The 57671-nt window shown below is 40.9% G+C and carries 48 protein-coding genes and 1 tRNA gene (1 of these 49 running past the window's edge); 23 read left to right on the forward strand and 26 right to left on the reverse strand.

The window, feature by feature from the left end:
- The coding region (locus M595_RS15055; RefSeq protein WP_023067210.1) for a glutathione binding-like protein at nucleotides 1-243 on the forward strand (243 nt) is incomplete at its 5' end.
- Nucleotides 244-247: 4 nt separating this feature from the next.
- On the opposite strand, the gene M595_RS15060 is transcribed toward M595_RS15055, so the two are convergent.
- The gene (locus tag M595_RS15060) at nucleotides 248-1279 is read right to left on the reverse strand and encodes a DMT family transporter (protein ID WP_023067223.1); all 1032 of its coding nucleotides are present in this window, start codon (nucleotides 1277-1279) and stop codon (nucleotides 248-250) included.
- Between the two features lie 196 nt (nucleotides 1280-1475).
- Here M595_RS15060 and M595_RS15065 point away from each other — a divergent pair, with 196 nt between their 5' ends.
- The 4 genes from M595_RS15065 (at nucleotide 1476) to M595_RS15080 (ending at nucleotide 6657) form a co-directional block, all read left to right on the forward strand.
- Nucleotides 1476-2198 (forward strand): glycerophosphodiester phosphodiesterase, encoded by a 723-nt coding sequence (locus M595_RS15065; protein ID WP_023067189.1) that lies wholly within the window; start codon nucleotides 1476-1478, stop codon nucleotides 2196-2198.
- Nucleotides 2199-2439: 241 nt separating this feature from the next.
- Nucleotides 2440-3516 carry a magnesium-protoporphyrin IX monomethyl ester (oxidative) cyclase gene (gene acsF, locus M595_RS15070; protein ID WP_023067224.1) on the forward strand — a complete coding sequence of 359 codons (1077 nt, stop codon included), beginning with the start codon at nucleotides 2440-2442 and terminating at the stop codon, nucleotides 3514-3516.
- A 131-nt stretch (nucleotides 3517-3647) separates the two neighbouring features.
- The gene (locus tag M595_RS15075) at nucleotides 3648-5561 is read left to right on the forward strand and encodes a sensor histidine kinase (protein WP_023067171.1); all 1914 of its coding nucleotides are present in this window, start codon (nucleotides 3648-3650) and stop codon (nucleotides 5559-5561) included.
- Nucleotides 5533-6657: a hybrid sensor histidine kinase/response regulator gene (locus tag M595_RS15080; RefSeq protein WP_023067176.1), complete on the forward strand. Its 1125-nt coding sequence runs from the start codon at nucleotides 5533-5535 to the stop codon at nucleotides 6655-6657. Before M595_RS15075 ends, M595_RS15080 begins: the two co-directional genes overlap by 29 nt.
- Here the strand turns inward: M595_RS15080 and M595_RS15085 are convergent.
- Both M595_RS15085 and M595_RS15090 read right to left on the reverse strand, forming a co-directional pair.
- The gene (locus tag M595_RS15085; protein ID WP_023067221.1) at nucleotides 6626-7510 is read right to left on the reverse strand and encodes a fructosamine kinase family protein; all 885 of its coding nucleotides are present in this window, start codon (nucleotides 7508-7510) and stop codon (nucleotides 6626-6628) included. The genes M595_RS15080 and M595_RS15085 overlap by 32 nt on opposite strands.
- A 73-nt stretch (nucleotides 7511-7583) precedes the next feature.
- On the reverse strand, nucleotides 7584-8969 hold the full coding sequence (locus tag M595_RS15090; RefSeq protein WP_023067193.1) for a DUF2079 domain-containing protein: 1386 nt from the start codon (nucleotides 8967-8969) through the stop codon (nucleotides 7584-7586).
- A 219-nt stretch (nucleotides 8970-9188) separates the two neighbouring features.
- Here M595_RS15090 and M595_RS15095 point away from each other — a divergent pair, with 219 nt between their 5' ends.
- The 5 genes from M595_RS15095 (at nucleotide 9189) to M595_RS15115 (ending at nucleotide 16703) form a co-directional block, all read left to right on the forward strand.
- Nucleotides 9189-11102, forward strand: a complete 1914-nt coding sequence (locus M595_RS15095) for an ArnT family glycosyltransferase (RefSeq protein ID WP_083492829.1) — start codon at nucleotides 9189-9191, stop codon at nucleotides 11100-11102.
- Nucleotides 11103-11482: 380 nt separating this feature from the next.
- Nucleotides 11483-12469 (forward strand): NAD-dependent epimerase, encoded by a 987-nt coding sequence (locus tag M595_RS15100; RefSeq protein WP_040484163.1) that lies wholly within the window; start codon nucleotides 11483-11485, stop codon nucleotides 12467-12469.
- A 114-nt stretch (nucleotides 12470-12583) separates the two neighbouring features.
- The gene (pcrA, locus tag M595_RS15105) at nucleotides 12584-14938 is read left to right on the forward strand and encodes a DNA helicase PcrA (RefSeq protein ID WP_023067203.1); all 2355 of its coding nucleotides are present in this window, start codon (nucleotides 12584-12586) and stop codon (nucleotides 14936-14938) included.
- Nucleotides 14939-15744: 806 nt separating this feature from the next.
- Nucleotides 15745-16140, forward strand: a complete 396-nt coding sequence (locus M595_RS15110; RefSeq protein WP_040484164.1) for an SH3 domain-containing protein — start codon at nucleotides 15745-15747, stop codon at nucleotides 16138-16140.
- A gap of 128 nt (nucleotides 16141-16268) precedes the next feature.
- Nucleotides 16269-16703 (forward strand): hypothetical protein, encoded by a 435-nt coding sequence (locus tag M595_RS15115; RefSeq protein ID WP_023067208.1) that lies wholly within the window; start codon nucleotides 16269-16271, stop codon nucleotides 16701-16703.
- A 134-nt stretch (nucleotides 16704-16837) separates the two neighbouring features.
- Here M595_RS15115 and M595_RS15120 read toward each other — a convergent pair whose 3' ends face one another.
- The 7 genes from M595_RS15120 to M595_RS15150 form a co-directional block, all read right to left on the reverse strand.
- Nucleotides 16838-18091, reverse strand: a complete 1254-nt coding sequence (locus M595_RS15120) for an L-lactate MFS transporter (protein ID WP_023067192.1) — start codon at nucleotides 18089-18091, stop codon at nucleotides 16838-16840.
- Between the two features lie 14 nt (nucleotides 18092-18105).
- Nucleotides 18106-18474, reverse strand: coding sequence for a YccF domain-containing protein (locus M595_RS15125; protein WP_023067178.1), 369 nt, complete (start codon nucleotides 18472-18474; stop codon nucleotides 18106-18108).
- A 35-nt stretch (nucleotides 18475-18509) separates the two neighbouring features.
- Entirely contained in the window at nucleotides 18510-19130 is a 621-nt protein-coding gene (locus M595_RS15130) for a tetratricopeptide repeat protein (protein WP_023067197.1), read from the reverse strand.
- 37 nt (nucleotides 19131-19167) lie between these two features.
- Nucleotides 19168-20250, reverse strand: a complete 1083-nt coding sequence (locus M595_RS15135) for an ATP-dependent 6-phosphofructokinase (protein ID WP_023067220.1) — start codon at nucleotides 20248-20250, stop codon at nucleotides 19168-19170.
- A 341-nt stretch (nucleotides 20251-20591) separates the two neighbouring features.
- The gene (locus tag M595_RS15140; protein WP_152983582.1) at nucleotides 20592-21041 is read right to left on the reverse strand and encodes a hypothetical protein; all 450 of its coding nucleotides are present in this window, start codon (nucleotides 21039-21041) and stop codon (nucleotides 20592-20594) included.
- 121 nt (nucleotides 21042-21162) lie between these two features.
- Nucleotides 21163-21705, reverse strand: coding sequence for a hypothetical protein (locus M595_RS15145; RefSeq protein ID WP_023067227.1), 543 nt, complete (start codon nucleotides 21703-21705; stop codon nucleotides 21163-21165).
- A 353-nt stretch (nucleotides 21706-22058) separates the two neighbouring features.
- Entirely contained in the window at nucleotides 22059-23357 is a 1299-nt protein-coding gene (locus M595_RS15150; protein ID WP_023067225.1) for an FGGY-family carbohydrate kinase, read from the reverse strand.
- A gap of 335 nt (nucleotides 23358-23692) precedes the next feature.
- Between M595_RS15150 and M595_RS15155 the strand changes: the two genes are divergently transcribed.
- Nucleotides 23693-24271 carry a peptidoglycan-binding domain-containing protein gene (locus tag M595_RS15155; RefSeq protein WP_238987081.1) on the forward strand — a complete coding sequence of 193 codons (579 nt, stop codon included), beginning with the start codon at nucleotides 23693-23695 and terminating at the stop codon, nucleotides 24269-24271.
- Between the two features lie 139 nt (nucleotides 24272-24410).
- Here M595_RS15155 and M595_RS15160 read toward each other — a convergent pair whose 3' ends face one another.
- Complete coding sequence (locus M595_RS15160) at nucleotides 24411-24806, reverse strand: hypothetical protein (RefSeq protein WP_238987082.1); 396 nt, start codon at nucleotides 24804-24806, stop codon at nucleotides 24411-24413.
- Between the two features lie 205 nt (nucleotides 24807-25011).
- On the opposite strand from M595_RS15160, the gene M595_RS15165 reads away from it, so the two are divergent.
- Nucleotides 25012-26289: a bifunctional sterol desaturase/short chain dehydrogenase gene (locus M595_RS15165; protein ID WP_040484166.1), complete on the forward strand. Its 1278-nt coding sequence runs from the start codon at nucleotides 25012-25014 to the stop codon at nucleotides 26287-26289.
- A gap of 10 nt (nucleotides 26290-26299) precedes the next feature.
- On the opposite strand, the gene M595_RS15170 is transcribed toward M595_RS15165, so the two are convergent.
- Nucleotides 26300-32242: a trifunctional serine/threonine-protein kinase/ATP-binding protein/sensor histidine kinase gene (locus M595_RS15170; protein ID WP_023067174.1), complete on the reverse strand. Its 5943-nt coding sequence runs from the start codon at nucleotides 32240-32242 to the stop codon at nucleotides 26300-26302.
- Nucleotides 32243-32654: 412 nt separating this feature from the next.
- On the reverse strand, nucleotides 32655-33248 hold the full coding sequence (locus M595_RS15175; protein ID WP_040484167.1) for a VOC family protein: 594 nt from the start codon (nucleotides 33246-33248) through the stop codon (nucleotides 32655-32657).
- A gap of 199 nt (nucleotides 33249-33447) precedes the next feature.
- On the opposite strand from M595_RS15175, the gene M595_RS15180 reads away from it, so the two are divergent.
- Complete coding sequence (locus tag M595_RS15180; protein WP_023067179.1) at nucleotides 33448-33885, forward strand: gamma-glutamylcyclotransferase family protein; 438 nt, start codon at nucleotides 33448-33450, stop codon at nucleotides 33883-33885.
- A 29-nt stretch (nucleotides 33886-33914) separates the two neighbouring features.
- On the opposite strand, the gene M595_RS15185 is transcribed toward M595_RS15180, so the two are convergent.
- From M595_RS15185 to M595_RS32745, 6 genes are all read right to left on the reverse strand, one after another.
- Nucleotides 33915-34490: an anti-sigma factor family protein gene (locus M595_RS15185; protein ID WP_023067185.1), complete on the reverse strand. Its 576-nt coding sequence runs from the start codon at nucleotides 34488-34490 to the stop codon at nucleotides 33915-33917.
- A 171-nt stretch (nucleotides 34491-34661) separates the two neighbouring features.
- Complete coding sequence (locus M595_RS15190; protein ID WP_040484168.1) at nucleotides 34662-35321, reverse strand: sigma-70 family RNA polymerase sigma factor; 660 nt, start codon at nucleotides 35319-35321, stop codon at nucleotides 34662-34664.
- A 76-nt stretch (nucleotides 35322-35397) separates the two neighbouring features.
- Nucleotides 35398-35898: a molybdenum cofactor biosynthesis protein MoaE gene (locus M595_RS15195; RefSeq protein ID WP_023067188.1), complete on the reverse strand. Its 501-nt coding sequence runs from the start codon at nucleotides 35896-35898 to the stop codon at nucleotides 35398-35400.
- Between the two features lie 69 nt (nucleotides 35899-35967).
- Nucleotides 35968-37107 carry a polysaccharide deacetylase family protein gene (locus M595_RS15200; protein ID WP_023067219.1) on the reverse strand — a complete coding sequence of 380 codons (1140 nt, stop codon included), beginning with the start codon at nucleotides 37105-37107 and terminating at the stop codon, nucleotides 35968-35970.
- A 219-nt stretch (nucleotides 37108-37326) separates the two neighbouring features.
- A complete protein-coding gene (locus M595_RS15205; protein WP_040484169.1) occupies nucleotides 37327-38904 on the reverse strand; it encodes a bifunctional pantoate--beta-alanine ligase/(d)CMP kinase in 1578 nt (525 codons plus the stop codon).
- 114 nt (nucleotides 38905-39018) lie between these two features.
- Nucleotides 39019-40080, reverse strand: a complete 1062-nt coding sequence (locus tag M595_RS32745; protein WP_023067228.1) for a septal ring lytic transglycosylase RlpA family protein — start codon at nucleotides 40078-40080, stop codon at nucleotides 39019-39021.
- Between the two features lie 402 nt (nucleotides 40081-40482).
- Between M595_RS32745 and purM the strand changes: the two genes are divergently transcribed.
- The gene (gene purM, locus M595_RS15215; RefSeq protein WP_023067199.1) at nucleotides 40483-41505 is read left to right on the forward strand and encodes a phosphoribosylformylglycinamidine cyclo-ligase; all 1023 of its coding nucleotides are present in this window, start codon (nucleotides 40483-40485) and stop codon (nucleotides 41503-41505) included.
- 124 nt (nucleotides 41506-41629) lie between these two features.
- Nucleotides 41630-42463: a 1,4-dihydroxy-2-naphthoyl-CoA synthase gene (menB, locus tag M595_RS15220; RefSeq protein ID WP_023067195.1), complete on the forward strand. Its 834-nt coding sequence runs from the start codon at nucleotides 41630-41632 to the stop codon at nucleotides 42461-42463.
- 232 nt (nucleotides 42464-42695) lie between these two features.
- On the opposite strand, the gene M595_RS31560 is transcribed toward menB, so the two are convergent.
- The gene (locus M595_RS31560) at nucleotides 42696-42923 is read right to left on the reverse strand and encodes a hypothetical protein (protein ID WP_023067206.1); all 228 of its coding nucleotides are present in this window, start codon (nucleotides 42921-42923) and stop codon (nucleotides 42696-42698) included.
- Nucleotides 42924-43387: 464 nt separating this feature from the next.
- A complete protein-coding gene (locus M595_RS15225; protein ID WP_023067200.1) occupies nucleotides 43388-43963 on the reverse strand; it encodes a DciA family protein in 576 nt (191 codons plus the stop codon).
- A 90-nt stretch (nucleotides 43964-44053) separates the two neighbouring features.
- Between M595_RS15225 and M595_RS15230 the strand changes: the two genes are divergently transcribed.
- From M595_RS15230 to grxC, 6 genes are all read left to right on the forward strand, one after another.
- Entirely contained in the window at nucleotides 44054-45265 is a 1212-nt protein-coding gene (locus M595_RS15230) for a hypothetical protein (protein ID WP_023067204.1), read from the forward strand.
- Between the two features lie 18 nt (nucleotides 45266-45283).
- On the forward strand, nucleotides 45284-45958 hold the full coding sequence (locus M595_RS15235) for a PspA/IM30 family protein (RefSeq protein ID WP_023067187.1): 675 nt from the start codon (nucleotides 45284-45286) through the stop codon (nucleotides 45956-45958).
- A 172-nt stretch (nucleotides 45959-46130) separates the two neighbouring features.
- A complete protein-coding gene (locus M595_RS15240; protein WP_040484171.1) occupies nucleotides 46131-46916 on the forward strand; it encodes a PspA/IM30 family protein in 786 nt (261 codons plus the stop codon).
- A gap of 208 nt (nucleotides 46917-47124) precedes the next feature.
- Nucleotides 47125-47910, forward strand: coding sequence for a PspA/IM30 family protein (locus M595_RS15245; RefSeq protein WP_023067202.1), 786 nt, complete (start codon nucleotides 47125-47127; stop codon nucleotides 47908-47910).
- Between the two features lie 252 nt (nucleotides 47911-48162).
- On the forward strand, nucleotides 48163-48411 hold the full coding sequence (locus tag M595_RS15250; protein ID WP_040484172.1) for a hypothetical protein: 249 nt from the start codon (nucleotides 48163-48165) through the stop codon (nucleotides 48409-48411).
- A gap of 45 nt (nucleotides 48412-48456) precedes the next feature.
- The gene (gene grxC / locus M595_RS15255; RefSeq protein WP_023067181.1) at nucleotides 48457-48774 is read left to right on the forward strand and encodes a glutaredoxin 3; all 318 of its coding nucleotides are present in this window, start codon (nucleotides 48457-48459) and stop codon (nucleotides 48772-48774) included.
- Here grxC and menD read toward each other — a convergent pair.
- Complete coding sequence (gene menD, locus M595_RS15260) at nucleotides 48771-50516, reverse strand: 2-succinyl-5-enolpyruvyl-6-hydroxy-3-cyclohexene-1-carboxylic-acid synthase (protein ID WP_023067183.1); 1746 nt, start codon at nucleotides 50514-50516, stop codon at nucleotides 48771-48773. The two genes, grxC and menD, sit on opposite strands and share 4 nt — an antisense overlap.
- A gap of 78 nt (nucleotides 50517-50594) precedes the next feature.
- Between menD and M595_RS15265 the strand changes: the two genes are divergently transcribed.
- Nucleotides 50595-53285 (forward strand): trans-splicing intein-formed DNA polymerase III subunit alpha N-terminal partner DnaE-N, encoded by a 2691-nt coding sequence (locus M595_RS15265; protein WP_023067229.1) that lies wholly within the window; start codon nucleotides 50595-50597, stop codon nucleotides 53283-53285.
- Nucleotides 53286-53320: 35 nt separating this feature from the next.
- Complete coding sequence (locus M595_RS15270; protein ID WP_023067186.1) at nucleotides 53321-54667, forward strand: helix-hairpin-helix domain-containing protein; 1347 nt, start codon at nucleotides 53321-53323, stop codon at nucleotides 54665-54667.
- On the opposite strand, the gene M595_RS15275 is transcribed toward M595_RS15270, so the two are convergent.
- The 4 genes from M595_RS15275 to M595_RS15290 form a co-directional block, all read right to left on the reverse strand.
- Nucleotides 54664-55212: a peroxiredoxin family protein gene (locus M595_RS15275; protein ID WP_023067177.1), complete on the reverse strand. Its 549-nt coding sequence runs from the start codon at nucleotides 55210-55212 to the stop codon at nucleotides 54664-54666. The genes M595_RS15270 and M595_RS15275 overlap by 4 nt on opposite strands.
- Nucleotides 55213-55341: 129 nt before the next feature.
- Nucleotides 55342-55938, reverse strand: a complete 597-nt coding sequence (locus M595_RS15280; protein ID WP_009784683.1) for a peroxiredoxin — start codon at nucleotides 55936-55938, stop codon at nucleotides 55342-55344.
- Nucleotides 55939-56131: 193 nt separating this feature from the next.
- Nucleotides 56132-56204: transfer RNA gene (locus M595_RS15285), tRNA-Met, on the reverse strand.
- A 145-nt stretch (nucleotides 56205-56349) separates the two neighbouring features.
- Nucleotides 56350-57671: the 3' portion of a peptidoglycan DD-metalloendopeptidase family protein gene (locus M595_RS15290; protein ID WP_023067217.1), read on the reverse strand. Its footprint extends 808 nt past the window's final position; only the last 1322 of its 2130 coding nucleotides appear in the window; the start codon falls outside the window, past its right edge; its stop codon occupies nucleotides 56350-56352.

Here is a 57671-nt window from a genome sequence, read left to right on the forward strand (position 1 = left end):
GAATATAAACAAGCTTTAGAACAAAAACAACCCTTGGGTTATGCGGCATTAGGAGTGATGGAAAACCAGTTAAAAGATCATCCTTTTTTTGGGGGAGATCACTATACTATTGCGGATATTTGTTTATTTGCTTATACTCATGTTGCCCATGAAGGGGGGTTTGATTTAACTCATTTTCCGGCGATTTCTGCTTGGATTAATCGGGTAAAAGAACAGCCTAATTATATCAGTATCACTGAATAATTGTCTAAACTCCTTTAAATCCAACAGTTCGATCTATATCTTCGGTTGAGCGATCTAAAGGGGGAAGTTCGGACGGTTGAGAGGGAACTTTAGAAACACCAATTTGATTGAAAATAATTCCCAAAATAATCACACTTCCGCCAATATATTGAGGAGTTGTGGGAACTTCTCCTAAAATTAAATAGGAGGCTAAAACTCCGGCAATAGGAGCAAAAGAATTCGCTAAAGAAATCTCAGAAGCACTTGATTTTTGTAATCCTGAAAACCAACAAAATTGACCTCCAACAACAATTACAAGACTATAAAGTAACATCCATTGCCAAACAAGCGGAGAAAAAATATCCATAAAGTGACCGATACCAAATAGCAAAGTAACAATAATAAAAAATACAACTGTACTCAAAAAAGTTCGATAAATGTTAAAAAAACCAAGTGAAATATTACGGAGACTGACTTTACTAATAATCGTTGCTACTGCGGCAGAAACTGCACCGACCGCAACCATCAATTCTCCAGTCCCAATTTGAAAACTAGCCATACTCATCATTTCTCGATTAGGGTCTGGAATAAAAACCGTTAATCCGACACCAATAAATGAAACAATTGCTCCGATAATCACCCAACGATTTACCCGTTCATGGAGTAAAAAAATAGACAAAGCTAAAACTAAAGGCGGTTCAATGCGACTTACTAAAATCACATTATTAACCATTGTCCGTTCTAAAGCCGAAAAAAACAAAGCGGGAGCTAAAGCACCTGCAAGTATGGCAACACTGGTTAAACTTAACCAATCTTTACCTGATAGTTTTTTGATGGTTTCCTGATTAATTTGTTGATAATAAAGCAGTAAAAAAATGACTAACGCCCAAATATTACCCACAAATAAAACATTACAAAAAGAAATGGGATTTCGACCATAAATTAAATTTTCGGCACCCAATTCAGTTAACTGACGAGTTACAGCATTAGCAGCACCAAAAATTGTCACGCCAAGCAAAAGATAAGCACGTCCAGGAATGCGCTGAATTAAATTCATAAAATTCTAGATATTGACCTCAGAGCCAGACTAGCATAATTAAGTATTGATGCTGCTGAAATTTATAAAAGTTAGTTTAATTCTTGCCCCAATGAATTGAATCAATCAATTGCAGGTAAACTAGATAATGTCATGATTTAATCCCTTAAAAAGGATCGTGAATCGGTCAAAGTAGAGGATCAAGGAGTAGGAGATTTTGAATTTAGAAGTAGTTGCTCATCGGGGTTTTTCGGCAATGGCTCCAGAGAATACCATAGCGGCCTTTAGTGCAGCGATCAAAGGGGGAGCTAATTCGATAGAATTTGATTTACAATTATCTCGCGATGGTGTACCGATTATCTTTCACGATGAAACTTTAGACCGAATTACGGGAACTGCGGGTCGAGTCCGGGAGAAATCTTTACAAGAGTTAAAACAACTGAATGCAGGGGGTTGGTTTGCAGAACAGTTTGTTGGGGAAACCATTCCGACTTTAGCCGAAGCGTTAGGGTGTTTTAAACAGGTACAAAAATTTCTTTATTTTGATGTTAAACCTCATTGTCAATGGTCACAAACAGAGATTGAAGGATTAATTCAACAAGTGACAGAGGCGGAAATTTTAGAAAAATGTGTGATCACGGCATTTAATGAGGAGTTTTTAGAGCAAGTTCGCGCTTGTTGTCCTGAGATCAAATTAGGCTATTTTCTGATAGAAGCTACCGATTATCCACAACAACTGCACAAAGCAACTACAGCCGGAAATGCGATTTTAAGTAGTTTATTTGATGTGGTGCTAGAAAATCCTCATTTTGTTGAAGACAGTCGCAGTCAGGGGGTAGATTGGGTCGTGTGGACTGTTGACCGTCCCGAACATTTTCAAGAATTGATCGAACTGGGGGTGAAGCGAATTATTACCAATTCCTTGATTGGTTGGACATGATTGCGATCTCCTGTGATATCGGGCTTTTGAGTGATGTAGATTCCGAGTGTATCAACAGATGTTGCAATTCTTAACGCAGTAAATGTCTTTTGGGGCGGAGAGGTTGATAAACTAAAACTCATACATTTACAACTTTTGATCCCGGCATTGGTTTGTGCGCGGAGTAGGGGTCAGTATCCATTGCTTTGTCCCGAAAAATCTCTGTACCTTAAACCTGCAATCATAAGATGACAGAAACACTATGGTAGACTCTCTAAAAAAACCAGCATTTGATGAAATCCGGCCGGGGGTTAAAGTTCCCGCCAAGGAAACCATTCTTACCCCTCGGTTCTACACGACAGACTTTGATGAGATGGCGCAGATGGACATCTCAGTCAATGAGGATGAACTGCGGGCAATCTTAGAAGAATTCCGGGCGGACTACAACCGTCATCATTTTGTCCGGGATGCCGAATTTGAACAATCCTGGGATCATATTGATGGCGAAACTCGTCGCCTGTTTGTCGAATTTCTGGAACGTTCCTGTACGGCTGAATTTTCTGGGTTCTTGCTGTACAAAGAGTTAAGCCGTCGTCTCAAAGGTAAAAGCCCGGTTTTAGCTGAATGTTTCCAACTGATGTCGCGTGATGAAGCTCGTCATGCGGGATTCCTCAACAAAGCGATGTCCGATTTTAACTTGTCGCTGGATTTGGGATTTTTAACCAAGAGTCGCAAATACACCTTCTTTAAACCTAAATTCATCTTCTACGCAACCTACCTTTCAGAAAAAATTGGGTATTGGCGTTATATCACCATTTATCGTCACTTACAAGCGCATCCTGAAGATCGCATTTATCCGATTTTCCGCTTCTTTGAAAACTGGTGTCAAGATGAGAACCGTCATGGTGATTTCTTCGATGCCATGATGAAATCTCAGCCCAAAATCCTCAATGATTGGAAGGCGAAACTTTGGTGTCGGTTCTTCTTGTTGTCGGTGTTTGGCACCATGTACTTGAACGATGTTCAACGCTCTGGCTTCTATGAGGCGATTGGGTTGAATGCTCGCGATTACGACAAGTATGTGATTCTCAAAACCAACGAAACTTCAGGTCGGGTGTTCCCGGTTATCTTGGATGTCGAAAATCCGGAGTTCTACGAACGATTGGAAACTTGCATCAAAACTAACGAGAAATTGACGGCGATTGTTAATTCTAATACGCCCAAATTCTTGCAGTTTTTCCAAAAATTACCCCATTACCTCTCTAATGGTTGGCAGTTTATCAAACTGTATTTGATGAAGCCCATAGATTTTCAGGCTTTGGAAGGAACAGTTCGTTAAACCAGGTCTTGAAGCTTTCGACTAAAATAAACAAATAGGAGTAGGCTCTGTGTTAATAGCAGAGCCTCTTTTTTATAATTTCAGCAGGTCGTCTCTCTCCGGTGCGACAGGGTTTAGCATGGAGAATTAAAATGGATAAGCTTCACTTCTCCCAACGAGGTCAACAGATGATTCGCAAATGGCTAATGTTGCTCCAACGACTGTCGCCGATTCGGGGATTGTTGACGTTTCTCAGAAATGCAAACGCCTACCCAGAAAATTATGGCAATTTAGCCGCGCTTTCCTACGAAGCATGGCGTAATCGGTTTCTACTCGCCAGATTGAAATTAGCCTTTGGGTTAGTGCTATGGGCTTACTTAACGAGCTTTGTATTGAACTTAGTGCGATTTTTTTATGCGGGGGAAATTTTTTTTGATAAACACCTGATTATTCAATTGATTGGGTTGTTTAGCTTATGTACCGGAATGGGAGTCCTACAAACAAACTGGGGGCGTCGTCATCTCGGCTTAATTTTCCTGGGGCTTTCTTGGTCTTTGGAGATGAACGAACAGATTATTGAGACGATTGTCGAGGTTCTCAGACCCGATTCACCTCTCGTTAGCCCTGAATTGTTGGGTTGGGGTTCGACTTTTTTCACCCAAGCGACTTTAATTCCCGTTTGTTGGCCGCTGCATTTATTATCCCAGATGATTACATTGGGGTACTATTTCGGGATTAATCGAATCTTTGGGTTTGATACAATTCCTAACTATGATGAGCCACTGCGGTTGATTTTGATGTTGTTTTGGGTTTGTTTAATTTGTGATTTGTCTGTCTATTTGTACGAACGTCTACAACGGGCTGAGTTTAACGCTCGTCAGCAACTTGAAATCGCAGAAGCAAAATATCGAAGCATTTTTGAAAATGCGGTTGAGGGACTATTTCAGTCTACTCCTGAAGGCCGTTTTTTAGATGTCAATAAGACTTTAGCTCGGATGTGTGGTTATCAGTCACCTCAAGAAATGATGGCTAAAGTGACGGATATTAAAAGTCAGATGTATGTCGATCCCCAACGTCGTACAGAGTTTATCCGTTTAATCGAAGAACAGGGCTGTGTATTGGCTTTTGAGTCTCAAGTGTATCATGCTGATAGTAATATTATTTGGATTTCTGAAAACGCCAGAGCCGTCAAAGATGCCACAGGTAATATTATTGTTTATGAAGGAGATGTCGAAGAAATTACTGAACGAAAACGAGCGGAAGCAGAAATGCGTAAAGCTCTACAAAAAGAGAAAGAACTGAATCTCTTGAAGTCTCGTTTTGTTTCGATGATTTCCCATGAATTTCGCACTCCTTTAACAACTATTATGGCATCAACAGAGGCTCTAGAATATTACGGAAATCGCTGGACAGAGGAGAAAAAAGATAAGTATTTCAGCCGAATTCAAGTCACCATTCAACACTTAACCGATCTCCTCAATGATGTTTTGATTATTGGTCAGTCTGAAGCTCATAAACTTCCCTACAACCCGGCTATTATTGATTTAGATTCTTTCTGTGAAAATTTAGTTGAGGAAATTCAACTGACGGCGGTTGATAAGTGTAATATTAGCTGGAGTATTCATGGTAAAAATATTTTAAATGGTCTGAATTTTACGGCGAGTGAAAACTCACAACTATTGCCGCTTACTGATGAAAGATTGCTTCGTCATATTTTGATTAACTTACTTTCAAATGCGGTAAAATACTCCCCAAAAGGCGGTCAGATTGAGGTTAAACTTTTTTATCAAACAACACAAGTCGTTTTTACAATTAAAGACGAAGGAATTGGGATTCCGGTTGAAGATCAAAAACACTTATTTGAATCCTTTCATCGAGCTAGAAATGTCGGTACAATTCCAGGAACAGGTTTAGGATTAGCCATTGTTAAACGCTCTGTTGATAGATTAGGTGGAACTATTACTGTACACAGTGAAGTTGGAAAGGGTACAATATTTACAATAGCCTTACCTTTGGAATTTCAGGAGAGAGAACAAGATGAAGCGGATTTTAGTGATAGAAGATGAGTCAGATGTGCGTGAGATTATTCTTGATATTCTAGAAGCTGAAGAATTTTCCGTAATCGGTGCAGAAAACGGTAAGGAAGGTGTTAGACTCGCTCAAGAACATCTGCCTGATTTAGTGATTTGTGATGTGATGATGCCTGAGATGGATGGATATGATGTTTTAAAAATATTACGGGAAGAAAAGACAACTTCGACGATTCCTTTTATTTTTTTAACCGCTAAAGCCACTCGTGAAAATATCCGCCAAGGGATGAATTTGGGTGCTGATGATTATTTAACTAAACCCTTTAGTCGTAAAGATTTACTGGGTGCAATTTCAAGTCGTATTCAAAAGAAAGTAGCGATAGAAGATAAAATACAAGCTCATCTCGATGATCTTAGAAGTAGTCTGAGCCTTTCACTTCCCCATGAACTCCGGACACCTTTGAATGGAATTCTCGGTATATCTCAACTGTTGATAGAAGATTTTACGGAGATGGAACCCCATGAAGTACAGCCGATGTTAGCAGATATTAATACTTCTGCTCAACGCTTATATCGATTGATTTCTAATTTTCTTCTTTATGCAGATTTAGAACTTTTAGTTCACGACTCAGAACGAATGAAATTTTGGCCAAAAGGTTCTGTTAAAGATCCAAACACATTAATTCAAAAAGTTGCGAATGAAACACTAGAAATGTTTCCAGAACGTCCGGCTGATTTTTCTTTAGAACTTCAGCAGAATATTGAAGTTGAAGTTCCTCCAGATATTTTGAAAAAAATTGTAGAAGAACTTCTCAATAATGCGTTGAAATTTTCAGATAAACTTGAAAAAGTCTATATTAAAACTCACCAAGATCAACAACAATATTACCTCGAATTTTTCAATCAAGGACAGGGAATGACAGCAAATCAAATTGCTAAACTTGGGGCATATAAACAATTTGATAGCAGTCGCTCCGAACATCAAGGAGCCGGATTAGGGCTAGCTATTGTTAAACGTCTTTTAGATATACATAAAGGAGATTTGACAATCAACAGCATACCCAATCAAATCACAACAGTCAGGGTTAGTTTACCCATCGTTAACGTAGAAGTTGTTGAATCATGCGATTAGCTTGTGAACCATAACTGCCACCAAATAAGTTAAAATGATTGAGAATATGATAGAGATTATACAGTATTTTGCGACGTTCGTAGCCTGAATCTAGAGGAAAAACTTCATCATATCCTTGATAAAAAGCAGGTGAAAAGCTACCAAATAATTCAGTCATTGCTAAATCCACTTCGCGATCACCATAATAAGTTGCAGGATCAAAAATTATCGGTTCTCCATCCGCAGTTACCGCAGCATTTCCAGTCCATAAATCACCATGAACTAGAGAGGGTTGAGGTTGATGATCGGCTAATAATTCGGGAATCTTTTCAATTAAAACCTCTGCCTTTTCAAACTGACCTCCACGACGTTTTGCAAGTTTTACTTGATAGCCAATTCGATGATTTGCCCAAAATTCTGCCCAATTTTCTGTCCATGTATTAATTTGAGGTGTAGAACCAATGGTATTATTAATTTCCCAACCAAACTGATGTTTTCCAGGATAGTCATTAGCCGGAGTCCATTGGTGCATCATTGCTAACTTTATACCCATCTCTTTCATCGCTTCTGTATTGCTATTCCCCCCTATTTCTAGCCATTCCAGCACAATATAAGCTGAGTTATCTGCGGTTCCCCAACAAATAGGTTTAGGAACTCGAATCGTGTGCGTTTCCCACATTTGTTTGACCCCTAAAGCTTCTGCTTCAAACATCGAAATTTGAGACGCTTGATTGAGTTTGACAAAATAGTTACGAGAACCATCAGTGAGGTGATACCCTTGATTGATACAACCTCCACCCACAGAACGGGTATCACTGACTTGAAATTTTTGTTCTGTTGCTTGGCTAATGTTTTCAGCGATTTTTTCCCACATCATTTTTTGATCCAATTATCTTTAATAAGAGTTTACCATTTTCGTTCAACTAACTTAGTTATTTTTTGTGAATTTATTGATTATTGTTTGATTTGATTATTGTTGTATTGTCTTGATTCTCAAACAGCATCACTTCTGATTTTTGATAACGCAGTTGAAAGTTTGGCATTGTTTTCAGTTTATCCACAAGACGATAAACCAATTCTCGGGAACTATCCCAACCCGGGTAACTAGCATTGAGTAAAATATATTTAAACTCGTTTAAATCAAATTTTTCGGCGCCTTTTGTGGTTAACATGAGGACTGAACGATGGGTTAAATGAGGAGCAATATGATCAGCCGTTAAAACACTGCCTTTTGTCTCCACTAAAGCAACCGCTTCGTGAGAGGCTTTAACCGTATCAAAATGCTTGAGATATCTTGAACCAAAATAGCCATACTTTGCCAAAGCAAAAAAAGCAATTAATGACCACAAGATAATTTTTTTAGGTTGGCGGAACCATCCCTCTCCAGCAGCTAAACTTGCAATAACAGCCACTAACAAAAAAGGTAAAATGGGGAGAGAATATTGTTGAGTTAAGTTTTTTTGCTGAACACTGTCACTGAGCAAATTTAACAATAAAATGGGTATGGCACCCACTAAAGGTGTTAAATGTCGAAACGAAAGACCCCAAATTAGAGGAATAGTCAGGAGAACTAAATATTCTAAATTAGATAAAGTAAAAATTTGTTGGAAAACTATTCCCGGTTTTAGTAATATATTCAAAGCAATTTCAAAAACTGAATCTCCCAGAGAATCGTAAAATTTAACTCCGGCAGGTTCACCGCCACTAAAATGAGGAATAATCACCTGAGTCGCAACTAAAAACCAGGCTAGACCTGTAAATATTGCGATTATTCCACAAATTCGCTTTTTTTCAAACAACAGTAACCCTATTCCTAAAGCCATGACCGTTAAAGATAACACTGCTTTGCAACTTAAGATAATCACAATAGCAACAGTAAATCTAAAAACTTGCTCTAAACGAGCCGCTAAAATTGCAAAGAGTAATGTCGGAAGGGCAATAACTTCGGGATGAAAATCAAATAAATTGAGATTAAAAACCAGTGGATAAAGCAAATATACAGCCGCCATAGTCGTTGCTTGAGATTGCTTTAATCCGGCATTAATTGCTAAATAAAAAGTCGGAATAGCCCCAATAGATAGACTAAAGGCTTGTACAAACAGTAACCAATGTACCTGCGGAAAAATCTTGTACAATAAAGCTAAAGGATAAAGAATAAAAGCTCCATGATCACCGAGAATATGCAAACCTCGAAAAGTTACAAAAGGTTTTTGACCTTGGCTCAGAAGATAAATTCCATTATCAAAAATTCCTAAGTCAAAAGCATTAGATTGAAATAAAGCATGACGAAAACTACTACAAACAAATAATATAATGGTACTAAAAACAACCATCCAGCTTACAAAATTAAGTTTAGAAAAAATTTTGGGCATACTCAGCTTGTCAGTCAAACCTCCAGATTGAACTCAAACTGCCGGGAACACAGCTTAAGAGAAATGCTACCATCTTAAATTGAAAAAGTGAGCATTTCAGAAATTTTTTTATCCTGATGGAACCTAAAACTGGTAAATTAGGGTCTGAGAGATTGAATATTGGAAAATGACACACTAGGAATGACAACATTGAAAATAGCCAAATCCCTCACGCAATACTGGAAATCATTTGAGCAACATCCCAAAACAACTTGGAGATTCTCAATTTTAGGGTTATTCTTGATTTGTAGCATCGCATTTCTCTGGAATTTAGGGAATACAGGATTAGTCGATGAAACAGAACCCTTATTTGCCGAAGCAGCCCGTCAAATGGTACGAACTGGTGATTGGATTACGCCCTATTTTAATGGTGAGACTCGCTTCGATAAACCCCCCTTAGTTTACTGGTTAATGGCTATTGGCTATCAAGTCTTAGGGGTGAATGAATGGGCGGTGCGTTTACCCTCAGCTTTGGCTGCAATTACTTTAAGCGTGGGTTGCTTTTTAACTTTACGATATTTTGGCTTTTTCCCCTCAAATTTAATAGCTGATTCTCGACAAAAAACACGTCAATTGTGGTTGTCGGCTTGGATCGGAGGAGCGATCGCAACCTTGAATCCAGAAACCTTAATTTGGGCGCGTCAAGGGGTTTCAGATATGCTTTTAAGTGGGTGTATGGGAACGGCTTTATTTTGTTTTTTTTGGGGATATGTTGAGGAGGGAAGAAATACAACAAAGAGTATAAAAAACTTATCTATTTTTCAGTTATTTTTAGACTTTTCTCTCCCCAACAAATGGTATTTAGCTTTCTATATACTCTTGGGATTAGCCGTCTTAACTAAAGGCCCTGTTGGTCTTGTTTTACCTGGATTTATTTTAATCTCTTTTGTTTTTTATCTGGGAAACTTTAGACAAATTTTGCAGGAAATAAAGCCAATTGTAGGGGGAATTATTTTTACAATTATTGCCCTCCCTTGGTATATTTTAGTCATTCTTCGTAATGGGCAAACCTATATTGATTCTTTTTTTGGCTATCATAACTTTGAACGCTTTACCAACGTTGTTAATGGTCACGCAGCACCCTGGTATTTTTACTTTATTGTTGTTTTAATTGGCTTTATGCCTTGGTCAATTTATTTACCCTTAGCTATCTTTCGTTGTCAGTTTTGGCAACGTTCTTTTTGGCGTCAACAACCTCGCGATCATCAGTTAGGTTTATTTGCATTTTTTTGGTTTGCTTGTATTTTTATCTTTTTTTCTATTTCTGTTACCAAACTCCCCAGTTATGTTTTGCCTTTAATGCCAGCAGCTTCGATTTTGGTTGCCCTTCTATCCAGTGAATTCATTCTACAACAAACTTCATCAATCTCAGAAATAAGAACAGATAAAAAAAGAGGAATATTAATCACTGGAGGATTCAATCTTTTTTTCCTCGTGCTTCTCGGTATTGTTTGTATTTTTAGCCCTCAATTCATCGGTAGTGATCCGGCGGTGATTAATTTACCAGAAGTGATTGAACAGTCAGGGTTACATTTACGAGCGGGTATAATCTGGATAATCACAGCAGTATTAATTGCTTGGATACTTCGATATCCTTCTCAATGGCATTGGTTAATAGGAGCAAATTTGGCTGGATTTATAGCCTTTTTTGTCTTTCTCGTTAACCCTGCTATTTTTCTAATAGATCAAGTTCGTCAACTTCCCTTAAAACAACTTTCTCAGCAAGTTTCTCAAGTCGAAAAACCTCAAGAAGAACTCTGGATGATTGGCTTTAGAAAACCCAGTGTTGTCTATTATTCTGATCGTCCAGCTTACTTTTATACGGTGCTAGATTTCTTCAAGGGAATAGTAGAAGATCAGCCAATCTATCATCTTTTTGATTCGATTCAAAATCGTCCAAATCCCTCAACAATTATGATCATTAGCCGACCTAAAGATATTAAAAGACTCGGTTTACAATCTCAAGATTATCAAATTATTGATCAAAAAGGTCGTTATTTGTTCATTCGAGTTGAGAAAACAATACTTTTAGATCGAGTGTTAAACCTGTCTTAATGATTTAAAAAACTCGATTAGACCCTCAAAAAACTTGCCTAAAGTAAGTGTTAATGCTACTTTGTAAAATGAAATTGTTATCACTCTAAACATTAGTCAGTTCATTAATCAATTTCTATTGGTATAGAAAATCAAGCAGAAAAGCCCTATGAGTATACCCAACTGGATTAAAATATGTTATGAAATTAATAGAACGTTAAAAAATAGTTTGAATTGGATGCATTGGTCTGAGCTGTTCTTTCTCATTACAGCTTAAAAGATCTTTTTTAACAGCAACTTGCTCATCTGAACACATAACACAGACTAGCAAATTCTGTTTAATTGATCTGTTTTTAAGACCATCAGAGATCAGCGACTGAAGTTTATAGGGGACAACTTTTGTGAAAATATTAGTGACTGGTGCCGCTGGATTTATTGGATTTCATCTTAGTCAAAAATTGCTGCAACGAGGGGATACAGTTGTCGGATTAGATAACCTTAACTCTTACTATGAAGTCTCTTTAAAAAAAGCTCGACTTGAGCAACTCATCCCTTTTAAAAATTTCAACTTTTATCAGTTAGATTTAGTTGAGCGCGAACAACTAGAAAAGTTGTTTTTTGAACAACAATTTGAGGCTGTAGTTCATCTAGCTGGTCAAGCGGGTGTTCGTTACTCTCTGGAAAATCCCTATGCCTATGTCGATAGCAACCTAGCGGGGTTTATGAATATTTTAGAAGGGTGTCGCCATACAAATGTAGGTCATTTAGTTTTTGCATCTTCAAGTTCGGTGTATGGTACAAATAAAAAAATTCCCTTTATGGTCGAGGATAACGTTGATTATCCTGTTAGTTTATATGCAGCAACAAAAAAAGCCAATGAATTAATGGCTCACAGCTACAGCCATCTCTATAATATACCCTTAACAGGCTTACGTTTCTTTACCGTTTACGGGCCTTGGGGTCGTCCGGATATGGCTGTTTTTCTGTTTACAAAAGCGATACTGGATGGAAAACCAATTAAAGTCTTCAATTATGGAAAAATGCAACGAGATTTTACCTATATTGATGATTTAGTGGAGGGTGTTGTTCGAGTTATCGATAAAATTCCTCAGCCCAATTTTCAAGCAGAGAGCAGCACAAAAGCTCCTTACAAAATTTACAATATCGGCAATAATACACCCGTTGAACTCTTGCGACTCATTGAGGTTTTGGAAAACTGTCTGGAGAAAGAAGCCGTTAAAGAAATGCTTCCCATGCAACCCGGAGATGTACCGATAACCTATGCCAATGTTGATGCGTTAATTCAAGATGTTGGCTTTAGTCCAGATACTCCCATAGAAGTCGGAATTAAACGATTTGTAGAATGGTATCGTTCTTACTACGGGTGATCATTTTCACTTAATAAGTTTCAAAATAGACTCCTCCCCGGATTAATTTTTTAGTCAGGGGAACCCTTGAACATGGTAGCCTAAACTATAGCGGAAAATTTCCCTTTTGCAGCCATGACTCAGACCGTTGACTTCCTCAGCCATCTCAACCCCTCCCAACGCCAAGCCGTCGAACATTTTTGTGGCCCGATGCTCGTCGTGGCGGGTGCGGGTTCGGGTAAAACTCGGGCGTTAACCTATCGTATTGCCAACCTCCTGCGAACTCATCGGGTTCATCCCGAAAATATTTTGGCGGTGACATTTACCAACAAAGCCGCCCGAGAAATTAAAGAACGGGTTGAAGTGATATTTTCTGAACAACAGGCGCAACTGCAATATGAAAAACCCTTTTCTGCCCTCACTTCTCCCGAACAAACGAAGTTGCGGTCACAAGTTTATCGGAGTGTTACAAAACATCTGTGGATGGGAACTTTTCACAGTCTTTGTGCGCGAATTCTCCGCTACGATATCAATAAATATACCGACGAAAAAGGCAGACAGTGGCAACAAAATTTCTCAATTTTTGATGAATCAGATGCTCAAAGTTTAGTCAAGCAAATCGTCACAAAAGAACTCAACTTAGACGATAAAAAGTTTGAACCTCGCAAAGTTCGCTATCAAATTAGTAACGCCAAAAATTTAGGACTCTCTCCCCAAGCCTATCAACGAGAAAATCCCGAATATTATGGTCGAGTCATTGCCGAAGTTTATGGAAAATATCAAGATCGTCTCGCTGCTAATAACGCCCTAGACTTTGATGATTTAATTCGAGTTCCCGTTGAACTATTTCAACAAAATGAACAAGTTTTAGCCTATTGGCATCAAAAATTTAATCATATATTAGTCGATGAATATCAAGATACCAACCGCACCCAATATGACTTAATTCGGCTATTAGTAACGAACGGCGAACATCCAAGAAGCTTTAAAAACTGGAAAAATCGCTCAATCTTTGTCGTCGGAGATGTCGATCAGTCCATCTATTCTTTCCGAATGGCAGACTATACCATTCTGTTAGAATTTCAACAGGATTTTGGGGATGGTTTAGCCGATGACGACACCCGCACAATGATTAAATTAGAGGATAACTATCGCTCACGGGAAAATATTCTTGAAGTTGCTAATCAACTAATTCTAAATAATACCACTCGTATTGAAAAAGTGTTGCGCCCAACTCGTGGAGAAGGGCCACCAGTATACTGTTATCAAGCCGACGATGAAGCCGCAGAAGCCAGCTTTATTGTCACTCAAATCAAAAATTTAACCCAACAACATCCCGAATTAGGTTACGGTAGTTTTGCACTCCTTTATCGGGTTAATGCTCAATCTCGCGCCTTAGAAGATGCTTTCATTAAAAGTAATATTCTCTATAAAGTCGTTGGAGGTTTAAAGTTTTATGATCGCAAAGAAATCAAAGACGCTATTTCTTATTTGCGAATGATTGCCAATCCATCCGATAGTGTTAGTTTGATGCGAATTATTAATACACCCCGTCGAGGAATTGGTAAAACCACCATTGATAATTTAGTGAATGCGTCTCAACAATTAGGTGTTCCCCTGTGGGAAATTGTTAATGATCAAGACTCAGTAAATACTATCGCTGGACGTTCTGCAAAAGCGGTTAATCAGTTTGCTCAAATGATATCATCTTGGCAAGAAAAAGCAGCATCTTCTACCGCTCTTGAGATTTTAGAAGGGGTAATGGAGGAGTCAGACTATATTCTGGACTTAAGTAATCAAAGTACCGATGAAGCCGAAAGTCGCTTAGAAAATATTAAAGAATTGAGTAATGCAGTGGCTCAATTTCAAGAAGATTATGAAGACTCAACTTTAGGCGGATTTTTAGCTAATGCTTCTCTAGCTTCTGACTTAGATAACCTCCAAGAAGGTGAACAAGCCGTTTCTTTAATGACACTTCATTCCGCCAAAGGATTAGAATTTCCGATTGTGTTTTTAGTCGGATTAGAACAGGGATTATTCCCCAATTTTCGGAGTTTAGATGATCCTTTATCTCTTGAAGAAGAACGGCGCCTTTGTTATGTCGGAATTACTCGCGCCAAAGAACAGTTATTCCTCTCTCACGCCCGTGAACGTCGTCTCTGGGGGTATCGTGAACCTTGCATTCCGTCGATGTTTTTAAAAGAATTACCCTCCGATTTAATTCAAGGCTATCTCCCCATTTCTCAACCTGCAAAAACCCCAACTCCAACACCTAAAAAAGCTAAAAAAACTCAGTCAAAAAGCAATAAAAAACCCTCAAAAGTCGAAAGCTTTGCTGTGGGTGATCGCGTACTTCACCGTAGCTTTGGAGTTGGACAAGTTACTCATATTTTTGGAAACAAAGGTAAAATATCTATCGCTGTTAAATTCACAACTTCTAGCCCAAAAATTCTCGATCCTCAAGTTGTTCCTCTGGAAAAATTGGAGTAAAATTTATTAAGAATGGGTAGATTTTCTAGGAATTTTTATCTACTCTCTCACAAGCAATAATTATACAAAGTTCCTGTTAGTCCTAAAATTTATCGATAAGTCAATTGAGGTAACGTGATGAAAGCTTTTGAAGTGATGGGAAAAATTGATGAAAACGGTCAACTTTTATTAGATAAATTTTTGAGAGATTAAATCCGCCAGTCGCGTTAAAGTTATTCGGCTGGTATCCGATGACAATGAATCCGATCCCGATGATACTCCCGTTGAGGAAATTAAAGCAAGTTTAAAACGAGCTTTACAAGAAGCAAAAGAAGCAAAAACTAGACCAATCTCTGAACTCTGAGAAAGAATTGATGACTAATAACTTACCAATTTCAGTTAGATTTACCGATTAATTGGAAAAATAATTGTATCGGTTATCGAAAAAATATCGGAATATTAGAAAGGATGTTGAGCCGATTATTGAACAGCTACAGGAAAAAAGATTACTAGGCGATCGCAACGGATCAGGTTTCAATCTGATCTTCTAAAGGTTAAATTAACTTGAGAAGTTTTTAACGTTTTGATTGGGTAAAGAGTTGGGACTGTTCTTGTACAAGTTGTAGAAAAGCTTCTAAGTTTTGTTGATGGAAAAATATCAGTAAGATTTGAATTCAATATGAGGTTAATCATAGCATTGAGAGTACAAACTGCTGATTTATTAGCAGGTTAAAAGTGATCGACATTTCGGAACCTTCTCTGATATGATCGGGTCTAAGCTATCACATATTCTATTCGGCGAGGGATTTTTCTGGAATCGTGAAGCGATGAAACTCACAACCAAACAATCTTTAATTGCAGTGGCGATCGCGCCTATAATAGCATCTTTTATACAAACCACACCCCGCGCTAATGCTCAATCTCTCGATGTTAACTGTTCTGCTGAAATTATCGGTAATCAGCGAGGTTCACAGGTTAATATTCGTTCGGGTGCGGGTACGAGATCGCGGGTGATTGACTCGGTAAGCGTGGGTAATCAAGTGATTATTCTCAATGATGGCGATCGCTCAGTCGGCCCATCACCACTGCGTCAGGTGGATACACAAGGCAAAAGTTGGTACATGATCACCAAAACCCGAGAAGGTAAACCATACGGCTTAGTTCCTGCTAGAGACAGAGGGTGGATACGGGAGGACTTTTTGCAGTTGAGTTGTCCTCCCTAAGCGATCGAGAGAACCCAGCTAAATATCACAAAATTTCCATCCCCATTGATTAGCTTTAGGGTTTTGTCATTAACTGGGGTGAAGACGAAGCTGCCAAACAAGAAATATTCCGAAAGTACAAGTATGCGTTGAAAGGATTGCGCGTCGATTTAAGTCGCTCGGATGTCAAGGTTGCTCTTGACTTATGCTATTATGATTTCGAGACTATCCTGCAAGCATTGATATTATGGGCGCTCTACTGCGAAGAAGAGGGCAAACCCTTACAATTTCCGAATAAAACATTAACTCAAGCGATCGCCCAACAATGGAAACCACGTGAGTATAGTCCTTGGTCAGACAAAATTTTATCGAACCCACGCTTTCAAAGTCCGGGAACGAAGTGGTGGATAGCAGCCGCAGAAGGTTTGGGTCGGGATGTTCGCAATCAACTGATTGCAGATGTTGATGAAAAGGGTTCTCAGCAATACGTTCTTTTTCGCAACGGACTCACACTCAGACTTAATACGGCTTTAAACTGGGACTGGGAAAAAATCCGAGCTTATGGAGAAAGACAAACGAGATAACTATCAACAACACCCCAGAAACAGTTGTAAGTAGTCGGATAAAATTCAAGTGAACTGTGAGGTAAGGGAACAGGTGATCTGGCAAGAGAAAAGAGTTTTTCCGGTTTGCACAATAGCGATCGCCTCTCTAAAAATTACTCTGTCATCACCCGATCGCGCTTCAGGAAAAAACTGGCAATAATTATCCCAAAAATTGCCAACAAACCCATCGGATAAAAGGCATAAGTATAGCTTCCAAACCAATCGCGAATTTGTCCGGCGATCAGCGTTCCCAACAGCGCCCCGACGCCGTAAGCGGTAAACACAATCCCGTAATTTTGGGCGTAATTGTCGGGGTTAAAAAATCTCAAAGTTGTTGTCGGTGCGATCGCCAACCATCCCCCCAAACAAAACCAAAATAGACAAAACGCAATCAAATAAGTTGCAACTTGTCCCTCGCCCGCATTCACCATCAAAACACAAGCAATCAAAATCAATACATAAGAAGTAATCGCCACATACCGGGGGGAAAAACGGTCGCTCAACCAACCAAACAGGGGCCGACTCATCCCATTAAACAGGGCAAATAAAGAAACACTGCTGGCGGCTAATGCCGGATCGATTTGAATAATTTCTTCACCCACCGGGCTAGAAATTCCAATCGCACTTAAGCCGACAAAAGTACCAATAGTGTAGCACACCCACAACCCATAAAACGAGCGACTTTTCAACAGATTTGCGGGGTAAATAACCTCTGTTTTAGATACCGTTTGAGAGGAGATTGCTTGTTGAGGATGCCAGTCTTTTGGGGGCAATTTTAGGGTGAAGGAGATCGCGAGAATAATCACCGTAAACGCGATCCCCAAAATCAACAAAGTCGGTCTGACGCTGTAAGCATCAATCAAAGTTTTTCCCAAAGGGGCGGTAATTAATGGAGACAGTCCAAAACCAATAATGGTTAACCCAACTGCCAATCCTTTTCTATCAGGAAACCACCGGGCAACCACCGCCATCGGTACCCCGTAAGTAATACCAACTCCCGTCCCGGCAATTACCCCGTAGGTGAGAGTCAGGGCTAAAATATTGCTGGCAAAGCTAGAAAGAATGTAGCCCAAACCGACAATAATCCCCCCGATAGCCGTCATTTTTCGGGTGCCTATTTTGGGGATATAAAACCCGGCGATGGGCATCAAGGTGGCATAAAAAACGAGGGCAATTGTATAAGGTAAAAGACTTTCGGTGGCACCAATATTAAGTTCAGCTTGTAGGGGTTTTCTAAAGATACTCCAAGCGTAAACCGTCCCCAGACAGAGTAAAACAATTATTCCCAGAGGAATCAGCAACCATCTTCCCTGATCGGGAGGTAATCCAAATATTTTTAACTGTGAACTTTGATTTGTGCTAGCCATTAATTACAACTCCTTTAACGAAATTCTCGCCCAAAGGGAAATAAAGCCATTGGAATTAGTTTAAAATGTTGTTGAGCAAAGGGAATCCCAATAATGGTAATCAATAAAATCAGACCATGAATTAAATGAGATAGGGCAATTTCCCAGCCGAAAAATATCACCCAAATCACATTAAAAATTAGGGTCAATGGACTAGAAAAACTATCTAACACCAGATTTTGCTTTCCAAAAGGAGTCATCGTCGCAAAACCGAGTTTAATCGCTTGCAGTCCAAAAGGTATCCCAATAATCGTTAAACAAGTTGCCAGCCCACCCACAATATATCCTAAACCCGAAATAAAACCGCCAAAAATCAACCAGATAATATTTCCGATCAAACTCATTTGTTATTCTCCTCAACAAGCAAAATTAACGGCATTTACACCCATTCTCGCAACGTTTGATGCACCACAGCCAGATGCCACATATAATCCTCTAAGGGATATTCTGATGCAGCTTTCATAATAAACTCTTTGGCTTGGGCTTCATTTTCTTGGGCTTCATAATATAATCCTACATAGAGATGAGCATAAAATTCTCCTTGTTTTCCTAATTTTTTCCCCGTGTTGATCACATCTTCGGGCTGACAATTTCCTGCAAAAAGTTCATAAACCTGTCGCATCACCTTTCGAGGATCATTACGAACTGACAATAAACAATCTTTTGCGGCTTCATCTCCTAAAAGTTGAGCCATACAAAGATATCGCCAAATCGTTTCTTCTAAATCTTGTCCATTAACGACTAAATCTAGTTCAAATTGATTCGCTCCGGCTTGAAATTGTCGAGCATAATAGTAAGATAACCCCCGTTGCCATAAATAAGGCTGAAGGGTTGGTTCAAGTTTTTCGGCTTGATCAAAATCTTGAATAGAGGCTTCGATTTCAGCCAATTTAAAATGAACCATCCCCCGCTGAACATAAGCTTTTGGATCAAAGGGTCGAGTAGCAATTTCATCGTTCCAATGAGCCAATTGATTTTGAAGAAAGTCTTGACGATCCATATAAAAAAACAGTTACGAGTTACTCAACACCCTGAACTTAGTTTCCCAAACAAATTCCCATACTACGAGCTGTTTTCACCAAAATATCATTTGGATCAATTGCCCGATATTGAGCGATCGCTTCAGCAATGGGGACACTATCGACCTCACGATTATGCCAAATCACCATGCGATCATATTTTTCTTCGGCAATTAAATCAACTGCGGCTACCCCAAATGCTGAACCAATCACTCGATCTGTCATCGTGGGTGTTCCGCCCCGTTGAACGTGACCCAAAACCGTCACTCGCGTTTCCGCCCCACTACAAGCGGCTATTTTATCCGCTAAATATTGACCAATTCCTCGCAGTCGAGATTCTCCATGAAAGTCTTTAGTGGTGAGAGCATCTCCGCTTTCTGTACGAACGGCCTCCGCAACGACAATTAAACAATAGTTTTTACCCTGTTTTTGACGTTCTTGAATTTGGTCACAAATCTTTTCTAAACTGTAGGGAATTTCCGGGATTAAAATCACATCTGCCCCCCCTGCAATTCCTGAGCGCAAAGCAATATGTCCGGCGTCGCGTCCCATGACTTCGACAATCATCACCCGACTGTGACTGGCTGCTGTAAAATGTAAGCGATCAATTGCTTCTGTGGCAATGGTGGCTGCGGTGTGATATCCAATCGATAATTCGGTACTGCCGACATCATTATCAATGGTTTTAGGAATACCGACGAGATTAAGATTTCCTTGTTGGGCAAGTTTTCGTAAGATGGCTAAACTCCCATCTCCACCAATCCCAATTAACGCATCTAATTGAAGTAGACGATAACCTTCAATGATTTCACTGGAGCGATCTTGTACACTTCCATCTGACATCGGAAAGGCAAAGGGATCACCTTTATTTGTGGTTCCCAGCATGGTTCCTCCTTGTGTCAGAATCGGTTCTACTTTTTCAATGTTTAAATTAATCACATTGGGTGGACGAGACATCAAACCATGAGTAGCTTGACGAATTCCCAATACTTCCCAACCATAAGTTCCCACTGCTCGATAAACCGCCGCTCGAATCGCTGCATTCAAGCCTGCACAGTCTCCCCCACTGGTTAAGATGCCGATGCGTTTGTGTTCTTTCATGGTTCACATCCTGCATTCATTCTATTTTAAGATTAAGTCTTCTTGGTTTCTACACCGCAAAATTTTCTTCTGACTTAATCTTTTGGGTATTAGTATCTAGTAGTTATAACCTAGCTTCTAGATTTTAACAGTAAATGGTCATTCTGACGAGTGACTGATTTAAAAGTTTATAATCAATGGAAAATCCTGTAAATGTGATGCTCTGAATCATTTGATCATCGCTTTATTCAACTTTGTTCAATAAAAGTCAATAAAAAGAGCAGACAAAACCTGATCAATGCTGGCTTTATCTGCGGTTTATTGGTTGTCTTAATTCTGAGGTTAGAGTTGTTGAGTTAATCCTAGAACGGGCAGCTTGCGGGTGGGAATTGAGTTCCTGCATTGATGCGGTTGTAGCCATTCAGGTCAAAAATTGCACTCTTATAAATCACTTTTTTTCCTTCTTTTCTACCCCGACGAACCCGCAGAGAACCCGCCACATCCCAAACCACAAAATCTTCTCCACAATTTCTCAGAATTGCTTCATCAAAAGGTTCAGACAATTCGACCGCAGCACCTGTAATGGTATTACCATTAACTTGACCGCTAATACAAATACTATTAGAACTATTCGCTTGACTCAATTGACCTATAATATCATTTCCTTTCTTCCGGAATAAAAAGATTAAAGATTCAGTTTGAGCCAGTTCTGCGTCAGTAATTGGAGTGCTAGCGGTTACATAGCGATAGTTACCATCCGGTAAGCTAGAAACTTTGGTTTTAGTTTGAGTTTTAGGTTGAAATTGTACCATGGTTAAAGCTCTTTTTTGGGTTAACTTGTTTACTTCATTACAATCTAACTTCTCAAGTTTCAGGATAACAGTCCCTTGTTTGAGCGACATTAGAGTTGGATAGTCTTTATGAGCGAATTTTTTAACTTTTAAGACCAGATCTAGCAGACTGTAGTTTTGGCTGTTCGTTAGGATTTTCTTGAATTAATTCGACTTTTAGAGATTTGAAATTCTCCCGAATTTCTTCGAGATCATCTTCAGCTTCTACCTCAAATTCAAGATCGCTGCGTAAATTATCCGCCTTTACTAAAACTCGTTCATAGAGAGAAACTTTCTTACTCATTGGAACAGAAGCAATCCAACCATTTATAGTTACGGCTAAAGTTCCTAAAGGTGCTACTAATCCTTGTATTTTCTCCTCCTGGGAAGAACCACAAATAGTCGTTGCTGCGGTTAATACCAGTGCGATTCCAATCGACCAACGATTTAACCGTTTTGCCCTGGTCAACTCTTGTGCTTTTTCAGCTTTATAAGTAATAACTTCCTTAACCAATTTCTCTTTTTTATTGACTAAATTATTACTAATATTCTGATTTGGAAAGGTTTTTTCTAAATGAAGGATAGGAGTAGAAGACTGAGTTGATTTTTTCGGTTCGGTGTGCTTTTCAACTGAGGTAGACTGCATTGGAAATTCCTCCTATATCAATCGCTTAAGGGTTAACTGAACTGTTATTTATAATCTAACGTTTGCGTTTATCTATGAACAGTCGCTTATTTGAGTGAAGTGAGTTATTCGCTAAAAATCAGATTGGACTCTCCTCTCCAACACCCAAGCTATTGAATTTATATACTTCTCTTTTCTATCTCTCTATTCCGGACGAATTGTTCCTGAAACGTGCCTAAAGTTTGTTACATTTTTGAGTAACAGTCTGTTTTGATCTCTATTTAAGTGTCACCCTGAACGAAATCAAAATCTAGAAGATTCTTCATACTTATTCAGAATGACAATTATTTTTGTACACTAAACCTCTGAACTTCCTACACCTGACTTTTTTCAAGACTTTGCATCGCTAATCGAGCGACACCATAGGTGGCGGCTGTATGTCTCGGCTGAACCATTGGTACTTTGAGATAACGTTCTCGAATTGTTGTCCAAACGGTATTTTTTGCCCCTCCTCCGGCTGTATAAACGTGAGTCAGAGGTGTCGCGCCTAACTCTTGCAACCGTTGATAACCTGTCGCTTCAATTCGAGCAATACTTTCGAGTAAACCGTGTAAAAATTCTACTGAATTATCCGGACGAGGTTCAAGACGGGGCGGAAGTTCAAGATCATTAATCGGAAAGCGATCGCCTTTTTTTAATAAGGGATAATAATCTAGGGGACTGTTAATATTGGGATTAATTTGTTGACTGAGCGTTTTTAATTCCCTATCGCTAAAGAACGCTCGCAACACCGCCCCTCCCGTGTTGGATGCACCGCCAGTCAGCCACAAGTTCCCGAGGCGATGGCTGTAAACCCCGTAGCGAGCATCATTAACAGGGGTATGGCTGAGAAGCTTCAACACCACAGTTGAACCCAAGGATGTCACCGCTTCACCCGGAGAAGTTGCACCACTGGCGAGAAAAGCGGCTATACTATCGGTGGTTCCCGCACAGACAACACATTGTTTCGGTAAATCTAATTGTTCTGCAATTTCTGAGGTAATGGGACTGATTGGGGTTCCCGGTGTAATGACTTTGGGTAATTGTAACTTCAGTGGATTTGACTCATGATTAATTGCATTTGTCAACCAACTTGGGTAACATAAATGAGTGATGTCGTAGCCAAGTTTCAGCGTGTTATGATAGTCGCTAATACCCAGTTTTCCATGCAGCAAAAACCCTAACCAGTCCGCTTGATGTAGGAAATAAATGGGCTGAGAAGGGATGTTTAATTCATTGTGATGATGTTGCCACCACAGCAGTTTTGCTAAACTAGAGGTTGCACTGAGAACGAGATGATTTGCCGGGGCGATCGCTTTGATTTTTTCGATCATTTCTACCCCTCGTCCGTCGTTGTAAAGCAAAGGGGATGTAATCGGTTTTCCCTGTTGATCGCACAACAGCGTGGTTCCTGATGTACCATCAATCGCGATCGCGCTTGTTTGACGACGAAGTTCTACAGGAATTTGAACAATTAAATCAAATAAAGCCGTTTGCCAAATAATAGGCCATTGATTAGGGGAAGAAGTCCCTTGAAATCGAGATTCAACCTCTTGATGAATATCACCCTTTTGATCGAGGATGGCCAGTCGTGCGCCTGAAGTTCCGAAATCAATCCCGATATAAAAGTTCATGCTAATTCAACCTAAAAATATTGTCAATTTGCGATTTTATAGTACAATGAAAAGTTTACAAATCAATATCTTCATTTTGAGCTTTTATTAACTTTTGATAAAAAGTATACAATTCAGGTCTATTTGCTCTAGACTTTCAGTGAATTTATAGTTATAAAGTAAAAGATACAGGGGAAATCCTAAAGGATCAACCACTGAGGAAATGCTTTAAGGAGCTTGTAGAGGGTTTTATGGATACACTCGCTTATAATCATTTAGTCTCCGCTTTTGAATCTCCCCGTCAGTCTAATGTTGATGGCAGCTTGGTTCTATTCCGGGGTATGAACTGGAACCAAATGTCAGGCGCTTGCTTATTACCCATTGTCTCTGTTGCAATTGGTGCAGCTATTTTAAGTGCAGGTAAGCCTGCTCAAGCCGCACTATACTATGGTGATTATGGTTCTGACGTTAAAGATGTTCAGCACAAGCTGGCATATTATGGCTACTTTAGCTATAAAGCGACTGGCTATTATGGTAAAGTCACCAAGCACGCGGTTAAAGCCTTCCAACGGGACTACGGTTTACACGCTGATGGTGTAGTTGGCCCGAGTACAGCTTCTGCTATGGGCTTAAAGTGCTATGGTAGCTCCTGCTACAAGTCTAGCTCTCACAAGTCCGACTACAGTAAGCACCATTACAAAAAAGCTAGCTACCACAAGAAGTCTCACAGCTCTGGCTTAAGTCATGGTTCTAGCGGCTACACAGTGGTCAAGCTACAAGATAAGTTAGCTAAGTATGGCTACTTCCATGCTAACTCTACGGGCTACTACGGTAAAATCACCAAACACGCGGTTAAAGCCTTCCAGTGTGACTATGGCTTACACGATGATGGTATTGCTGGCCCGAAAACCCTCCATGCAATGGGTTTATATTAATTAGTAGGATATTTTTAAAGAGTTCAACTCTTAACAATTTCCTATAAATCAACCTGCATAACTATTAGGTAGATAATCGCTTAATAGCCATGCAGGTTATTTTCAGTTAAAATAAGTTCTCAAAAACGTTTAACGGGAACTACTTTTTCATGTCCCGAGCCATTTTACGGAACTCGTCGAGGTTAGTATCCGGGCGACGCCGCTCTGTTGTTGGAGTTGAAAAAGAAGATGAAGAGGAAGAGGAAAAGGAGGATGCCGAAGAACCATTAGAAGCCGGCTTGGACATCTCCATAGCAGCTTTAGCCACAGAGTCAGGGATATTAACAGGCTTTCCACCTGCCATTTTCGGGAAGCTTTTCTTCACCTGCTGTTGTTTACGCATGAACTCTACGTCACCCAAACTTTGGGCATCGTCTGAGCCGAGGTAGAATGCACCAGATTCAGTATTTTCAGACTTTTTACCAAATAAACCAAATAGTCCTGCCATGTAATACTCCGAATAGCTGTATGAGAATTTTTCATCGTTATGTAACATATTATCAAAATTTATGTTGAAATGAGTACAATATTAATTTTTATCGGTTGGCTTCTGCCGTTAACTCAAGAGTTGCAAACAGCCAATGTAGGTTTAGAATCATTGAATTGATGGCGATTTCAGCCGAAACAGCATCGTAATATCTACACAGAAGCAGACTGAACAGACCGACAAAAAATGAGAAAAATGAACAGATGATCAAATTATGATTAATATTTGGATTCAACATATCGCCTGGGGGCTGGGTGCCGTACTCGGAGTTGAACTCGTTCGAGATCTTTACCATGTCCTTTCCCACGTTTGGCCACCGTTGTATCGCTGGCACGTCTGGCATCATCGAGTCTTTCGTCAAGACTTTAGCGTAGTTAGCGATCAAATTTATCGTCAGGGAAACTGGTATCACGATGTCCCCGAAGCGATCGCCATGTTAACATTTAGCTTAATCTTTGGAATCATCGCCCATTCTTTTGCCCCTGAACATCAATGGTTTGCCCTAATTGGTTGTGTGTATACGCTTTCGTTTTTACTTCCCGCAATTGCCCGAGGACTCGGTATTCCCAAAGTCGATCAACTCACAGATATTACTCATCTTCCCGGCGAATTTTATCAACCGCCCTCTCACTGGTTTGTTAACCGTCCTTATCACTGGCGGCATCATTTTGACAATCAAAACGCTTATTTTTGTGGTACGCTCACCTTCGTCGATAAACTGATGGGAACAGCACTTTCTCTCAAAGGTAAAACAATCGCAGTTACAGGCGCATCTGGAACTCTAGGACGAGCGCTTTTATTACAACTTCATCAAGCCGAAGCAAAAGTTATCGCCCTCACGTCTGGAGATCAAACCGTTAGTATTCATCTCAATGGAGAAGAATATCCCGTCAAAACCATCACCTGGAAAGTCGGTGAAGAAGATCAACTCACTCAGTTATTGAAAAAAGTTGATATTCTGATTTTAAATCATGGCATTAATGTTCATGGAGAACGCACACCCCAAGCAATCACAAACTCTTATGAAATCAATGCGTTTTCAAGTTGGCGGTTACTCGAATTATTTCTGTCAACCGTAGAAACAAACACAGATATTGCTCGCAAAGAAATTTGGGTCAATACCAGCGAAGCCGAAGTCAGTCCGGCATTGAGTCCGTTATACGAACTCAGTAAACGAACTTTAGGAGATTTAATTACCCTCAGACGTTTAGATGCGCCCTGTGTAATTCGGAAATTAATTTTAGGGCCGTTTAAAAGTAATTTGAATCCGATTGGTGTGATGTCACCGGACTGGGTTGCCAAACAAATTGTCAAACAAGCTTGTTCAGATATGAGAACAATTATTGTAACGATTAACCCAATTACTTTTATTGCTTTTCCAGTTAAAGAGTTTTTTGTTTCTCTGTACTTCAAACTCTTTACTCACAAATCTATCCCGACATTTTTACGGAAAGAAGTATCTTCTTCCGAGACATTTTCTAAATTTAATTAATCACGACGATTTAACTCTGAGTTGGTCGTGGAACCCGAATAACAAACTCAGTTCCTTTTCCCAAATTTGATTTCACCTCAATCGATCCCTGATGCTTTTCGACAATAATAGACTGTGCGATCGCCAACCCTAATCCCGTTCCTTTCCCTACAGCTTTGGTTGTAAATAAATGCTCAAAAATCTTTTCTTTGACTTCTTCACTCATCCCCTTACCATTATCAGCTATGATAATTTTTACGCTTTGATTTTCTAATGAGGTTTGAATGGTAATGCGGTTAGAATTGGCTTGAATCTCAGCAAAACTTAGACCAATATTTGATTCATCTAAGGCATCAATGGCATTAGCCAGAATATTCATAAAGACTTGATTGAGTTGCCCTGGAAAACATTGTACTTGAGGTAAGTTCCCGTAGTTGGTAATTACTTCTATTCCCGGGCGTTGTTGGTTGGCTTTGAGCCGATGTTTAAGAATTAACAGGGTGCTATCAATGCCTTCATGGATGTTAAATGGTATTTTGTAATCTTTATCTGCACGAGAGAATGTTCTGAGACTGGTACTAATTCCTTTGATGCGCTCGCACCCCACCTGCATTGATGCTAACATTTTGGGCAAGTCTTCTAAAAGATATTCAATTTCTAATTCTTCGGCTTTTTCGGCAATCTCATCCCCAGGATTCGGGTATTTTTCTTGATAGAGCGCGATAAATTCTGTGAGGTCTTGGACGGCGGCGATCGCTTCGCTCACATTGCCCGAAATAAAACCAACGGGGTTATTAATTTCATGGGCTACTCCGGACACTAAATTCCCCAAAGCCGACATTTTTTCGCTTTGAATAAGTTGTAATTGGGCTTGTTGTAAATCGTTTAACGCTTGTTCCAACGCTTGTGATTTTTGCTCCAAGGCAAGTTCTGCTTTTTTGCGATCGGTAATATCTCGCATCACAACAACGGCGCCAACTTTGTTTCCCGAAGGATCGAAGATTGCTTGTCCACTTGCTAACAAAATTCTCTGAGAACCCTGCTTTGGTGCAATTACCATTTCGGCATTTTCGACGATTTCCCCTTGCAAGGCACGAAACAAAGGGATTTCTGTGGTTGATAGAGGTGTTTTACCATCAGGTTGATAGAGATCGAAGTATTCTGCCCATTGTTCGGGTGGTAATGATTCAATAGGTAAGCCATGAAACTCACGGGTTGCTTTGTTAAATAAGGTCAACTTCCCACTAGCATCACAAACAACAATGCCATCAGTAATATTGTGAATAATCGCATTTAAAAATTCTCGTTCTTTGGCTAGAGCAGTTTGGGCTTGCTGGCGTTCCCGCAACGCAACTTGCAGTTGACTAAGCGATTGCTCTAGCTGTTGGGCATACTTCTGGGATTGTTGATAGAGACGAGCATTTTCCAGAGAAATTGCGGCTTGAGCGCAGAGGAAATTTAAAACCCGCAGGCGATCGCGAGTAAATACCCCACTCACCAGTTGATTTTCTAGGTAAATAATCCCCACCAAATTTCCTTGATTAATAATTGGGGTACACAAAACGCTCTGGGGTTGATGAGAGAGCATATATTCCCCAATTAAACCCGGAGTATCTGTTTGGCAATTATCTATGACAACTGTTTGTTGAGTATTTTTGACATAATGGATAATATTCAAGGGAATATCTTGATAATTATCTAGTAATTCTTGAGCGAAAATAGTTTGTATTTTTCCTTGAGTAATTAAGGTCATTGCTTTCACTTGCCAAGTCTGTTCTTGGGGAAGAATGAATACAGCTTTTTTCGCTCCCGAGTTTTCTAAGATAATACGATTCAGGCTAGCAATGAGTGTATCTAATTCCAAAGAACTGGAGATAGCTTGAGCGGCTTTGAGTACGCTGGTGAAATCTAGAACATCGGAAATATTGGTGCTGCTTGTGCTGTTGGTGCGAGTGGACAAGGAAGTTGCATACAAGGCAAGAGTTTCTTTTGGGTTGAAGTTAAATAGTTGTTGTTGCAGGATGGGTTGGAGTAGTTGAGGGTAGCGTTTTTCTAAGTCGTCAGTTTTGGTTTTTGCACCCCAACGGACGTAACAGTAGTAGGCTTCCTGCATATATCCAGCAGCCACTTTTTCTTTGCCCCAGTCGAGGTAAAACTTGGCTGCGAGTTCGTTGGCTAACGCTTCTTCCTGGATATAGCCATTTTCTTTAGCGAGTTGAATAGCGCGATCGTAATATTCTATTGCTTCTATTTTATTGCCAAAAACTCGACATTTTTCTGCTGCAACCAAGTCAAATTTATGCTGAAAATTCATCGGCGCATAAGTTGCCCAGTCTTTTAGTTTTTCCTGGTTGGCAAGGATGCTTTCACTCATCTGCTGCTGTTCGAGGTCAGAGCGTGTTTTAAACACCGCCAAGTATGTTAGAGATTCATAGAAATAAAAAATGGGTACATATAAAAAACCCAGGACAGCATCTAAATATTGTTTTGCTTCTCCACCCTGTCTTATAGCTCCTTCAAAATCGGAAAATAGATAGGAAATAACCAGTTTATTAATCCACAGCAATGCTAATCCGGTGCGATCGCCTGCCGCTTCCTGTAATGAAAGTTGATGCTGTTCGTTGTAAACTGCACCGCTGAATATCGTCACATTCTTAGTTTCCGTATCCCCAATTAAATTGAGCATAATTTGTCGAACTAATCGACTATAAGTTAGGGTGAGAGTTTGTTTGAGGTGTTTAAGTGCTTCACAATATCCAGCCATTTCCGACTCTAAGTGAGTTAAGTTCTCTCCGGCGAAATAGGAATATAAACCGTAGTTATATGCAGAGTAGCCAGCAAAAGCCAGTTCGCCCACATCTAAACAACTAGAATAGGCAATTTTTAAGGGGTTTAATGTATCGCGCAGGTGCATTTTCCAATGTCTTGTGTAGACGTAGACCATTGATAACGTTTTCCCTTTGAATTCTGAATTTTGTTGATGTGATAGCAGCTCAATGGCTAACTGACCAAATTCATACCCTAATTCAAAGTTTCCGATCGCAGCACACATTAATACGCCATAAGAAGCATAAGCAAAGGGGGAGGTTAACTGATTACCATAAACAACAGATAGATAAACTTTTTTTAAAACCACCAATAAATACAATTGGGGTTCATAGAGATAAGCGACGGGTGCAGCGGATGTCAAAATACGAGAGGCAGCTAGAATATTTACATCTGTTGCTTCTGGTAAGTTGAGTAATTCCTGTGGTAAACGCCCTGCAATGGTATCGGAGACGGTTTGAAAGGCAGTCTCCACCTCTTCTTGGCTTGGTGTTGCAGGTAGTTCTACCCCCAATTGCTTTAAGACGGTGAGTGTTGCTGCGATCGCCTCAGAAAACTGACCTCGAGCAGTTAATGCCGAAATCTTCACTTCATAAATCCTAACCCGATCGGATGGGGTTTGAGCATACTTAAGAACTTTATGGGCTAAAGTTTCCATTTGTTCTAAATCGCCTGCTAAATAAGCAGTTTCTGTGGCAACTTGATGCAGTGCTAGGGTCAATTTATACTGACTTTGCCAACAGTTTTCGGCTAGTAAATCAATACCCACCTGGGCATACTTCATTGCCGCGAGATATGCAGTGGCGACTTTTGCTTTGCAGCTTGCTATTAGATTAAACTCTGCAAGTTCCTGACGGTCTGTAAACTGGGTAATTAATTCAACTGCAATATTGAGTTGACTAACGATTTCAAAAATACGTTCTTCGAGGTGAGTTTCTGGTGTATTATTTCGGAGTAATTGACCGATCTTCAGATGAACGGCTTGTTTCTCATCAGTGGGAATTAAAGAATAAGCGGCTTGTTGAACGCGATCGTGAAGGAATTTATAACCAACAATCTCAGATTTTTTTGGCAGAACTGCTTGATTAATTTCACCAACATAAAACTTATAAACTACATTTTGAGGTAAAATTAATTCTTCTTGCAAAGCATTCCATAAACAAGCCGCAGTTTCTATTTCTGATTGTTCCGAAATTATTGCTAGAGTTGTTAAATCAAACTGATTCCCAATACAAGCTGCTAACTTGAGAATATTTTGGGTGAAAGATGGTAATTTCTCTAGCTGCAATGCCATAAATTCTACGACATCATCTGTTAGTGCTTGTTGATTTACTTGGGCAATATCGCATTGCCAACAGCCCAACTCCCAATCAAATTTAATCAAACTTTCTTGATATAATACTTTCAGAAATTGAGTCGCAAAAAATGGATTTCCTTGAGTTTTCTGAAAGACCAATTGTGAAAGGGGTAAGGCTAAATTTTCTCTACATTTAAGTGTGTCAGCGACTAACTGATTGATTTGAATTTGACTTAGTGATGCTAAAGTGATTGTATTAATTGTTGCTGCTGTTTTTTGAATTTCACTCAAAGCCAATATTAATGGATGTGCTGGACTGACTTCATTATCACGGTAGGCACCAATCAATAAAAGATGCTTAGTATTAGCCATTAATAATTGGATTAATTTCAATGATGCTGAGTCTGCCCATTGTAAATCATCTAAAAACATGACTAATGGATGTTCTGCACTGGTAAAGACTTGAGTAAATTTTTTAAATAATAAGTTAAAGCGATTTTCTGCCGCCGTGCCTGATAATTCTATGGCAGGTGGTTGTTCACCAATGATTTTTTCTAGTTCAGGAATGACTTCAATAATTACTTGTCCGTTTTCCCCAACAGCCTCTAATATTTTATTTTTCCATTGCTGAATTTTAGCATCTTTTTCTGTTAATAATTGCCTCATTAAATCTCGGAAGGCTTGCACAAATGCACTGAAAGGAATATTCCGTTGAAATTGATCGAATTTGCCTTTAATAAAATAACCCCGTTGTCTGACAATGGGTTTATGAACTTCGTTAACAACTGCCGTTTTGCCAATCCCGGAAAAACCAGCTACTAGCATCATTTCCGAACCTCCTCCCTTACCTCGGGGGGGATTACTGACTCTTTCAAAAGCTTCTAGAAGGGTTTTGACTTCGGTTTCTCGTCCGTACAATTTGTCGGGAATAAGGAAGCGATCACTGATATCCCGTTGCCCAATTTCAAAGTCTTTTATCTCACCTGTTTCTTGAAGTTGAGTTAAACATTTTTCTAGATCGTATTTTAACCCTAATGCACTTTGATAGCGATCTTCAGTATTTTTAGCCATTAATTTACTGACTATCTTTGATAGTACAGGTGGAATTTCTGAATTAATTTCATGTACTAAAGGTAATATTTTTGCTAGATGACAATGTACTAATTCCATTGGGTCATTTGATTCAAATGGCAATTCTCCTATGAGTAATTCATAGAAAGTTACACCCAAAGAATAAAAATCTGTCCGATAATCAATTCCTCGATTCATTCTCCCAGTTTGTTCAGGAGAAATATAAGCCAGTGTTCCTTCTAATACATTTGGATTATCGATTTCTGGGATTTCTTTAGGTAATTGAGAAGAAATGCTAAAGTCAATCAACTTTATTTGTAAGGTTTCAGGTTGAATAAGAATATTAGCGGGTTTAATATCTTTATGAATTATTCGCTCCCGATACAAAATTTCTAGGGCATCACAAAGGGAAATTGCTATTTTTAAAAAGTCTTGTAGCGATGTTAACTTTCCCCCAAGTTCCCATTCTTTTAAGGAAACTCCTCCAAAGTCTTCCATCACCAATACATAACTATTTTTATAGGATTCTAGGCTATAGGTTTTGATAATCAGGGGTGAATGGAGATTTTTGGCAATGGTATATTGATTACGAAATTGTACCAGTTCGTTAAAACTGGGATAGGGATTTTTCAGCAGTTTAATGACTACAGGTAATTGATCGATATTCCGAATCGCCCGATACACGATTGTGCGACTACCTGAATAAATAGTTTCTGCGATCTGATAGCCAGGAATTTGAATTGTTGTCTTTGCGTGACTGTTTTGAGTTGAGTTATTCATGGTGATCCGGGTTGAAACCTTAATTAGTCAGTATTTTTTTAAGAGGTTTGAATGGAGGGGAAAATGTTAACTTTTCTTTAAGTTTCTTTAGATAAAGTAATAATAAATTCCGTTCCTTCTCCTAAATACTGTTAACTAATGTTAATATTCTTCATCCCCAATCCTAAAATTAGGGACTATTAAGTCAATTATACTTTCTCTAATTTTTCAACTCTAAAAAAGTTTCTATTGATAGCAATCACAGAACTTACTCACTTCTGATCGCTATATTAATAAATGTTAACATCAATCAATGTATATTTTTTGTGAAGTTTTGGCGCAAAGTAACGAATAAGCCAATCAGTGAGCAATTGCTTCTAATTGGCTTTCCCTGTTTGCTATTTTTTGATTAAACGTTTGTTAAGTTTTTGTTCTAATTCTTGACTTCAGACATTTCTAGTACACGTCCCTCTAAATCTTTCACCAAAAAATTAAGGGGTCTTTCACTACGAATTTTAAACTTGAGTCCGCGTGTTTGTACTCGCATTAAAATTTGCTCTAAACAGTCATGATCAAAGCAAACATGACGATCACGATTCTTTGTCCCGTAGCTTGCACCGCTAATGATATGTAACTGAGTATTTTTCATCAGTTGATACCATAAACCTTCAGAAGCACCGAGATCAGACGGATTGCTGGCAGAACCGCCAACTGTGGTAGACATATACAGGGGATCGATTCCTGTTGCTCCTAAAGTTTGTTCATAGTTGTAATAATAATGCAGAGGAACATCGGCAACGGGCAAATCGAGCAAACCCTCATAGAATTGCCGAGCAACGTTGAGATCGCTCACCATGATTGTATGTACTTTTGGCGCACTGGTGAGAAACATCCACATGGCACCTGCATAGGCCGCAAGCAGCATGACCATCACGCCTTGAGTGGATAAAATACTGTCAAGTGCGGGGAAAAAAGCACTCAAGGGTAAATGGGGCAGCGAAAAATCAATGAGACGAATGGCTAGCATGAATGATACAAAAATAAACTAGACTTAACAGTAGGGTCGGGACTGAAACTGAAGCCTAAATGTTAGGCTAGTTCTAATGTTAACAAAAAGTTATCCAAACACTCCCCGACAGGCTTTCTTGTTTAAACTATTGACAAATATTTATAAATATGTTAATAATCAGGCTTTTAAAGAACAATCAGGATTGAGATTGGAGTGAATGTCAGAGAATCTAATTCACATTTTTGTCTATGGTACACTCAAACCAGGTGAATGCAATTATCAACGCTATTGCGCCCGTCGAGTGGTTCAGGAACGTCTGGCGATCGCTGAGGGCAAACTTTTCAATTTATCGTTAGGCTATCCAGGGATGACGGAGGGAATCTGTTGGGTTTCGGGTGTGGTTCTCTCATTCCCAGATCCCTCGATTTTTGAGGATTTAGACTGTTTAGAAGACTATCAACCCCATCGTCCTCCCGAACAAAACGAATACCAACGCCAAGAAATTCAAACCTATACACCCGACAAACACCCCTTAGAAGTAGCGTGGGTTTATCGGATGAATCCAGCTAAAATTCAACAGTATCAAGGCGTTTATCTTCCGGGTGGAAATTGGAGTTCTCAAATCCAAAACAGAAGAAGCTCAAAGGGAAGATAGACTGAGAAGACCTCTAAACTTCCCGACTTTTATTGAGGGTTAGAAATTAGCGGCTTTGGAATCTCAATAATCGGTTGATTGACCGTTATACTTGCTGCATCGGAGCGAACAATGGGAATAATCGGTTCATTCAGGGCAATTTTGAGGGGTTCAGGATCAGAACTTGGTCGAGAAGCAAACTGGGGAATGCGAGAAAAATTACCGAACGTTACACTAGAAATTGTCGCCACAAACAAAGCCGCAATTGCTGTTCCCCCCCAAGCAACCCGACGATAAGTCGTGCGACGATCAACTTTTTCAAAAACCGCTTCAGCAAGGTCCGCAGTCGCCGTTTGTTGAGCCGTGGGTACAGGTAGACTCTGCCACTGAGAACTAAGCTGGAGTAATTGCTGATAGCAACTTTTCACTTGAGGATCAGTCGCTAACCATTGTTCGACTTGGCGGCGTTCTTTTGGGTTCGCCTCACCATCAATATAGGAACTGAGCAGTTCATAATGATAATCGCTCAGATCACCGTCTGACGGATGTTGCATTTGTTCTTCCGTATTAAATGCTGAGTTAGAGTTTATTTCCTGATGGTTATTAGACTCAAAATTAGGCTTCATAGTAACACCTCCCCGTAAACTTTAGGTGAATGCAATTCAAATCATTGGATGAATCTGTTGTTTGTGAAAATGGGGGAGAAACGCGCTTTAGAGATGCATTTCTGGTTTTAACACTGTTATTAAATAGTGTATCAGTCTCAAATTCTGACCACCTGAGATTCACAGGTTTTCCTAACTATTTAGATAAGGTTGTAACTGACTTTGTAGCCGTTGACGCGCCCGAGCAATTCTAGATTTCACAGTTCCGAGAGAAACCCCTGTAATTTCAGCAATTTCTTCGTAAGCTAGACCTTCAATTTCTCGCAAAACAATCGTTGTGCGAAAGACTTCCGGTAAATCAGCGATCGCCTCATTGAGACAATCATAAAATTCTCGCGTACTGAGATCATCATCAGGGCCTGGAAGTTCGGCCGGAATTTCCCACTCGACTTCACCATCATCAATACAACGAGGTGCATCAAGCGACAGAGGGGGTTTAACCCGTTTACGCTTGCGGAGTTCATCGTAAAATAGGTTGGTTGCAATTCGACTCAACCAGCCCCGAAATTTAGCGGGTTCTTGTAGGCGTTTGATATTGCGATAAACGCGAATCCAAATTTCTTGAGCCAAATCAGAACGATCTTGCCAATCAGGAGCCAAATGGTACAATACCTTATCGACATGAACTTGATACCGACGCAAAAGTTCAGTAAAAGCTGCTCGATCAGGCTGTACTCCTTCCTGACATCGCAAGATTAAGTCATAGTTGGAGAGCTTATCAGGGGGCAATAGCACTTCTTGAAGAACGGTCACCTCAGCCGCAGACCAGGATATAGATATAGTTTCGCTCATATTATGGAACTTGGCTCATCAAACATTCCCTTTCACTAGACGTCTACCCAGTTCCGAATGTTCCAAAAATTTTGATTCAGGGTTCAGGTTCACAGTCAGTCTGACAAGCCCCAATACTCACCCAACTACTCGATCCATCTACCCAATGCTCTTTTTTCCAAATCGGAGCATTGTGTTTGAGGGTATCAATCGCATATTGACAAGCTTCAAACGCTTCACGACGATGGGGACAACCGACGGCTACCAATACACTAATTTCCCCAACTCGTAAGCGCCCGATACGATGATGAATCGCAACCTGACTCACTTGGGGCCAGTTGTGGCGAATTTCAGCCGCTATCCCCTCAAACACTCGTATTGCCATCGGTTGGTAAGCCTGATATTCTAGAGCTTCTACCGCTTGACCCTCGGTATTGTTGCGAACCATTCCACTCATAACCACCACTGCACCATTAGCGGGTTCATCTACTAATGCGTAGATTTCTTCGATGGACAGAGGGGCTAGGGTAATCGCAAAATGATCGGGGGATGAGATCAATTGAGAAGAAGCTTGAATGGTCAGGCTAGAATTAAACATCACTGCTATCGTTGAACATCTATCTATCTGTTTTTACACAAATAGTCTATTGCCACAATAACTGATGATTTATTCCCTGGCTTCCCCCTCTGAGTTGAGATCTAAACTTGAGTGTTGTTGTACTTGACTTTCTTGTTTAGCGATCTCTTGATCCGCGATTTCCAATAATTCCGGGATAGTCACAAACCGATAGCCTTTTTCTTTGAGTTCAGCAATAATATCGGGTAACGCTTTTACCGTGTGTGAACGATTTCCCCCGCCATCATGCAACAACACAATGCGACCCGGTTTGATCGAACCGAGAACATTACTCTTAATACTAGAAGCTGAACTTCTCCAGTCTTTAGAATCAGATGACCACATAATATTCACGTAGTCTCGGGAGAAAGCATAATCGACTAAACCGTTATCTTCTACTCCACCCGGTGGACGAAAAATAGTCGTATTAATACCGACTAATTCTTCAATCAAATCTGCTGTCTCTTCAATTTCTTTAGCAGCAGCAGAGCGACTATGTTTGTGATAACGATGATTCCAAGTATGATTAGCAACGACATGACCATCGGCTGCAACTTTTTTGCCAATCTCTTTGTAATTGTTTAAAGCTTGACCGACCCAAAAAAACGTCGCTTTAATATTGTTTTCTTTGAGAATATCTAAAATTTGTTCTGTTGTTTTTGGCCAGGGACCATCATCAAAGGTCAACGCGATCACTTTTTCATCGGTATTAAGATCGACATATTTAATTGTTTTTCCTTTGAAACGATCAGGTATAGTATTGTCAAATCGTTGAGCCTTGAGCCGACTAATTGCGGTTTGTACACCCTCAACCCGTTGAGTCATCGCTTGTCCAACACTGGGTAATTCTCTCGGATTAATTGGAGTTGATGATCCCCGAGGTAAGCTAGACTCTTGACGTTCCTGCTGATTGGGACTCTCGGATAACGGATCAGAAGATTGTTCGGAAACAGGGGAGACAGGCGCTTCTTGAGCGGAGTTTTCCTCTGGTTTTTGAGGGGATTCTAGACTAGGCGTAACTATTTCAGGTGAGGACTGAGGTGCCATCTGCACCTGAACTTGACGAGTTGTACGCAGATTCCAAGGCAACATTACGCCGATCATAAAACTTCCCACAGCCGAAATCAATGCAAAACGAGTGATCCGTTGCTGTTGCTGTTGCTGGCGACTTAAACTCGGGTTTTGTACCACACTATTTCTCCTTCACACCTAAAAACTTAACTTCAAGGATGATACCTTGATTAAAAACTCAGATTGACCCTGATACACTCCGGAAAAGTGAATTTGCATTAATATAATATATTGGTTAAAATGTCAAGCATTAAAATTCTGTCCTTAGAGGGTTACGCCAGCAGAAGCAAATCACTTCTCTAAGATATTAGGGCAAATTTGGGTGAATCTGTCAAAATTTTATGTTAGTTGAGTAATTTTCTGGTGATAGAGACGAATAATTTCCTCTGTGACCTGTTCTATGGTCAAGCCGTCGGTTTGAACTTCAATTGCATCTGCGGCTTTTCGTAGAGGAGCAATAGAGCGAGTGCTATCTTTATAATCTCGTTGAGCAATTTCCTGTTCTATCTGTTCGAGACTAATATCTTCGAGGCCTTGCTGTTGGAGTTCAAGTTGCCGACGCTGAGATCGTTCTTTCACCGAAGCCGTCAGAAAAATCTTCAGTTCCGCATCCGGAAAAACAGAAGTCCCAATATCCCGTCCTTCTGCCACCACGCCCCCAGTCCGACCATAAGCTTGTTGCTGCTTTACTAACGACTCGCGCACCACAGATTGAGCCGCAATCGCCGAAACATTTGCCGTCACTTGAGTCGAACGAATTTCAGCCGTCACATCCCGACCATTAATACAAACACCAAGCTGGTCTTGTTGAGGAATCAATTCAATCTGACATTGATGAACCAACTCCGCAACAGCAGGTTCGTCCGACATCTCAATTCCACTTTCCAATACCAACCAAGTCACCGCCCGATACATCGCCCCCGTATCCAAGAACAACAAATTCAATTGTTGAGCAACTTGGCGCGTTACCGTTGATTTCCCCGCTCCGGCTGGCCCATCAATCGCCACAATTGGTTTACGGTTGCGTAAAATCAGATTATCAATCAAACGTGTTGTATTCACACGGGCTGCTATAGCCAACAGTCCTACCTCCCGAACTTCTGTTAACGGTGTCATTGTATCTGGATCAACAAGCTGTAAATATTCCAACTCAACCTCGGGTGTGGTAGCCAGTTCAGTTTGAACCGCCGAGAGTATAGCCGACTGATGACAATTTCCCTCTAAAAAAACTTGCTTCCCTTTACGGAGAGCGCGATAGAGTACCGTTGCGGTGGTTTGCTGTTGAGGGGTCAAATATTGATTGCGAGAACTATAAGCGAGTCCTGAAGCCTCTCGAACAATCGGACAAGCCACAATTTCAATCGGCCAGTTGAGATCTCTAACCATGCGTCGAATAATGGCTAACTGTTGAGCATCTTTGCGCCCGAAATAGGCGCGTGTCGGTTCAATAATATTAAACAACTTTGCCACAATCGTCGTCACCCCTGGAAAGTGACCCGGCCGAGCAGGGCCACATAAAACAGACATCATATTCAAGGGGGGAACAACACGGGTTTGGGGCGGACTGTCTACTTCCGTTTTGTCTTGCTGATCGTGATCTTGTTGGGAGATCCCTAAAATTTTCTCTACACTGGGCATAAACACAATATCAACCCCCGCCTGTTCACAAAGCGATAAATCGTGATCCACAGAACGAGGATACTGTTTCAAATCCTCTTGCGGCCCAAACTGAAGCGGATTGACAAAAATACTCACCACCACAATTGCATTTTCAGATCTAGCCCGCTCAATCAAACTCAAGTGACCGGGGTGTAGACTGCCCATCGTGGGGACAAATCCGATGGTAGCCTGTGGGGTCTTTGAACGATGGAAGTTCAGGTCGCAGCGGACTGCTGCAATTGTCGTAAACAGGCGCATGATCTACCGTGAACAGTCTTTACAGTCAACAGTTTACAGTGATCAGTGAACCGTTTTTTCAGGGAAAAGGGAAAAGGGAAACTTTTTTTCTCTCTCCCTTTCTCCCGAACCTGTTTACTGTTGAGTGGCGAGAACTTCAACTTTAACTTGAGCAACACCACTGCTAATCATCCCGATCTCTTGGGCTGCGGCTACTGATAAATCAATAATCCGACCTCCAGAAAATGGCCCGCGATCATTAATCCGCACGACTACAGAACGACCATTATATGTATTGGTGACTCGTACTGTTGTCCCAAATGGTAAGGAACGATGGGCTGCGGTGAGTTCATATTGGTTAAATCGTTCTCCGTTGGCTGTTAATCGACCGTGAAAACCAGGCCCATACCAGGATGCTAAACCTTCAACGGCTTCCAACACACGACGATTAAACGCATTTTTAGCGTCATTCAATTGATTATTCAAAGGGGATTTGCCTTCGATTTTGCGGAGAGGTGCTGCATAGCCCATTTGTCGCCGGAGTCGGTTCGTTGCTTGTAAGGCGTCTTCAGCGAGATCTTGGGTTGTGTCGGGCAGAATCGTTTCAGAATCAATGACAACGAGGGTTTGACCTTCGATTTCTATCGTGTAGTTTTGTTGCTCTTGGTTCCAGCGTACACTGATGCTGTTAGCATCAACTTCGTAGCGGTTTAGTTGATTGAGTTTAGCAGCAACTTCGCTAGCTCGGGAAACGGGATCTTGATTGTCTTGAAACTGGCCGTCAGAACTCGGCTTTGAGAGCGATCGCGAAGATTCTGAGACGGTCCCAATTTTTACGAGATTACCTTGATTTGCTTCTTTGACCGGATCTGTTTTCTCAACAAAGGTCAGAACCGGAATATTTCGCACATAGAGGGTTGCCGCTTGGCGATTATTCCACTGATGGGCTTCGATAGTCGCAATCATCGCGCTTTCTCTATCACTGCCTGAATTCGACTGATATTCCCCGACTTTGACGGCTGTGCTGCCTGTTTCTTGTTTCGTGGTTTCTCCAACAGAGGTTTGAGTCTCCGTGAGTGTAGATGTTTCTACCTCTGGCGATAATGGTGGGGATTGTTCGGCGTGACTCGATAAGGAGACGCTACAACTTGATGCCAACATCATCGCGGTTAAACCACTTAAAAGTTTGTGCTTCATATGCCAATTAACAAAAATAACCTTTGAGTCGAGTTTTCAGGGTTATCCCTAAATGAGTCAACTTTGGAGATCAACTCATACTCGGAACGTATTCACTTTTGCAAAAGCAACTGCAACACACTAACACGAACTTTGAATAATCGGAATCAGTATCAGTGGTCACTTTTTACTTGGGGAATCAAACTAAACGGTGTAGTGTAGCTTAAACTTCCCTTTAGATAAGCATCCTAAGAATTTTTACTTACCTGATTTTGGACTGATAAAATTTTCTGATAGATAGAAATTGACCTCAAAATCCGTAGATAGACGTAAAAATCAATCATTCAGACCAGATGTCCGATCCCTAAACTTGGTAATCTAAACAGTTGAGAACATCAAAGCAGACAACGGGTAAATAGACATATGGATTATCGAGAAGCAGGTGTCGATGTAGCCGCAGGTCGAGACTTCGTAGACCGTATACGCGACTCATGTCAATCAACTTATAGACCAGAGGTACTGGGAGGTTTAGGGGGTTTTGGCGGTTGCTTTGAAATTCCTCCCGGCTACAAACATCCAGTATTAGTCTCGGGAACCGATGGCGTGGGAACCAAACTCAAACTCGCCACCCAACTCAACCATCATCAAACCGTTGGTATTGATCTCGTGGCCATGTGCGTCAACGATGTTCTCACCTGCGGCGCCGAACCCCTCTTTTTTCTAGACTATCTGGCGACAGGAAAACTCAACCCTGAACAACTCGCCCAAGTCGTCGAAGGAATTGCGGGCGGCTGTAAACAAGCCGGATGTGCCTTAATTGGGGGAGAAACCGCAGAAATGCCGGGATTTTATCCGGTTGGAGAATACGATCTCGCTGGATTTTGTGTCGGAATTGTCGAAAAAAGCCAGATTCTCAATTCTTCTCAGGTGAAACTGGGGGATGTAGCCATTGGACTCGCCAGCAGTGGGGTTCATAGTAATGGATTTAGTTTAGTGCGGAAAATCGTCAGCGATCGCCAACTAAGTTGGTCTGAATGTCCGCCGGAATTTGCAGGTCAATCTTTAGGAGAAGTTTGTTTAACCCCGACTCAAATTTACGTTAAACCTGTTTTAACGGCTTTAAAATCCGAGTTAGACATTCATGGCATGGCACATATTACCGGAGGCGGTTTACCTGAGAATTTACCCCGTTGTTTAGGCAAAGATCAATCGATTCAGATCTATCCAAATAGCTGGCCAAATTTACCGATTTTTGAGTGGATTGCTCAAACCGGAAAGGTGAATGAAACAGCAATGTGGGAAACCTTTAATATGGGCATTGGTTATGTAGTGATTGTGCCATCCGAGCAAGCACAAACAACGATTAAATGGTTTGAATCCTGCCAAATTTCAGCCTATCAAATCGGTGAAGTTATCAGCGGTTCAGGAGATTTAGTGATCTCTTAAGAGAGGAGAATTGAGACAGACTGATTTAGAGTTACTTTTTGAATCTTAAGCGGGAAGTCAAACGTTCACACTCTACTCTTATCCTGGAAATTGATTACAGTTTTTAATTACTACAATTTAAACAATGTCTATAGAATGGCAAACGGCGAAAACCTACGAAGATATTTTGTATCACAAAGCAGATGGAATTGCTAAAATTACCATTAATCGTCCTCACAAACGAAATGCTTTTCGTCCGGAAACGGTGAATCAACTTTACAATGCGTTTAGTGATGCTCGTGAAGATACTCGCATTGGGGTAATTTTGCTGACTGGAGCGGGGCCACATACGGATGGTAAATATGCGTTTTGTTCCGGTGGAGATCAAAGTGTGCGGGGAGAAGCAGGATATATTGATAATGCTGGAATTCCTCGTTTAAATGTGTTAGATCTACAACGATTAATTCGGTCTATGCCGAAAGTTGTGATTGCTTTAGTGGCAGGTTATGCGATTGGTGGGGGTCATGTTTTACATTTAGTTTGTGACCTCACAATTGCGGCAGATAATGCAATTTTTGGACAAACCGGGCCGAAAGTTGGGAGTTTTGATGGGGGGTTTGGTGCGAGTTATTTAGCGCGAATTGTCGGTCAGAAAAAAGCGAGAGAAATTTGGTTTCTCTGTCGTCAATATACGGCGGAACAAGCTTTGGAAATGGGGTTGGTTAATTGTGTGGTTCCCGTTGAACAGTTAGAAGCTGAAGGGGTTCAATGGGCGACCGAAATTTTAGAGAAAAGTCCGATTGCAATTCGCTGTTTAAAAGCGGCATTTAATGCTGATTGTGATGGTCAAGCCGGGTTACAAGAACTGGCGGGAAATGCCACATTGCTGTATTACATGACCGAACAGGGTGCAGAAGGAAAACAAGCATTTTTGGAAAAACGAAAGCCGAATTTCCGTCAATATCCTTGGCTTCCTTAGAATTAAAAAAGATTAAAAACAGAAGTTCTTAGCAGAAAATGTTTGAATGGGTGAAAATTGAGAGTAAATGACCTTAGAGGGTGACAAATTTGTTTTCTTAAAGTAGAACTTGATTGCAACTCAAACCTGTTAAGAACTTCTGCTTCTCAATTGAGACTGATAGTTACTTTTTAGTGATCAGTGGGTTTGTAAAAAAGAATGATTTAATTCGCGACGGGCTTCACTTCGGAGACTAAACCGCAACGGGAACAGTTTCGGTTACAGCTTCAGTCGTCTGGGGTAAAATAACCATTTTTTGGGCTTCTTCCCAAGGCGAAAATGCCAGCATCGCTAAGTGACAAGTTTTCCAACTGCCTTTAACGGGAGCATGAAGCTGGCTACAATGTCCACCTCTTCGGCCTTCTGGTGTGTAATGTTGGCAGCAGCGACAGTATGAGGTCAAAGTGTGTGGGGCTTGCATGAGGTTCTCCTGTGTGAGTCCATTTGATACTCTTTATTCTCCTAGATCGAGCCACCTATATTAATCATCGATCAATCATTATTCTGTCTCAGTTTGAGCGATCCCCACGTCACAACTGAATTTTATATTTATTTAAGATTTGGTTTATGAACAGATACAATTAAACTCTAAAGTATTGAGAACTGTAAATAAAGGCAGATTGACATAAAAACAATGTAAAATTAGTCGGGATCAAGCAAAACAACACAAGATAAAAGACAGATCAGACCCTAAAAAGAGGTTTGTACATCTGGCTTTGGATAGAAGAAATGGTCAAATAGGACAGATAAAATCTCAGTCCGGGGACAGATATCAATCCGGGGATCAGACACTCTCTCAGGTAGAAAGTCAGACTCATTTCGGTAATGGTTGTTTCCCCGAGGACGATCCAAAAAACCTCAGACTGATGTCCAATCAATCCCCAACTAGGGATGAAGGCGTTGTTGACTAAAACACATTGCACAAACAGACCAACGCTGCAATTCTCCGGTCGGGGTTGGACAATGACAACAGGGGCATTGAGGTAAAGATTGCGATCGTCGTTGAATCACTTCTGCCCAATTTTGAAAAGCCGTCTGAGGCGTAACCGCAGCAGAGGAACCCTCAGTTGAGGGTGTCGAAGTCGAAGCCGGGGGAATATTTGTCACGGAACTGGGATGGTGTTGGGACTCGTCACCTAAATGATCATCTGATGTTGAATAATGGGATTGACTGTGCCACAGAGCGGTAGAAAACTTGATATCATTCAAAGGATTAGAAAGTCTTTGATTTAACCGTCGAAGTATTTGCGATCGCCCAAAGGTGAGCTGCTGTGACCACGTGGCACTCGAAGTCGCAACCCTCAAAACTCCCCGACTGACAGAAATCGGCCGAGTGTGAGCGATCGCCCGTTGACCGACCACAGTAGCCCAGAGATCAAGAATCAATTGAAGCTGCTGCTGTTCGGGAGTTAAAAGCTGAACTTGTAAACAATCTAAAATCTGATTTAGCGATTGAAACATTATGGGTATTTGGTATAAAGAAACTAAACGCTGAAATAACTGCTAATTTTATTTTTAAGCCATCATTAAAAACTGCGAGGAGTTCCCCGAATGAGTCAATCTTCTGTCGTCAACAGTTCCAAAACCTCAGATTCCCTGCAACCTGCATTAAAAGCTGTTTTAGGGAGTCTAGATATTCAACTCGAAGACGAACTTTCCCGATATCGACGTTATCGACGCAAGACAACCCCCGCAACAGAGGCTAAAAAGCCTTCTAATTCCTACACACAAAAACCCTCAGAAGTGTTGTCTGTCTCGGACGGTGAAAATAATATAGAACCCAGTTCGACACCTTCTTCCCAGTCTAAATCATCGAGTTCTCAAATCTCATCGGGTTGGGAATCTGTGGTTTTACCGGGTTCCGCCCCTCTCGCCCCTCGTACCCAGTTACAGTCAGAACCCAGTCACTCCAACTCATCGGGTTCGTCTTTCACTTCATTCTCTGACAATACCCGTGAACCCGATGGCTATCTCGAATCTTCTCAACAACTGGTTAAAAGCTTAGAAGAACGTCGGGCTAAACGTCGGCAACGGAGTTGGGCAGCGAGTTTGTTTACGCCTGTTGGAATTGGCTCAATGTTGCTGTTTCTCTTATCCTGTATTGGTTTAGGGTATGTTGTGATGTCCCCGTCAGGAATGGCAACGTTAGGGTTAAATCGCTGGTTGAGTAAATTGAACCCCAACGCCCAACAAACAGACGAAATAACTGATCCCAATACGATTGAATCAATTGAACCTCAACCCAACTTAGCCGCTCGTGAGTTTGTCGATCTAGATTTAGATACACTCAGTAATATTAATCCGAGTCCAAATCCCATTCCGGCTCCCACGACTCAAACTCCGATTCCAACCAATGGCCAGAATTTAACCCCTCCGAGTCCGTTACCCAGTGGGCCTGGCATGAGCAACCTCACCAACGAACTGCTTCCAGATCCGGTTCCACCCACTCCCAAACCCGTACCCACAACTGCACCCGCACCAGCCCCCGTTCCCAAACCCGCAGCCGGAGCCGCCACCAAACCGAATACTAATCCGGTGAAAGCTGGTGATAATCTGTACTATGTGGTGACATCTTACACTGATGAGCGATCGCTAGAAAAAGCCAGAGAAGTGGTACCCGATGCCTATGTGCGAGAGTTTAAAACCGGGGTAAAAGTGCAAATGGGGGCGTTGGATAATCCAGAAGCCGCCAAACGGTTAGCAGAAGAACTGCGGGTACAAGGAATTTCTGTGCAGTACGACACCCCGAAAGCAGGGCAATAGGTTGGGAGAAGATGAATTATGGGCTTTTTTGATCGCATTTGGCGAGTGATTCGTGCCAATATTAATAGTTTGATTAGTCAAGCCGAAGATCCAGAGAAAATTCTGGAACAAACGGTGATGGATATGCAGGAGGACTTGGTGCAACTCAGACAAGCGGTTGCTCAAGCCATTGCCACCCAAAAACGCACCGAACGACAATGTTCTCAGGCGAAAACGACAGCCGAAGAATGGTACAGACGAGCGCAACTGGCTTTGCAAAAAGGGGAAGAACGACTCGCCCGAGAAGCGTTAACTCGTCGCAAATCTTATCTAGAAACCGAAGCAGCAATGTCGGCTCAACTCGAACAACAAGCTCAAGTGGTTGATCAGTTACGGAAAAATATGCGAAAGCTAGAGAGTAAAATTAGTGAGGCGAAGGCGAAAAAAGACTTGTTTATTGCTCGGGCGCGATCGGCGAAAGCTTCGGAAAAACTCAACGAGATTCTCGGCAATACTAGCACGGGTGGGGCAATAAATGCCTTTGAACAGATGGAAGACAAGGTAATGCAGCTTGAAGCCCGTTCTCAGGCAATGGCTGAACTCTCGGCTAATGATCTCGAAAAACAGTTTGATGCTCTCGAAAGCAGCGATGATGATGTTGATGCAGAGTTGGCTGCCATGAAAGCAAAAATGCTACCCGGAAATAGTGATTGACGGAGAATCTAAAAAATTCAGTACCCAGCAAGAGGGCTAGATCCGGTAATAGGGTTAAACTAGAGGTAGTAGCTAGTAGAAGTTGGCTTTGAGCAACTGACTCTATACAGGTCGGTTAAATTGTCAACCTACTGCAATTAACTTTATAAACCGCTAAAGGAAAAACAACGTTATGGGACTATTCGATCGGATTAGCCGTGTCGTGAGATCGAACCTAAACGATATGGTGAGCAAGGCTGAAGATCCAGAAAAGATCTTAGAGCAGACTCTTATTGAGATGCAGGAAGACCTGGTACAACTCCGTCAGGCTGTGGCTCAGGCAATTGCTTCTCAAAAACGCAGCCAACAGCAATATAACCAATCTCAATCTCAATCCAACCAGTGGCTATCTCGCGCTCAATTGGCTCTGCAAAAGGGAGATGAAAACCTCGCTCGTGAAGCTTTGCAGCGCAAAAAGAGTTATGAGGAGCAAGCCAACACCATTAAGTTGACTCTCGACGGGCAAACCGCTCAAGTTGATGCTCTCAAACGGAATTTAATTCAGCTAGAGAGCAAAATCTCCGAAGCCAAAACCAAGAAAAATATGCTCAAGGCTCGGGCGCAAGCGGCCAAAGCCAATGAGCAGTTACAGGGAATGCTCGGTGGTATTGATGCAACAGGCGGAATGGCTGCTTTTGATCGGATGGAAGAAAAAGTTCTGCAAATGGAAGCTCATTCTCAAGCCGCAGGAGAATTGGCAGGTGCAGATTTAGACAGTCAGTTTAAAGCACTTGAAGCCGGAAGCGGTGTTGATGACGAGTTAGAAGCGCTCAAAGCCAATATGCTCGGGGGTTCGGCTCAACCCCAAGGTCAACTTCCCGCAGGTGAACAACCGACTTCTACACCCCAAACTCCCGCCCAAAAAGCAGAAGTCGATAGTGAGTTGGAAGATTTACGCAAGCAACTCGATAATCTCTAGTTGGAAAGGCTTGGAGTTGCGAGACAGCATTCAAGTTTGGCTCTTTGTTCGGGATTTGTTTGGGTTTCTCATAAATGAATAAGTTGACACTGATAGGAAGTAGTAGCAAGTGGCAGCAGTTGTTCAAAGCCAACTCATTTTAGAGGGGTGATTGACTCGTCAAGCTACTGCGCTTAACTCTATAAACTATTCAAGGAAAAACAGTGTTATGGTACTACTTGATCGGATTAGCCGTCTTGTCAAAGCAAACCTAAACGATATGATCAGCAAGGCTGAAGATCCTGATCAGATTTTAGAGCAGACGATTATTGATATGCACGAAGACCTGATGAAACTCCGTCAGGCAGTGGCTCTGGCAATGGCTTCTCAAAAACGCAGCCAGCAGCAATACACGCAATATCAATCTGAAGTCAATGACTGGCTGTCTCGCGCTCAACTGGCATTGCAAAAGGGAGAGGAAAACCTCGCCCGAGAAGCTTTACAGCGTAAGAAAAGTTCTGAGGAGCAAGCCAATATTGTTAAAGTTGCTCTCGATGGGCAAACTGCTCAAGTTGATACCCTCAAACGCAACTTAATTCAGCTTGAGAGCAAAATCTCCGAAGCCAAAACCAAGAAAAATATGCTCAAGGCTCGGGCGCAAGTGGTGAAAGCCAATGAGCAGTTACAGGGAATGCTGGACGGTATTAATGTAACGGGCGGAATGGCAGCTTTTGAGCGCATGGAAGAAAAAGTCCTGCAAATGGAAGCTCGTTCTCAAGCCGCAGGAGAATTAACAGGTGCGGACTTAGAAAGTCAGTTTAAAGCACTTGAAGCCGGAAGCGGTGTTGATGACGAGTTAGAAGCGCTCAAAGCCAATATGCTCGGGGGTTCGGCTCAACCTCAAGGTCAACTTCCGGCGGGTGAACAACCGACTTCTACACCCCAAACTCCCGCCCAAAAAACAGAAGTTGATCGCGAGTTTGAGGAGTTACGTCAGCAACTCAACAAAATCTAATTGGGGAGACTTAGAGTTTGGAAATCGTGTTGAACTTTGGCTCTCTGTTAAGAATGGGTTGAGGTTGTGGGAAAATTAGCGACTTTGTACTCATAGAGAGCTATTGTTTCCAACTCTCCTCGGAATATTCCCCGACTCCGAGAAAATAAGAGGGTTGATCCGCAGAGAAATTACAGAAAACACTTGAACTTTAGGGGGGAAATCAGGAATAATAGGTTGGAGTCCTGTCATCGATCTGTTTTAAACTCAACAATGTCTAAAGTGCGTTTACTGATTCTTAGTTCCTTTGCTTCCGGGTTCGGTTTATGTTCCATTGTATTTTCTATTTTTACAATGGCTTCTGAGTTTAGCTTTGGTACAATGTTTCGGTTTCTCTTAACTGCTATTTTTTTCGGAATTAATCTTTTGTTTACCATTCACTATTATGCTCTAATGCTCCGAGATTTAAAGCGGTTATCTCGCGCTCAAAATCAAATTAAACAAGTGACAACAACGTTTTAACTGAGTCGATTTCCTCGAAACAATACCATTATAAAACCCTAAATTATGTTTGATTTTCTTAATCCTATCCTGGGACGGCATCCTGAACAAGTCAAAGCTAATGTTGAAATTTATACTTGGCAAACCTGCCCCTATTGTATTCGAGCTAAATTATTATTGTGGTGGAAAGGGGTTAATTATACTGAGTATAAAATAGATGGCGATAATACTGCCCGAAACCAAATGGCTGAACGAGCAAATGGACGGCGGAGTGTTCCTCAAATTTTTATTAATAATCAACATATTGGCGGATGCGACGAGCTTTATCAACTCAATAGTCAAGGGAGTTTAGATCCGTTGTTAGCAGAAAGTATTACTGTTTAAGAGTCTAAATCAGTTGCTAATTGATTGAGTGTATTTTGCCGCCATTTTGCGTCTAGTTGGCGGTTCGTGGTAATTTCTAGCACTCGAATTCCTTGTTTTGGTAATGGGTTTAGGTGTTGTTGGAGTTGATGCCAAGATTGGATTTTTTGATACTCTACTTCATAAGTTGTGCAGAGTTGAGCAAAATCAATATGCTGAGGCGTTGCGAAAAAATCTTCAAAAGGGGGATTAAATTCGGCAATGGGTAATAGTTCAAAAATTCCGCCTCCGTTATTATTAATTAGAATAATGGTTAAATGACCCTTGAATTTATTTCTGAGTAAAAAGCCGTTGGTATCGTGAAGTAAAGCGAGATCTCCTGTTAGTAATATACTGCTTTGATGATGATGAGCGATGCCTAAAGCGGTGGATAATGTGCCATCAATTCCATTTGCACCTCGATTAAAAAAGGGTTGAATTTCTAAAGAATTTGGCATCCAGAAAAATTCTACATCTCGGACAGGCATACTATTAGAAATAAATAAAGGGGTTTGAGGCGGTAAGATTTGCGGCAAAAGCCAAGAGATTTTTGGTTCTATTAAAGCTTCAAGTGTTGTCATTTCTTGCTCTAATTTTTGTCTAACAACAGCTTCTGCATTCTGCCAAAGTTGGATATAGTTTTTGTTATTGTTATTAGGTTTTAATTCGGATAAACTATCAGCAATTTGTTCGATAGAATACCGCAAGTGAATCGCTGAGTTGTGTAAAGAATTGAGGTTTTGATAGGTTGGATCGATAATAAAGGTTTGAGGGGAATTGTTTGCTAACCACGTTCTCAGTTGTTTGCTGGTGGGTAAATCTCCAATTTGAATCACACTTTTAGGGGTGAGTTTTTCTGCATAGTTTTGATTGCGTAAAATCAAGTCATAAGTTGCAATTAAGTTCGGGTTAATGTGATGATAATTTCTCAGGGGAGATAACCCTTCTGCTAATACAGGCCAGTTTAAAAATTGGGAGAGTTTAGCAACCGCTTGACTGTATAATTGGGGAGACTGGGGTTGAGCAACTCCCGCAATAATTAAGCCTTGTTTACAAGATTGCCATTTTTCGAGATATGGGTTTAAATTAAGAGTAGAATTAACGGGTTGTTCAAAAGAAACCATTGAAAAAAAATCGGAGGGAAACGTTGCTTCTAATGCTAAAGCGGCAGGTTGGGGGACAGGGATTAAAGGATCACGAAACGGACAATTTAGATGCACTGGCCCCGGTATCGGAACCTGCGTTCGCTCCCATCCATAGATTAGCGTTTGTCGCAGATAACCTAACCGTTCAAGCTCTAAAGAAGGGGTTGCAAGTTCGCTCTGCAAAGTGGGATAATGACCGTATAATTTAACTTGGTCAATCGTTTGTCCAGCGTGACAATTTCGTAATTCAGGTGGACGATCTGCTGTTAAAATTAATAACGGAACTCGACTTTCTCGGGCTTCGATAACAGCCGGATAAAAGTTTGCTCCTGCGGTTCCCGAGGTACAAACCAAAACAGTAGGTAAACCTGATTTTTTAGCAATTCCCAAGGCAAAAAAAGCCGCAGAACGTTCATCTAGAACGGGAATTGTTTCAATTTCAGACTGTTGGGAAAAAGCAAACGTCAGGGGGGTAGAACGAGAACCAGGGCTAATAATAGCGGTGGTTAATCCTAGTTTGTATAGGGTTTCAACCATAATCGAAGCCCAAACGGTATTTGTATTGCGAAAGTCGATCATAACTCTATCATACTGAAGTTAACAAATCTATTCAATTTCTACGGTTTAAAGTCTCTATAAAATCTCTAGAAAATAATTATGTCTTTTGTAGGGTTGCACATTCATAGTGATTATAGCCTCTTAGATGGAGCCTCTCAATTACCTCAATTAATTGAGCGAGCCGTTGAATTAAAAATGCCTGCGATCGCTGTCACCGATCACGGTGTTATGTATGGTGCAATTGAGTTAATTAAACAGTGTCGAAGCAAGGGAATTAAACCCATTATTGGGAATGAAATGTATGTTATTAATGGTGATGTTACCCAACAGCAGCGCCGTTTAAAAAAATATCATCAAGTGGTCTTAGCTAAAAATACAAAAGGCTACAAAAACCTCGTTAAACTCACAACAATTTCTCATCTCAAAGGGTTTCAAGGGAAAGGAATTTTTGCCCGTCCTTGTGTTAATAAAGATCTTTTAGAACAGTATCACGAAGGGTTAATTGTGACAAGTGCTTGTTTGGGAGGAGAACTTCCCCAAGCCATTTTACAGGGACGCTCAGATGTGGCTCGGAAAGCGGCTCAATGGTATCAAGAGGTGTTTGGGGACGATTATTATATAGAAATCCAGGATCACGGTTCTCCTGAAGATCGAATTGTTAACGTAGAGTTAGTCAAAATCGCCCGTGAATTTGACATTAAAATTATTGCAACCAATGATTCTCATTTCATCTCTTGTTATGATGTCGAAGCTCACGATGCGTTACTTTGTATTAACACTCAAAAACTAATTACCGAAGATAAAAGAATGCGTTATTCGGGGACTGAATATCTAAAATCAGCCGAAGAAATGGCGCAGTTATTTCGGGATCATTTACCGGATGATGTGATCCGAGAAGCGATTGCAAATACAATAGAAGTTTCTGAAAAAATTGAACCCTACACTGGAATTTTAGGTGAATCTCGTATTCCAGATTATCCCATTCCACCCAATCATACCTCAGATACTTATCTCGAAGAAGTGACCTGGAAAGGGCTAATAGAAAGATTACAAGACCAGATCAAAATACAGACTCGTTCAGAAATTCCACCAATTTATCGGGAACGTTTAGAATACGAACTAAAAATGATGCAAAAAATGGGATTTTCCACCTATTTTTTGGTTGTTTGGGATTATATTAAATATGCTCGCGATCATCAGATTCCCGTTGGCCCTGGCCGAGGTTCTGCCGCAGGTTCCTTGGTTGCTTACTCTTTAGGAATTACTAATATTGATCCGGTTCATCACGGATTATTATTTGAGCGTTTTTTGAATCCAGAACGGAAATCTATGCCTGATATTGATACGGATTTTTGTATCGCTAGGCGGGATGAAATGATTCGATATGTAACGAACCAATATGGCGAAGATAAAGTTGCTCAAATTATCACCTTTAACCGCATGACTTCCAAAGCGGTTTTAAAAGACGTCGCCCGCGTTTTAGGAATTGCCTACAGTAAATCCGATCAAATGGCGAAATTAATTCCGGTTGCGCGAGGAAAACCGGCTAAATTAAAAGTCATGATTTCTGATGATACGCCCTCACCTGAGTTTAAAACTGCTTATGAAACTGAAGATGTTCCAATCAAAAATGATGTGGGAGATGAAGTCGGAACGATTCCTGTGCGTCAGTGGATAGATATGGCAATTCGGATCGAAGGAACGAACAAAACCTTTGGAGTTCATGCTGCGGGTGTGGTGATTTCTAAACAGCCTTTAGATGAAATTGTACCTTTGCAACGAAATAATGACGGGGCTGTAATTACTCAATATTTTATGGAAGATATTGAGGCCCTTGGATTGTTAAAAATGGATTTTTTAGGCTTAAAAAACCTCACGATTATTCAGCGAGTTGTGGAATTAATTGAAGAAAATCATCATTTTAAAATTCATCCCGATCAACTTCCTTTCGATGAACGGAGGGCTTGTCAAATCCTCGCAAAAGGAAAGGTTAAAAAACTGCCGCAGGACATCCAGAATACCTATAAATTATTAGAACGAGGAGATTTAGAAGGTGTATTTCAGTTGGAATCCTCGGGAATGCGGCAAATTGTTCGGGATTTAAAACCCTCTAATATTGAGGATATTTCTTCTATTTTAGCTTTATATCGACCTGGGCCATTAGATGCGGGATTGATTCCCAAATTTATTGAGCGGAAACACAAAAGAGTCCCGATTGAATACGAACATCCGTTGTTAGAATCGATTTTACAAGAAACCTACGGGATTCTCGTTTATCAAGAACAAATTATGAAAATGGCGCAAGATTTAGCGGGATATTCGTTAGGTCAAGCAGATTTATTACGTCGGGCGATGGGGAAAAAGAAGCTATCAGAAATGCAGAAACAAAGAGAAGCATTTATTGATGGTTCAACGAAAAATGGTGTGAGTAAACAAATTGCTGAACATTTATTTGATCAGATGTTAGCATTCGCAGAATATTGCCTGAGTTATGATACTGAAATTTTGACAGTCGAATATGGAGCAATACCGATAGGTAAAGTTGTGGATGAAAAGATAGAATGTACAGTTTATAGTGTTGATAAAAATGGTTTGATTTATACTCAACCTATTGCTCAATGGCATAATCGAGGAAAACAAGAAGTATTTGAGTATAGTCTTGAAGATGGTTCAACAATTCGGGCGACAAAAGATCATAAGTTTATGACAATGGATAATCAAATGCTACCCATCGATGAGATTCTTGAAAAAGGGTTAGAATTAAAACAGGTTAATGCAGATTCGGTATAATTAAAGTGAAAATCATCAAATAAGGAGTTACAAACATGGTTAAAATTGTGAGTCGAAAGTCTTTAGACAGTCAAACTGTTTATGATATTGGAGTTGAGACAGACCATAATTTTCTGCTGGCAAATGGTTCAGTAGCATCTAACTGTTTTAATAAATCCCATTCGATGGCTTACGGGTTTGTTACCTATCAAACTGCCTATCTCAAAGCCAATTATCCTGTTGAATATATGGCAGCATTGCTCACCGAAAATAGTGATAACACGGATAAAGTTCAAAAATATATTGATTCCTGTCAACGCAGTTTAAATATTAAAGTGATTCCTCCTGATGTGAATCGTTCTGAAGTCGATTTTACGCCTGCAAATGGTAAAATAATATTTGGATTATCTGCTATCAAAAATGTAGGAGAAGCGGCGATTGAGAATATTTTAGAGGCGCGTAGAAAAGACGGAGAGTTTAAAGATTTACCCGATTTTTGTAGTCGAATCAGCTTGCAAATCGTCAACAGTCGAGCTTTGGAAGCTTTAATAAAATGCGGGGCGTTAAACAGTTTAAATAATAATCGAAAGCAAGCCATTGAACACTTAAACTTTTTAATTCCTTGGGCGCAGGGAAAAGCAAAAGATAAAGAAATTGGTCAGGGTAATATTTTTGACTTGTTGGGAGAAACAAGCACAAAAAATACTAACGAGGGCGCTCCCAAACCTCCACAGGTAAATGATTTTTCGACCCAAGAAAAGTTACAATTTGAAAAAGAATTACTCGGCTTTTATGTTTCCGAACATCCCCTCAAATCTATTATTGAAGCCAAACTGATTGAAGATGCGGTGACGCTGCAAGATTTGGCAGAGCATAAAGGAAAAAAAGTCAAAGTTTTTTTAACGGTTGTGGAAGTTAAGCAGCACGTTACCAAGAAAGGCGGTCGCATGGCGTTTCTGCAAGTTGAGGATATGAGCGGACAAGCCGAAGCAATTGTTTTTCCCCGAACGTATCAAGAGGTTCAAGATTCTCTCAAAGAAAATATGTCCCTATTGGTGACGGGTAAAGTTGATAAACAGGAGGATAAAATTCAGCTTATAATAGATGAAACCGAATCAGTTCAGCGCCTGTTAGAAAGTGTGAAACCTCAAGAAAAGCAAGCCTCAGTTAGGCTCTACCTGACACCCGAAGAAATCGAAAAAACCGAAACGATGAATAACCTAAAAACGCTTTTGCAGGATTATAATGGAAATCCAGACCAGAAAAAATATCCAGTTGAAGCAGTAGTCTCCAACCAATATTTAGTAAGATTTGGCGAGCGATTTTGGGTTGAAGATCTAGAAGGGATTGTTAATCGCCTCAAAGAAAGGGAATTTCAAGCCAGTATCTTTAACAACGACTAGGTGTTAAGTTGATCGAGTTCAGTTAAGAGTTTATCGATCCCTGCGTTCGACTCCAAAAAGGAAAATAAATGTTGATAACGGAGTATTCCATCCCGATCTAAAATCAACTGAGCAGGTAAAGGCGCTCCTAATGCTTGACCTAATTTATAGCGCCTAAATGTGTTGCAGTTGGGGTCACACAATAAGGGCATTTTTAAACCCAAATCCTTAACCACAGTTTGGCTTTGTTGCTCGTCGGTGCTGGTAATCATCAAGACCTCTACTCCTCGCTGCACAAACTCTTCGTAACGTTCATTGAGCGCCTTAATATGAGGATAACAAAGGGGACAATATTGTTTTTCAGTAAAAATCCGAGTAAATGCCAAAACCACCGGACAGTTTCCCCGATAGTTAGAAAGACGAACGGACTGGCTATTGGTAATATCTGGAAGTTGAAAATCCGGTGTCTTTAAACCCATTTGCAAATAATAGGTCGCCGGAATGGGTAAAAAGTTGTTGAAGAAGCGGCGATTGAGTAAGCCACTAAAATCAGTAGAAGTCAGCATGATTTTCACAAGTTAACAACGAAAGAACGAGTTGGGGTGACGGGTCAAAGACGAACCATTATATTGATGTATATATAATTGTCCCTGATTTTCCCATCCCCATGACTCATTCTCAAGGTTTAACTTAGATTAGACCGCAGCAAAGAAGTCTTTAGACTTGACTGGATCAGGAATCATGGTCTTTTCACCTGGCTTCCAGCCCGCAGGACAAACCTCATCCGGATTTGCCTGTACATACTGGATGGCTTGTAAGGTGCGTAGGGTTTCATCCACATTGCGACCAAATGCGAGGTTATTGATGGTAGCGTGTTGGATAACGCCTTCCTTATCGATGATAAATAAGCCCCGCAGTGCAATTCCAGCTTCAGGGTCTAAGACGTTGTAAGCGGCACTGATATCTTTCTTGATGTCAGAAACCAGGGGATATTTTAAGTCACCAACTCCACCCGATTTGCGATCGCTTTGAATCCAAGCTAAATGGGAGAATTCACTGTCAACGGAAACACCCAGGATTTGGGTATTGAGTTTAGTAAATTCTTCAGCGCGATCGCTAAATGCTGTAATCTCAGTCGGGCAAACAAAAGTGAAGTCCAGCGGATAAAAGAAAAGGACAACATATTTGCCGCGATAGTCAGACAGCTTGATGGTCTTAAATTCTTGATCGATGACAGCAGTTGCGGTAAATTCTGGTGCAGATAAACCAACGCGAATGCACTCTTCTGCCATAACGTATTTCTCCTTGACTTGCTCTAACGATGATGTCCCACTCAATCCGATCGGGAAGTGAATCCTCTGGATACTTCCTCGGGTTTACGAATTGTTACGAGGATATCATACTCGAAATGACTACAACTACGCAACCTATCAAAAAAGTACGCTCTAATTCTTTAGAAACGTACTTTTTTAATTGATATTCAGATGGCTCCGGCTGGATTTGAACCTGCGACCTTGGGCTTATGAGTCCCCTGCTCTAACCACTGAGCTACGGAGCCAGATTTTCATCAACGGTTACTAATTATAGCAAAAGTCGATGAGAGATTGCAAGTTTTTGACTGGCTAAATTTTTCAGCGGATGGGGAATCAGTTGAGAGTTATCCCTAACCTGTTCACTGTTCCCTCGTCACTGAAAAAGTCGCCCTATCGTTGAGAAAGATTATCCCGTTCGCTCGGAAGCAAAGCCATCGGATTGACAGCACCTTGTCCAGAAGGATGAATCTCAAAGTGTAAGTGGGGGCCTGTACTTCTGCCTGTACTGCCCATTTCCGAAATTTGTTGACCCTGAGCCACCTTCTGACCTTTATTCACCAGAACACGACTGTTATGAGCGTAAAGGGTTAAACTGCCGTCGGGATGCTCAATTTCCACCAAGTTACCATAGCCGCCACTATTCCATCCGGCATAAGTGATCACACCAGGCGCCGCCGCAAAAATAGGTGTACCAATGGGAGCCGCGATATCAATTCCTCGGTGCATCCGTCCCCAACGCCAACCATAACCCGAACTTAAAATCCCTCTCGACGGCCAAATATAGCCATTAAACCGCATTGTTCCCCCCGGCAGATAAGTATCCGGGCCAGCAAGGGGAGGTAAATCCGGAGAAACAATACGTCCGAGAGCCGGATTTTGCAACGGATCATAAGCATTGGGGCCAATCGGTGCAGTCGCCACTACAGAGCGATCATCACGTTCTGCTTCCAGTTCCTGTTGAGGTCGCAGAGAAGCAGCACTGCTAGGAGCCGTTAACTCCGGTGAGGGGGCAGACTGTTCGGGAGGTTGAGTATTTCCGCCTGCGGCTTCTTTTTGCCGTCGATAGGCATCCGGGTTGAACTCCGGGTTGATCCGACGCAATAATAACGGTTGTTGAGGGTTAGTCGGTGTCACATCTTCTGGAGTTGACGACTCCTCAGAGGTTTGTTGAGAGGCATCTGCTAGCTGTTGGGCTTGCTGAATCTTGTACTCTTGACGCAATCGGTCAACATCTGCCCGCAACCGACTGGTATGGAGTTGAGAAGACGAGTCGCTCTTAACCCCGGAAGACTTCGAGCGGAGATCAACAGTAGAGGAAACCAGTTGAGTCTGGACTTGATCACGAGCAAAGGGGATTTGAGCAGAAATCGCCGTTGGTTCGGTGATTGCACCTGAGGCCTTAATCGTCGCCAGTTGATCTAAAGAAAACTGACTTTCAGCTTCAGAATTGGGACTCAGAGTATAAGGCTTAACTCGACTCAACTGATTGCCAATGGGTTTTAAAGTTTTGGACTTCAGCTGCGAGGACAACTCCGAAGACGTAACCGAATCACCAAAGCGGGACTCGTTTGTAAAGCTGGAAAGAGATTGCTCTCTAGACGGAAATTCTGTGGCTAAATTTTGAGAATTTCCAAATTTATAAGGCTGATTTGAAGAGGGATTTTGAAAAAGGGAACGATGAGAAGCTCGTTGAGGAATTCTAAGATTTTGAT

The organism is Lyngbya aestuarii BL J, from assembly GCF_000478195.2.
Lineage (GTDB): Bacteria > Cyanobacteriota > Cyanobacteriia > Cyanobacteriales > Microcoleaceae > Capilliphycus > Capilliphycus aestuarii.

What these genes read in the sequence shown, in the direction of transcription:
- M595_RS15060 (WP_023067223.1), bottom strand. Translation starts at nt 1,279, where the DNA reads ATGAATTTAATTCAGCGCATTCCTGGACGTGCTTATCTTTTGCTTGGC.
- acsF (WP_023067224.1), top strand. Translation starts at nt 2,440, where the DNA reads ATGGTAGACTCTCTAAAAAAACCAGCATTTGATGAAATCCGGCCGGGG.
- M595_RS15075 (WP_023067171.1), top strand. Translation starts at nt 3,648, where the DNA reads ATGGATAAGCTTCACTTCTCCCAACGAGGTCAACAGATGATTCGCAAA.
- M595_RS15080 (WP_023067176.1), top strand. Translation starts at nt 5,533, where the DNA reads ATGAAGCGGATTTTAGTGATAGAAGATGAGTCAGATGTGCGTGAGATT.
- M595_RS15085 (WP_023067221.1), bottom strand. Translation starts at nt 7,510, where the DNA reads ATGTGGGAAAAAATCGCTGAAAACATTAGCCAAGCAACAGAACAAAAA.
- M595_RS15090 (WP_023067193.1), bottom strand. Translation starts at nt 8,969, where the DNA reads ATGGTTGTTTTTAGTACCATTATATTATTTGTTTGTAGTAGTTTTCGT.
- M595_RS15095 (WP_083492829.1), top strand. Translation starts at nt 9,189, where the DNA reads ATGACAACATTGAAAATAGCCAAATCCCTCACGCAATACTGGAAATCA.
- pcrA (WP_023067203.1), top strand. Translation starts at nt 12,584, where the DNA reads ATGACTCAGACCGTTGACTTCCTCAGCCATCTCAACCCCTCCCAACGC.
- M595_RS15110 (WP_040484164.1), top strand. Translation starts at nt 15,745, where the DNA reads ATGAAACTCACAACCAAACAATCTTTAATTGCAGTGGCGATCGCGCCT.
- M595_RS15120 (WP_023067192.1), bottom strand. Translation starts at nt 18,091, where the DNA reads ATGGCTAGCACAAATCAAAGTTCACAGTTAAAAATATTTGGATTACCT.
- M595_RS15125 (WP_023067178.1), bottom strand. Translation starts at nt 18,474, where the DNA reads ATGAGTTTGATCGGAAATATTATCTGGTTGATTTTTGGCGGTTTTATT.
- M595_RS15130 (WP_023067197.1), bottom strand. Translation starts at nt 19,130, where the DNA reads ATGGATCGTCAAGACTTTCTTCAAAATCAATTGGCTCATTGGAACGAT.
- M595_RS15135 (WP_023067220.1), bottom strand. Translation starts at nt 20,250, where the DNA reads ATGAAAGAACACAAACGCATCGGCATCTTAACCAGTGGGGGAGACTGT.
- M595_RS15140 (WP_152983582.1), bottom strand. Translation starts at nt 21,041, where the DNA reads ATGGTACAATTTCAACCTAAAACTCAAACTAAAACCAAAGTTTCTAGC.
- M595_RS15145 (WP_023067227.1), bottom strand. Translation starts at nt 21,705, where the DNA reads ATGCAGTCTACCTCAGTTGAAAAGCACACCGAACCGAAAAAATCAACT.
- M595_RS15150 (WP_023067225.1), bottom strand. Translation starts at nt 23,357, where the DNA reads ATGAACTTTTATATCGGGATTGATTTCGGAACTTCAGGCGCACGACTG.
- M595_RS15155 (WP_238987081.1), top strand. Translation starts at nt 23,693, where the DNA reads ATGTCAGGCGCTTGCTTATTACCCATTGTCTCTGTTGCAATTGGTGCA.
- M595_RS15160 (WP_238987082.1), bottom strand. Translation starts at nt 24,806, where the DNA reads ATGTTACATAACGATGAAAAATTCTCATACAGCTATTCGGAGTATTAC.
- M595_RS15165 (WP_040484166.1), top strand. Translation starts at nt 25,012, where the DNA reads ATGATTAATATTTGGATTCAACATATCGCCTGGGGGCTGGGTGCCGTA.
- M595_RS15170 (WP_023067174.1), bottom strand. Translation starts at nt 32,242, where the DNA reads ATGAATAACTCAACTCAAAACAGTCACGCAAAGACAACAATTCAAATT.
- M595_RS15175 (WP_040484167.1), bottom strand. Translation starts at nt 33,248, where the DNA reads ATGCTAGCCATTCGTCTCATTGATTTTTCGCTGCCCCATTTACCCTTG.
- M595_RS15180 (WP_023067179.1), top strand. Translation starts at nt 33,448, where the DNA reads ATGTCAGAGAATCTAATTCACATTTTTGTCTATGGTACACTCAAACCA.
- M595_RS15185 (WP_023067185.1), bottom strand. Translation starts at nt 34,490, where the DNA reads ATGAAGCCTAATTTTGAGTCTAATAACCATCAGGAAATAAACTCTAAC.
- M595_RS15190 (WP_040484168.1), bottom strand. Translation starts at nt 35,321, where the DNA reads ATGAGCGAAACTATATCTATATCCTGGTCTGCGGCTGAGGTGACCGTT.
- M595_RS15195 (WP_023067188.1), bottom strand. Translation starts at nt 35,898, where the DNA reads ATGTTTAATTCTAGCCTGACCATTCAAGCTTCTTCTCAATTGATCTCA.
- M595_RS15205 (WP_040484169.1), bottom strand. Translation starts at nt 38,904, where the DNA reads ATGCGCCTGTTTACGACAATTGCAGCAGTCCGCTGCGACCTGAACTTC.
- M595_RS32745 (WP_023067228.1), bottom strand. Translation starts at nt 40,080, where the DNA reads ATGAAGCACAAACTTTTAAGTGGTTTAACCGCGATGATGTTGGCATCA.
- purM (WP_023067199.1), top strand. Translation starts at nt 40,483, where the DNA reads ATGGATTATCGAGAAGCAGGTGTCGATGTAGCCGCAGGTCGAGACTTC.
- menB (WP_023067195.1), top strand. Translation starts at nt 41,630, where the DNA reads ATGTCTATAGAATGGCAAACGGCGAAAACCTACGAAGATATTTTGTAT.
- M595_RS31560 (WP_023067206.1), bottom strand. Translation starts at nt 42,923, where the DNA reads ATGCAAGCCCCACACACTTTGACCTCATACTGTCGCTGCTGCCAACAT.
- M595_RS15225 (WP_023067200.1), bottom strand. Translation starts at nt 43,963, where the DNA reads ATGTTTCAATCGCTAAATCAGATTTTAGATTGTTTACAAGTTCAGCTT.
- M595_RS15230 (WP_023067204.1), top strand. Translation starts at nt 44,054, where the DNA reads ATGAGTCAATCTTCTGTCGTCAACAGTTCCAAAACCTCAGATTCCCTG.
- M595_RS15235 (WP_023067187.1), top strand. Translation starts at nt 45,284, where the DNA reads ATGGGCTTTTTTGATCGCATTTGGCGAGTGATTCGTGCCAATATTAAT.
- M595_RS15240 (WP_040484171.1), top strand. Translation starts at nt 46,131, where the DNA reads ATGGGACTATTCGATCGGATTAGCCGTGTCGTGAGATCGAACCTAAAC.
- M595_RS15245 (WP_023067202.1), top strand. Translation starts at nt 47,125, where the DNA reads ATGGTACTACTTGATCGGATTAGCCGTCTTGTCAAAGCAAACCTAAAC.
- M595_RS15250 (WP_040484172.1), top strand. Translation starts at nt 48,163, where the DNA reads ATGTCTAAAGTGCGTTTACTGATTCTTAGTTCCTTTGCTTCCGGGTTC.
- grxC (WP_023067181.1), top strand. Translation starts at nt 48,457, where the DNA reads ATGTTTGATTTTCTTAATCCTATCCTGGGACGGCATCCTGAACAAGTC.
- menD (WP_023067183.1), bottom strand. Translation starts at nt 50,516, where the DNA reads ATGATCGACTTTCGCAATACAAATACCGTTTGGGCTTCGATTATGGTT.
- M595_RS15265 (WP_023067229.1), top strand. Translation starts at nt 50,595, where the DNA reads ATGTCTTTTGTAGGGTTGCACATTCATAGTGATTATAGCCTCTTAGAT.
- M595_RS15270 (WP_023067186.1), top strand. Translation starts at nt 53,321, where the DNA reads ATGGTTAAAATTGTGAGTCGAAAGTCTTTAGACAGTCAAACTGTTTAT.
- M595_RS15275 (WP_023067177.1), bottom strand. Translation starts at nt 55,212, where the DNA reads ATGCTGACTTCTACTGATTTTAGTGGCTTACTCAATCGCCGCTTCTTC.
- M595_RS15280 (WP_009784683.1), bottom strand. Translation starts at nt 55,938, where the DNA reads ATGGCAGAAGAGTGCATTCGCGTTGGTTTATCTGCACCAGAATTTACC.